Raw genomic sequence first — 57,671 nt, 5'->3', positions numbered from 1 at the left:
TCGGATTTTGACTGAGCGACATTCGGGCCCGAGAAGTCGCGATTGAAGTAAAAGTTACGGGCGCTCAGCGTTCCAGTCGTGTCTTCAATAAAGCCGTTTTCGCCTGCCCGGGCGCAAAAGGGTATTGCCAGCGCTACACACATCACGTGGCAGTGGTTGTACTTGCGATGATTCATAGTGAGGCTCCGTTCTTATTGTTTTTTTTAGGCATGACTCTGCTAAAGCATCACTTACAAAAGCGGTGCGTTAGGGGTAGGGGGGCAATCAAGATTTACCAGTAATCACTGGAAAACCACGGCGGTCATGGCGTTCGCTTGCCAGCGATCGCCATGACCGCTGAGCAACTAGTTGAGCGGCTGGAATGGCACCACAGTGCCGTCATTCAGGCCGAACCCGATGCGAGCGAAACCCTGGCGTTCGCACCAACCTCGGAACACCACGGTATCCCCATCTTCAAGAAAGCCTCGCAGTTCACCGTCGCCTATATCCACTGGCTCTGCTCCCGATACGGTCAGTTCGATGAGTGCCCCTGCCTCTCCCGCAGTGGGGCCGGAGATGGTGCCGCTGCCCAGTAGGTCACCACTTCGCAGGTTGCACCCCCCCATGGTGTGGTGGGCAACCATCTGGCCCAATGTCCAATACTGATGACGGAAACTGGTATGGGTCAGTGTGCGCGGCGCTCCACCTTCGGCACGTTGACGAGCACTCTGAATCGACACGTCCAGTTGTATGTCAAACGCCCCGAACCGAGTGTTTTCCGGCGCACTGAGATAGCCAAGCGGTTGCGGGCGTTCCGGCGAGCGAGTCCACGCCGTTCGATAAGGAATAAGTGCTTCGAGTGTGACAATCCACGGCGATAGAGTGGTGGCGAAATTTTTGGCGAGGAACGGTCCTAGCGGCTGCATTTCCCACGTTTGAATATCACGCGCTGACCAGTCGTTTAACAAACATAGACCGAAGATATGTTGCTGAGCTGACGCGATGGGAATGCTGGTTCCGCTCGGATTCCCTGTGCCGATCACTGCACCGATTTCCAGCTCATAGTCCAATCGCCGGCAGGGGCCATAAACCGGTTCGGCATTCGGATCTGGCCGCGACTGCCCCATAGGTCGGAAGACCTTTTGCCCACTGACGCCTATTGACGACACCCGCCCGTGATAGCCGATAGGCAGCCAGTCGAAATTGGGGAATACCTCTATCCCGAACTGCCGACAGCAATTCTCTGCGTGATCACGGGATGTGTAAAAGTCGGTGTAGTCTCCTATTTGTACGGGTACTGCATGCTCCGCGTCGGCCTGAGCAACTAGCGTTTCGCGCACTGATTGTTCATGAGGGCTACCTGTTTCCAACAACCCAAACAGGCTATGGCGCAATGCTTTCCAAGCATCAGGGCCAAGTTCCAGCAATTTGTTTAGCGTGGGAGCGGACGCTGCCAACACCGCATCTGCAGCAAGACCTTTTACACAATCGCTTTGGTGCAGGGCGGCGAGATCCACGATCTGATCACCGATACCGATCCCCCCGCCCCAAGCGTCGGCAGAGCCTTTTCGGCGAAAAACACAGAGCGGCAGATTCTGTAGTGGAAAGTCACTCCTTGAGTCGTTTGCTTGCTCAAGCCAACTACGGCGCGTGATGTCGTGAGTGTGGTTCAGTTGCATAGCAATCCCCTTAAGACGCGTTAGAGAGCGTTCATCCCGCAGCATTGAGGGCGTCGTCGAAAATGGCGACGGCACGTGTCCACCCGGCCGAGGCGTTTCGGATCTTGCAAGGGAAGCAGGCGATAAAAAAACCAGAGGGGGGCAATATTTCGAGGTTGTGCAGTTTCTCCAGGTGGCAGTAGCCAATGTTGCGGCCCGCTTTATGCCCCTCCCAAATCAGGGATGCGTCTTTGGTCTGCGCGTATTTTTTTGCGGTGTGCACAAAAGGGGCGTCCCAGCTCCAGCCATCGGTGCCAGTCAGGCGTACACCGCGCTCGAGCAGGTACATGGTGGCGTCAAGGCCCATGCCGCAGCCGGACGATACGTAGCCTGGCTTTCCGTAACGCACTCCAGCACCGGTGTTGACCACAACAATCTCGAAGGGTTTTAGCGCGTGCCCGATGCGCGCAAGTTCCGCCTCGACATCTTCAGCGGTGACAACGTAACCGTCATGAAAACGTGTGAAGTCGAGCTTCACAGCCGGTTGGAAGCACCACTCCAGTGGCACTTCGTCAATGGTCATGGCGGGCTCACCTTCGCCCACCGACTCATTCATGGTGCTGTGGAAATGGAAGGGAGCATCCAGATGAGTGCCGTTATGGGTATTAAGCTGGATATGTTCTATTGCCCAGCCTTCGCTGTCCGGCAGATCAGAAATCTGGAGCCCGGGAAAGAAGCCAGTGACTTGCTTCGCGGTCGCCTTGTGATCCAAATACTGGATTTTTGGCTCATACCCGGGCGGGTCGGAGATGACATCGTTTTCCAGGAAGATGGAAAGATCTACAAATCGACGGGCCATTTCTAAACTCCTTGATAATTGATTGATGAGGATCGTCAGATGGATTCGCCAGCAGGCGAAACATCTCTAGGACTCTGGTAAGCCGGGTGAGGGGCTACGTCCTGTGGCAATAGGAAAATGACTGCCGCTGCCAGCAGGAATAACGCGCCGCAAAAACCGATGCTGATTGAAAAACCGACGGAAAGCGCAACAGAACCTAATAACAACGGGGCAAACGCAGAGATGCCGCGGCCAACGTTGAAGCAAAACCCTGCGCCAGAGGCTCGAAGGTGTGTGGGGTAAAGCTCCGCAAAATAGGAGCCGAACACGCCTGCAAAAGCGATGAAAAATGCGAAGGCAGGTCCCAGTAGCAAGAGCGCGGTTTTGTCGGTCGCAAACGTGTAGATCGGCAGCATCAAACCGCAGCCGATCAGGCAGATGATGATCGTGCGCCGTTTGCCAATTCGGTCTGCCAGCCAGCCAAAAAGGTTGTAGCCAATGAAGGTTCCCACGTTCATTACCGCGATGAAGCCCGCCATGGTGGAAGGTTCGAGGCCATGCTCCTGAACGAGAAAGGTGGGCAGCCAAGTCATCGCGCCCCAGTAAGCAGTCAGTGCGAGTGCCGAAGCAGTGGTGCCAAGTAGGGTTTTACGCAGCAAATCTGCGGCAAATAGCGCCTTGATGGTCACAGCGTTACGAGGCGCCAAAAGATCACGACTGGCTTTTCGTTCGGCTAGCCACACCGCCGACTCCGGGACGCGCAACCAGACATAGATAATCGGGATAACAACCAGAACGCCGCTAATGACAAATAAGACACGCCATCCATAGGTTTTCAGGAAACAGGCGGCCAAGACTGCGGCAAGACCCGATCCTATGGAAAAAGAACTCAGAACAAAGGCCGTGGCGCGAGCTCGTTGATGGGGCGGCCACGCTTCGTTGACCTGTGCTGCAACGGTTCCCCATACGCCGCCAAGACCGAGCCCGGCGAGGAAGCGCAACACTAATATCTGCTTCCAGTCGGTCGCACCGGCAATGGCTATGGTGAGGACACCAAAGGTTGCCAGCGAAAGTAGCAGGGCTTTTCGACGACCCAAGGTATCGGCCAGGCCACCCATTACCAAACTGCTGACGCCGATACCCAGCAGTGTCGCGGTCACCATGAGCCCTGCCTGGGTGGTGCTGATCTGCATGGTTTCCTTGATTGCAGGCAAGCAGATGATGAGCACCAAAACGTCGAGCGCATCAAACATGTAACTGAGAAAGCATCCCGTGAGTACACGCCATTTCATAACGTTGAGGTTGATGTTCATAAAGCCTCCTGTTTGCCGCTTGACGCTGACTGAGCGGCCATATTGTTATTATTGGCGGAGACTATACACACGTACAGTTAGTGTCGTCCAGACGGCAAATGACAAGTGGCGCCCCTGGCAAGAGGAGGGCACAATTACGGGACATTCAGCGAAAAAACACAGGCAGTTACATGACGGAGGCATCGGCAAAGGAAAGGAATACCGAGGTGAGCAAGCGTGAGCAGGTGCTGGATGCCGCGGAGCGGTTGTTCTCTGAAGGGGGGTACAACGGTGTCTCGATGAGAGACATTGCGAATGCGGCTGAGGTGGGGTTGCCCCTGGTGGTCTACCACTTCAAAACGAAGCTCAACCTTTATCGTGAATTGTTTGAACGCCGTAAAGCTGTGCTGGATGAGCGTTTGAGTTTGCTTCATGAACCGCTCGCTGCCGGAGAAGATCCGTTGGATCACATCGTGCGAGCGTTTGTCTTGCCAGCGATGAAACACCAGAACAGCGAAGCAGGAATCGCATACGCCAAGCTAGTGGCTCGCGAGGCTTCCGATCCCCGAGAAGTCGACCGAGGGATAGTCGCTGAGTACTTCGACCCCATTGCTGTGGAGTTCATTCGTGCTATCCGTGAGGCGCTGCCCGGCATCAGTTCCAAAACCGCTCATTGGTCTTATCTGTTTGCCGTCGGTGCTCTGGTCATGAGCGTGTTGGACAACCGCATAGAACGCATTTGCGGCAGTACACTGAACGCGATGGATCTCGATACCAAAACCGAGCATTTGGTCGCATTCATAAAGGCGGGAATCCTTGCCGGGATAGATCGAACCTGACCTTGGGCCAGGGGAGGGGCGTTAGCCGGAATATTGGACCGCCCCGGTTTGGATGTGGCGACACGTGAGTTAATCATCATCGCCAGTTGCATGACGCTGGGGTCTGCGTTGCCCCAAGTCCGCTCGCCAATGCCGCAGCAGTAAAACTGCCACAGTCAACGACGCGAACGAACGTCGCCATTGCATTCAACGTGTCCACTATTACGAACCAGGGATTTTGAATAGGTAACGTTATTGCATCTGTATCAGAGTACGAGCGCAGGAGGAACAATAACCCAACCCGTTAACTACCTGGTTGGGTTATTGATACATTCAGAACAGCAGCGACTCATCCTGAACACTGTGTATCACCCTGTTATTTCGAGGTGCAGGTCTCAATACCGTTACCGCCGCCCATATAGTCAGGTTCGTAGTAAGTCTTTTCGATCTTGAACTTACCCTTGGAGGGGCGGCTGACTTTCGCCAGAGCCACGCCAAAGTCATTTTTTGATGGGTCGACGTTAACAAAGTTCATCGCCAGGTGGTCGCGGTCAGCGACGACAGAACCGTTGTAGATAAGCGCCCCATCGGCTTCGACCTTGGCTTTATAGCCACCGAATTTGCCCGAGCTGTACTTGCTGTCCAGTGTCAGTGTCATCTGGCTTTTTCCTTCGCCATCGTGCACATCAGTGCCCACACATTCATACACACCACTGATATCAACGCCAGAAAACGGCTTGAAGGTGGTTTTTGCGTCAGCCGCATGGCTGGCGCCGGCGATCAGGCAGAGGGACGCAGCTACAACAGAAGCGAGTGTCTTCATAACAGTGCTCTCAGTAGGGGGGCGGGTAATGTGACGGAACTGGATTGCCTGCATCACCATTCATCATGTGCACCTATAAGTCGTTTGTATAATAAAATTTATTTCATAAAAAACATCAAAGTCAGCAACTTTTGAGCAGTGCTTTTTCCGTCAATAACTTGCCTGTTGTTAGAAATACACCAGTGCTTCCACGGTTCCGGTCAGTTGGTTTCGTGCATCGCCCTGGCCGAAAGGACGCGCGTCGTCGCGGCCATTGAACCCGTCGTAGCGCAACTCCGGGCGCAGTGACAGGTATTTGTTGACGTCATAGCGCAGCCCCGCGGTCAACGCATTAAAGGCGCCGCGAGCGGTGGAAGAGGGGAACAGCACGTAACCGTCCGGGTCGTCGAAATGCTCGGCCCTTACGGAAAACGACAAGTCCTTGCGTTGCTGGTAAGTCAGCACGACGTTGGCCCCCCACCAGTGCGCGCCATCGAAACCTGGGCCGGTGACGATGTCCACGGTCGATGCTTTGCCATCGCCTGATTGACGGCCGTAGACCATTTCGCCGCCCATCGACCACTGTTCGTTGAATGCGTGCCAGCCATTGAGCGAGTGCTGCTGCTTGAACTGGCCGTCAGCGGAAATCAGCCGGCCGCGGGGTGTTTGGATGTCGTTGCGACTGTCGTTTTGTGAATCGCCGACGAGAAACTCATAGTCGATCCAGGTGTTCATGTCGGGCGTGCGCCAGCGCAGTGCACCTAGTAGCGCCTTGCTGTCGTTGTTGTCGCGCAGGTTGCCTTGACCCTGGATCACCCCCAACTCGGCACCGAACAACATGCTGGCGTTGTTGATCAGGCGTTTCCCCAGCAGGAATCCGGAGACTGCGCCGGACTCGGTCATGAAGGCGTAGGAGCGACTGGCAAACGGGTTACGCGCAGCCCGTATGTTAGGGGGGATTTCGTAACCGAGCGCCGGGCCAAAAATGCCGGCAATGGCGGTAAAGCCGCCGGCATACGGCAAGTAAGCCGTGGCGGCGATGTTGGGTACGGCGAGGAAATTCTGTTTGTCCCGTCGGGCCTTGTCCGGATCATCGTCACCTGGAGAGTTGATGCCCCAGTGCATGTCCCAACCGTAGGTGCGGGCTTGCTGCGCATTGCGGCCATAGGCGGTTTCGAAGGTGAAACCGAACGAGGCTTCGGTAGGGGCCGGACCGGGCAACGGAGTGACGCGCGGAATGAAATTGGCCTTCAGCGCTTTGTCGGCAAACAGGTGAAGGGTAGCGAGCTCAAAGCCTTCATCGCCGAACCCGGCGACGGGCGTGTTGGTCTGCCCGGACTCGCGATCTTCATGGGACGAATTGTTGTTGCGTGAATAACCGGCGTCCAGCAGGCCGGACACCTTGATGCCGTAGTCGCGCTCCAGCGTGTCACCGAACACGCTGCGAAACACGGTGCCTTCGCCGACATCGGCCGGTTGGCCAGCCAGGCAATGGCCCGTTGCGAGGGCGAACAGAACCGCACCGAACGATTTGACGTTGATGGTCTTCATGGGGTTTCTCTTGTTTTTATGGGGATGCGGCCATCCGCTGGCCGCGGTGCGGAACGCTTAGTGGGTGACCGGCAACGCCGCCGTCCGATTCAGGCGCCAGAAGCCGATGATGCCGAGGGCGGTGATGCCGGCGGGAATCGCGGCAGCCACCAGCAAGTCGCTGGTCGACCATTGCAAAGACAGAAGTAGGGCACCGATGAAAGGGCCGCAGATGCCTCCCAGGCGACCGAGCCCCAAGGTCCAGCCCGTGCCCGTGGCGCGCAGTGCGGTCGGGTAAAAGGTCGCGGTCATGGCGTTCAGGGCCGCTTGGCCGCCGAGGATGCCGAAACCGGCGACGGCAATGCTCAGGTAGGCCAGATTGATCGAGGTGTAGAAGTGGCTGAACAAGACGATGGCCACCGCCGAGACGATGAACGTGGGCACCAGTACGGCGCCGAAGCCGCGCCGGTCGACAAACCAGCCCAGCAGCCAGCCGCCCGCCAAGCCCCCCAGCCACATTGAAGTGCCGGCCAGTACCGCCTGCGAAGGTGAGTGACCCGCACCACTCATCAGCACCGGCGTCCAGGAGGCGAGGAAGTACACGCAGAGCATGTTCATGAAGTTAATCAGCCACAGCAGCAAGGTGCCGGACAGCCTGCCGTCGGCAAACAGGTGAGCGAGGGACAGACCTTTCTTGCGCGGCTCACCGATCACCATAACGGTCTGCTCGCTGATCAGCAGACCGGGCTCGATGCGCGAAAGGATGGTCCGCACGCGGTCGAGTTGGCGTCCGCGCAGAACACACCACTGCAGTGATTCGGGAAGTGCGAAAAACATCAGCAGGCCCAGGCACAACGGAGCGATGGCGCCCAGGTAAAACACCGCCTGCCAGCCATACGTCGGGATCAGTGCGGCAGCAATCGCGCCGCCGACCAGCCCGCCGACGATCATACCGGACGAGACGAGCGTCAACAGCATCACGCGGTTATGGCGTGGGGCGTATTCCGTCACCAGTGTGGCGACGTTGGGCACAATGGCACCCATGGCGATGCCAGTGAAAAAACGCAGCGCAAGCAGGCCGTCCACCGTGGTGGCCTTGGCGGTGAAGTACATCAGGATGGCCATGACCAGGGAGGCGGTCACCAGCACCGGCCGGCGACCGACGCGGTCAGCCACCGAGCCCAAGGCGAGTGAGCCGATCAACATGCCGAGCATGCTGATGCTGAACACAGGGCCAAGGTGGGCTTTTGCGATACCCCAATCGGCAATGAGGCTGGGGGCCGCGTAGGCCATGGCCTGGATGTCGAACCCATCGACGACCATGCAAAGGAAGCATTGGGCAAGCACAAGCAGCTGAAAGGCGCCCAAGCGACTCCTTTCGACAATCGCGCTGATGTCGAGTTGATTGTTCACAAGCGAATACCTCTGTTGTAGTTATTTTCGGTAAGTGTTGGACGCAAGCTCAAATCGGTGGCCGGGTAGGGAAGCTCTCTGTTGTGAGGGGGGGCGAAGGCGATTGATCAGGCGGCGAGCCAGGTGCCGGCCTCGGCGCGCATGGCCTGCTCCAGTTCGCTGCCACGGGTGGCGAACACGCGGTCGAGCGGGAAGCCGCTTTTATCCAGCAGGTAGGCCAGCGGCGCGTATTCGCGTGGGTAGCGCGCCACGGTTTCACGATCGATCTCGACCAGTCCTTGGGGGAACGTGAAGCTGCCCATGTCGTAGATGCTCTGGCGCTTGACCAGCTTCCAGACGCCCTGGCGTTTTTCGACCAGGTCATAAAAGCGGTTGTGCACGCTGCAACCCAAGTTCAGCCGTACGTTATCGGCGACGATCACCGCGTTGGTTTCCACCACAGCCTTGTTGCCGTTGAAACTGATCACGGGGGTGCCAATCAGGTGTTTGGTGCGCAAATCGGATGCGCCCATGCGCTTGGAGCCTTCGACGAATTCGGCGAAAGGGCCTTCAAACCAGGTGATTTCGATCACCCCGTCCGGGTGCGCGAGGTTGGCCAGTTGCTCCCACTGGCCCAGGTCACGGTGAATCCAGCCCGTGATCAAGTCGGTAATTTGAAGTCGGTCTTCCAGGTAACGCTGCATGATTGTCCTCGGGTGGGGGGGTGTCGGGCTCAGCATCTGCCGCTGGACAAAGAACTTCAAATAGATTGATATGAACGATTGATCATTAAATCTGATGAGGCTGGGTGCACATGGATCTGCGTCATTTGCGCTATTTCCTGGCGGTTGCGGAGGAAGGTCACTTCGGGCGGGCGGCCCAGCGTTTGCACATCGTCCAGTCGGCGCTGAGCATGCAGATTCGCGCGTTGGAAGAGGAACTGGGCGGCCCGTTGTTCCTGCGCACCAGCCGGCGGGTGGAGCTCACCGAAGCCGGGATGCTGTTGCGTGCTGAAGCGCAGCGCACCCTGGATCAGGCCGCGCATGCCCAGCGTGTGGTGCAGCGATCCTTGCGGGGCGAGATGGGGACGGTGCGTATCGGCTTCGCCGGCAATGCGGTATTCAGTGGACGGTTGATGGCTGACGTCCGCGCTTTTCGCGCGGCTTACCCGGACGCTGAGGTGATCCTGCGCGAATTGGCGCCGCAGTTGCAGGTTGAGGCCATTCAAAACGGTCAGTTGGACCTGGGTTACGCCCCCAGCCATGGCGGTCAGGCCCACGATAGCGAACTGTTGTTTGAGCGAATCGGCACATGGCCGCTGGTCGTCGCCTTACCGGAGGACCATCCCCTGGCGAGCCAGAAGACACTGCGCGTGCCGATGCTTGGTGGCGAGTCGTTGATCATTTACGCCGCCCACGGCGCCGATGAATACATGCTGGCCGGGCTGCGAAAGGCGCTGGGACGCGAGCCCAAGGTGCAACGGACCACCAGCACCTTGAGCGTGCTGGCGTTGGTGGCGGCGGGTATGGGTGTCGCAATGGTGCCGGCACCCTTGATGCAGGTCACGATCCCGGGCCTGACCTATCGCCCGTTCGACGATGTGGAACCGCACACCGACTTGCTGCTCATCAGCCGCGTCAAGGAAATCGGCGGTGCGGTGCGCGCGTTCCTGAGGGTTGCCCATCAAGGTGGCGTCGCGTCTGCGTCGCACTGAACCCTCAATGTCCCGGGTGCGTGTGTTAAACGCTGTCGATGCCCTCGGCAGCAGGTGCAGACGTTCTCGCGGGTGCGGTTTCGCGCAGACAGGTGGCGACCAGTAGCCCGACCAGCACGGCGCCCAGGGCCAGATACATTGTGTTTTCGATGCCATGGTGCTGGGCTATATAGCCGGCGATGGCCGGAGCAACGCCGCCACCGAAAATCTCACCGATGCCGACCACCAGACCGGTGGCGGTGGAAGTCAGCGCCGCAGGGACCGATTCGCTGGTGAGTGGCCCTACGGTCATGCAGATCATGCTGAAGTTGAAAAAGATCGTCAGGAACAGCAGCGCGAACAATTTCACCGGTTCGGCCCCCGTGCCCATCAGTAGCCATAGAAAGACTCCGGTAGCCACGAACGAGATGAGCACCACCGGTTTGCGGCCGATACGGTCCGACACTGCCGGCATGATCAACTGCCCGAGGAAACCACCGAGGCCGATCGCCGACATCACGAAGCCCATCTGCTGCACCTCCAGGTGCAAATAGTCCATCAGATAGTTGGGCATCATCACGCTGATGACGAACAGGCAGGTGAGCATGCAAAACATGCCGACGATGTTCAGCCACACGTTGCGAAAGCGCAGGGCATCCAGCCAGCCCGGCTGATCGGCGGGGGTGCGTTGTTCGACTTTTTGCGGCGCTACGGTGCGGGTCTCCCGCAGGTAACGGTACATCGCCAAGGCCAACAGGAAGCCGGGCAACGACACAATCAAAAACACCCAGCGCCAGGACGGCACTACCTGCAGTAACTGGGTAGCGAGAATAGGCGCGAGGCCCAGGCCCAGGATCGGGAAGAACGCCTGCTGGATGCCGATGTTCATGCCGCGCCTGGCAGGGTGCGATGACTCTGCCGTGGCCGCCAGTGCCGTCGGCGTGAAGGCGCCTTCGGAGATGCCCATGATTGCGCGAATCAGCATCAGCCCGCCGATCCCGGTTGCGAGGCCGGAAAGCCCTGCGAGCAATGAGAACACCAGAACAGCCGGGATCAAGACCTTGCGCCGGCCGATTCGATCGGACAGCCGGCCCATGAAAATCGAAGAAATGCCCCAGGCCAGCCCCAGGACCGCAGTCACATTGCCGAGGTCCTGATAGTCCAGGCCGAGGTCTTTCATCATCACCGGGAACAGCGGCAGGATGATGAACCGATCCAGGCCCACCAGGCCGAAACCCAGTGCCAGCAAGGCCACCGCTTTGAACTCGTAGCGAACATCCCACGCATGCTTATTGTTGTTCATGGTTGTTACTCGGAGGGTGTTAATGGAGGCAGACGTATCAGCAACACGGCTGCCTGCGGCTTAGAAATACACCAGTGCTTCAACCAGCCCGGTCAATTGCGTGCGGTCGCGACCGGCGCCAAACGGGTGATCGTCGGCATTGCCGTCGAACACGTCGTAACGCACTTCGGGACGCAGGGAGATGTACTTGTTCAGGTCGTAACGCAAGCCGGCGGTGACGGCGTTGAAGTTGCCGCGAGCAGTGGAGACAGGCAGCAGGATGAAACCGTCAGGGTCGGCAAAATGCTCGGCGCGTACGGAGTACGAAAGGTCAGGTCGTTGCTGGTAAGTGAGCACAGCGTTGGCGCCCCACCAAAGCGCGCCATCGAAACCGGGGCCGTTGATGATGTCGACGGTGCTGGCTTTGCCGTCGCCGTCTTGACGGCCGTAGACCACTTCGGCACCCATCGACCAGTTCGCATCGAAGCGGTGCCAGCCGTTGAGCGAATGCTGCTGTTTGAATTGACCGTCTGGCGAGACCAGGCGCGACGTCGGCGCCTGCACGTCGCTGAAACTGTCGTTCTGTTCATCACCGAGGATGAATTCATAGTCGATCCAGGTCTGCATATCAGCGGTGCGCCAACGCACGGCCCCCATCAACGACTTGCTGTGGTTGTTGTCGCGCAGGTTGTTCCAGCCCTGCACAACGCCTAATTCCACACCGAGAATCCCTGAGTCGCCGTTGTACAGGCGTGAACCGAGCTGGACGCCGCCGACCGTGCCGGGCTCGCTGACGAAGGCGTAGGTCTTGCTGGCGAACGGGTTGCGCGCGGCCCGAATGTTCGGAGGGATTTCATAACCGAGCGCCGGGCCGAACACCCCGGCCATGGCGGTGATGCCCGGGCCGTAAGGCAAGTAAGCCGTGGCGGCGATGTTGGGAATGGCGAGAAATTTCTGTTTATCACGCTGGGCCTTCGCCAGGTTGTCGTCGCCCGGTGAATTGACGTCCCAATGCATGTCCCAGCCTTGGGTACGGGCGAATTGCGCGTTGCGGCCGTAGTTCATTTCGAAGGTGAAGCCGAAGGATGCCTCGGTGGGCGTCGGACCGGGCAGGGGAGTGATGCGCGGGACCATGTCGCCCTTGAGTGCCTTGTCGACGAACAGGTGCAGGCCGCCCCATTCCAGGCCTTCATCGGCGAAGCCCACCAGCGGCAGGTTGCTCAAGCCATCCTGACGCTCGTCGTGGGTCGAGCGGTTGTTGCGCGAGTAGCCCACGTCAAACAGGCCGGACACCGTGATCCCGTAGTCCTTTTTCAGCGTGTCGCCGAACAGGCTGCGAAACAGCGTGCCTTCTCCGGTATCTGGGGCTTCTGCAGCGTGAGTGTTTAGCGTCGCGAAGGCGGCCAGAACCGCACCAAGCGTTTTCACCTTGATGGTGTGCATAGTCTGTCTCTTGTTTTTATTGTCAGAGTTTTAGAGGGAAGGGGCCTCCGTGCCCCCGGCAAATCGGGTCAGACGTGACAGGCCTTCGCGTCGTCATCGACGGCGTTACGGCGAGTGCTTTGTTGCAACTGCTGGCGTAGAGAGCCGAGCAACTTCGGCAGCGTCGCCAGCTCCGCGACACCGCCGTAGCAGTAGTAGTCCGGGCGCACGATGAGGGCTTTGAGCCCGGCCTCGGCCATGAACTGCAAATACTTGCCAGATACGTCGCGATAGATGCCCTTGGCACTGTCGGCAACGGTGGCCAGTCGCACGACCTTGAGCTGGTATTCGCTGATGAACGCCAGAAGTTGCTCATCGAGCTGCGCCAGAGGGTCTTCGTCGCCCCTGACGAGCAAGTGGAAACCGCGGCCGATGACATCGTCGTAGCGCCCGACCTGGCCGCCGATCTCAATCGAGCCGTGTACCCCAAGAATGCCGCGCAATGGACCACCCTCTTGCAAAAGTCCATCCGTTAAACCGGGGAACGGCGGCAGCGGTGCAACGTTGCCGCTCAAATACGCCGCATCACGTTCGGCGGCTTTCACCGGGTCCGACACGCACACCACTTTGCCCATGGACATCGAGGCCTCGATCACCGCGCGGATCTGCGGTTTGCGCTCCAGGGTGTAGCTGTCCAGCAGGGTGTTGTCGGCCAGGCCGCGCAGCAGCAGGTCCAGGCGCCAGGACAGGTTCCAGGCATCGCGAATGCCCGAGCACATGCCCTGGCCCATGAACGGCGGCATCACGTGGGCCGCATCTCCAGCCAGCAGTACCCGGCCGCTGTGCCAGTTCGAGGCAATGCGCGAACGGAACTGATAGACCGCGTGGCGCACCAGATCGGCGGTGTCCGGTGTGACCCAGCGCGACAGCAGCGACCAGACCTTGTCGGTGTCTTGCAGGTCTTCGATGGTTTCATGAGGCAGGCGCATGAATTCCCAGCGGCGATAACCAGGGCCACCGGGCACCATGGTCGTGGGGCGTTCGGGGTTGCACCATTGGCCGATGTCCGGCACGTCCAGTTGCACACCGGGTTTGGGCTGCAGGTCGACCACCAGCCAGTCCTCCTGGAAGCCCAGGTCCTGCCATTCAATGTTCAGCGATTGGCGCACGAAACTGTTGGCGCCGTCGGCACCGATCACGTAACGAGCGCGGACGCTTTGCTGCGCTTCGCCCAGTGAGAATTTGCCGTCCTGGCGAATCACCCGATTGAGCACCATGTCACAGCCTTTAGCGTCTTGCTTGAGCGCAGTGGCCTCCCATCCCTGATGAATCTGCACGTTGCCGATGCTCTTGGCCTTGCGGTCCAGCGCCGCTTCCAGCGAAGGCTGGTTGAACAGGTAGCCGAAAGGTCCGTCGCTGATGGATTCGGCCGACCAGTCGATTTCTACCAGCACTTTCCAGTCGGCGTTGAACCACTGATAACGTGCCGATGGCTGGGAGATTGTTGCCAGCTCGTCACCCAGCCCCATGGAAAGGAAAATGCGGCGGATTTCATGATCGTAAAACACTGCACGGGGCAGTGGATAAAGCGCGGGCCAGCGTTCAAATACGGCGACCGAATAACCCATCTGACCCAGCAGAATGGCCAGGGTCTGGCCGACAGGGCCGTAACCGGCGATGGCGACATCGACTGTAGTGTGCTGATTCATGACTGTGCCTCGTGTACTGCGCAATGATTTCCGGACATGGCCGGGCCCGTCGCGCGTTTCAGTGGAATCGCGCGATGCAGGAAGTCAGGTTGGTTAGCGGCGTCTCAGGCCGGTGCCGGCGTGTCTGCTTCAGTATTGAAAATGAAGTTGTCCGGCACGGATGGCCCCCACAGGTACAGAGAGTTCTCCGGCGGGAAATCGCCTGCGGGCCATTCGACGCCTTGGTCGATGTAGTCGATGTCTGCCGAGTATTCGCAGAACGAGCCCCACGGGTCCTGCACGTAATGGAAGTAGTTCGACCCCAGGCAATGACGACCGGTACCCCAGCCTTTTACGTGCCCGGCGGCAGCCATCTGTGAAGCACCGGCGCCGACTTCGTTGATGTTGTCGACTTCCCACGCCGCGTGGTGCCAGCCTTTGGCGCTGCTCTTGGCAAAGGCCACCAGATGGTGATCGCAGCCGTGGGGCGCGTGGCTGAAGGCAATGATGTCCAACGACTTGTCGGAAAGCTTCAGGCCCAGCGCTTGTTCGTAAAAGTGCAGGGCGCCAAGCACGTCCGGCGTGAACAGCAGGACATGGGACAAGCGCCGCGGACGGATAAGGGCCTGTTCGTCGCGCGTGGTTGCGCCACGGTTATTGGCCGGGGTGCTGCTGCCAAGGTGGGAAGTCTTCTGGTCGGGCATGGTTTTTTCGCCGACCTTGACTTGCAACAGGTTGCCATCCGGGTCGCGGAACCAGAGGCCGCCGCCAGGATGATCTTCAAAATGCCCGCCAGCGGTTTCGATTTGCTGGCGTAGCGCCGGAAAGTCCCGCTCGTAGCAATTGAAGCTCAGGTAGGCCATGGATTTGGCTGCGGCGGGCAGGATTCTCGCCCACACATGGCCGTCGGCTGCCCGCAGCAAGAGCTGGGCCGGCTGACGTTCCACATCCAGACCGAAGCTTTCAAAGAATTGGCAGGCTTCGTCCAGCGATGGAACGTTCAGTGCGTAATGATCGATTGAATGCACACCATGGGACACGCTCATGATTGCCTCCATTTTTAATTATTGTAGTTATTGTACGCAGGGCTGTCGGGCGGCCCTGCGCAAGAGTGAATCAGTGTGATCAGGCTTCGTCGACCACCGGGTTGACCAGCTTGCCAATACCTTCGATAGACACTTCCACCACATCACCGGCCTTCAGGTACACCTTTGGGTTCATGCCGAAACCCACGCCTGCGGGGGTGCCGCTCACAATCACGTCGCCGGCTTGCAGGGTCACCGCTTCGCTCAGGGTCGAAATAATGGTGGCCACGTCGAAGAGCATGTCGTTGGTGTTGGCCGATTGCACGACCTTGCCATTGACCCGGGTTTCCAGCAGCAAGCCCTTGCCGCCTGCCGGTAATTCATCGGCGGTGACCAGCACCGGGCCGAACGCGCCGGTGTCATCGAAGTTCTTGCCGACGGTCCATTGCGGCGAAATGAACTGATACTCGCGCACTGAGCCTTCGTTGAACAACGCATAGCCGGCAACGTGGTTCAGCGCATCTTCCTTGCTGATATGACGGCCGCCACTTTTCAACACCACGGCCATTTCACCCTCATAGTCGAGGCTGTCGGATACCCGTGGACGAATCAGCGGTTTGTTATGGGCGGTCAGGCTGGAGTTCCAGCGCGGGAACAGCGTCGGGTAATCCGGTTGGGCGTAAGGCGATTCCTTGGTGTGGTCGGCATAATTCAGACCCACGCACACAATCTTGGTCGGATGCGCCATCAGGGGCAGGTAGGCGTCTTCGGCAATCTCGACCAGGGCGCCGTTGGCTTCGGCGCCGTGGGTGGTCAGGTCCACGCCTCGGGCCAACAGGGACTCAAGCGACTCGGCCCCCAGAACGCGTACACCTTCGGCAGTGACGACACCCAGGGCAGGTTGACCTTGATTGAGGAAGCGGACGTAGCGCATGACGGTTTCTCTTATCGGTTTGAAAGGGGTCGGTCGTGAGAGGACAGCCGACCGGGTAGTCGTAAAGCTAGAGCCAAAAAAATATATGGTCAACAATAAAATATATATTTTTACGAATGTGAGAAATTTTTGAGTCTGTGTATGATTCCACTGGAAATCGAAAAAAGGAACTGACCGTGAATTCTCCCCTGATCAACTGGCAACCGGCGGAGCCTGCTGAAAAGCGCACCCTGGCCTCACAACTGGAAGCCAGGATTCGACAGGACATCATCAATGGCACGCTGGCGCCGGGCATTCGCCTGCGGCTCAAAGAGCTGGCTGACACCTACGCTGTGGGCGTGATCCCTCTGCGAGAAGCCTTGTCGCGGCTTGCCAGCAGTGGATTTGTTTCGGCGGCCGATCAGAAAGGGTTCAGCGTCGGCCAGATTTCAGCCCCGGAGATAGCCGACATCACGGCCGTGCGGTTACATGTGGAATGCAAAGCCTTGGCAGACTCCATTCGTCAAGGCGACGTGGAGTGGGAGAGCAGGGTGCTCGCAGCTCATCACAGGCTCGACCGCCTTGCCATCGTCGAAGGCCCGGAACGGCTGCTCAAGCCAGAGTGGGAAACGGCCCACGAGGGGTTTCATCAGGCGCTGATTTCCAGCTGCAATTCGCCAACGCTCCTGCGCTTGTGTGCGTCTTTGCGGGATCAGACGGCACGATATCGCTTCTTGTCGATGCACTATGCCGACAGCGGCGAGCGTGATGTGCCCAATGAACATCGCCAGTTGCTGGATGCTGCGTTGGCCAAAGATATCGACAAGGCTTGTGAGTTACTGGCCACTCACTATCAGACCACCACCGACTCGGTGCTCAAGCACGCATTGCTCGGATAGCGGTGATGCCCCCTCGCTCAAGCGGCGGATAGATCGCGTCATCTAGGGAGCCGTCGTTTTAAACTTGAGCCACCGATTCTGGTGCGACGATCTCTACCTTGATTTTGTCTGGGTCTTCGCAGTAAAGGGCGTAGTACGGGGCTCCACCGGCGTACGGGTGGACATCTTCATACAGCACACGAAAACCTTGAGTTCGAACCCATTCTGTAATCGTGTCCACCTGTTCGCGCGAGCTCGCGTGGAAGGCGAGGTGATTCAAACCTACACCTCTGCGGTTAAAACCGCTTCCCAGCTCGCTTGCCTGAACAAATACAAGATACGTACCGTTTAGAATATAGCTCCGTCCTGCATCCCAGTTTTGATGCTCTGCATAGCCGAGCATCGAGAGTAGAGGCTCCCAAAACCGAAGCGATTCTTGTAATGACGAAACATTGACCTCAACGTGATGAAGCGCTCCCGCGGTTGACATGCTGGTAGCTCCTTTCAAAAAGGAGGTCAAACTATCATGCGGATGAATTTACAGCACCCCGGGACACTTCTATCTGTTCTGCGTGAAACCCTCGGAAGTTGGCACCTGTCGCAACGACAGTAAATGCGAGAAATTTCTCATTGTGTACGTTATTGCCGTCGATATGCTTTTGCGGGAGGAATTCCCAGCTGTATCTAACCGCTAGACGGGCTGGGCGCAGATAACGTGGAGATGGAAATTGCTGACATGAACGCTCCGAGAGTCGAAGGTTTTGCCGTCAGGGTCGTTGCTATTGGAGAGAGTAAGTTTTTACCTTACCTATCAGGAAGACTGCCCCCGGCAGCCTATATAGCGCCTGTTTTATCCGGGGTTATTTACGCGTTGCACGGTGTTTATCTGTCGCTCCCGCTGGCTTCGATGCTGGTCCTGTTTGCCGCGTTGGGCGGGCCCCGGTTCAAAGAACCATCGCGGCAGAACACTTCCGCTCCTGCGTTGTTATTTGAGGTCTCGCAGGCGGTACCTCTACCCGTTGCGCCTGTGGCGTTCAAAGAGTGCGGGCTGGTGTTGCGCCTGCCTCAAGCCTATGCGGGGGAGGACATGGACAGCAACAATCTGACGGCCAGCCAGCTTCGTCGGGGGTTCGGTACTTGCCCTCACGCATTTTCCCGCGGCGAAGTCGACGCGTGACGCCAGGGGCTGCAGTATTCGATGGGCAAAAACATCATGATAGAGACGCTTGCCACTATTTCAGCGCTGACCAAGGCCGGTGATTTTCAGGCGGCTTACGCGCTCGCAGTACCCCTTGCGAAGCAACACCCGGATGACGTAACCGTTCAAATCACAACCGCTTATGCGTGCGATCGCCTCGGCTACGAGCAGGAAGCGCTGGTTTATTATCAAGGCGCCTGGAAGCTGGGCGTCCCCCAGGAAGAGCAGTTCGAGTTTTTGCTGGGCTTTAGCAGCACCCTCAGGAATGTAGGTCGTGCTGAAGAGTCGCTGGAGTGGCTACGACAAGCCAGGAAGAGCCACCCGCATAGCGCTGTGCTTGCAGCATTCACAGCCCTTGCCTTACACGCCGCAGGACAGAATGACCTGGCGCTTGCCACGATGCTTGACTGCGCCTTGAAAACCGCCGATGGCAACGGCCTGGCACCGTATACCCGCGCGCTGACACACTATCGGGATGAGCTTGCGGCCACTGTCGACCGTCCATGCTCCAGGGGCGAATTCGACGGGTGACTCAATGGGTCACAGCACATTGAACGTTAGCGTGAAGGTGGTCCCTTGGTTCAGTTGGCTGCAGCATTCGATGGATGCTTCATGACTTTTCATCACGCTGGCAACAAACGCCAGGCCCAGGCCATAGCCATTGCGCCTATGGGTGTTTTCATCGTCGGCAAATCGATGAAACTCCTCGAACAGAAAGGGCACGTCCTGCTCGGCAATGCCAACACCTTCATCGCGGATGGTCAGCACCACCTGTGTTTTCCGTGCCGTGAGTGTGACCCATACGGTGGTGCCGGCGGGGCTGTACTTCAAGGCGTTTTCCAGCAGGTTGAAGACCGCTCGGGTCAGTAGTTCACGATCGGCCCTGATGGTGCAGGCCTCTTCGTTTTCCAGGCCCCGGGTCACAAGCCTGATCGCGCGACTCATCGCCAAAGGCCAGACCTGATCAATGGCATCCTGGACGATGACGCCGGGCCATTGGCTTTCCAGCGGTTTGCCTTTGGATTTTGCCTCGTCAAGCAGCATGAAGCCGTCAGTCAGGTCGAGGGTTCGCTGTACCTGTTGTTCAATGTGTCGCTGCACGTCAGTGGGCATCGGGTTTGCCGAGTGCTCTTGCAATGTCAGTACCGCCAGGATTGCCGATTGTGGCGCACGCAGATCATGGGACAAAAAGCGCAGCATGCTGTCGCGCTGCTCCTGTGCCCTTCGCTCAACGGTGAACTCAATCAGGCTGACCAACCATCCGGTGGGTTCGCTTTTGTCAGAGTCCAACGGGGCCAGCTGGACCTTGAAACTTCGGCCGGAGGCGGTCACAAGCAGATAATCCGCAAGATTTTCGAGCTGGCTCTCATCACCTACCCATGGCCTTTCCTGCCCATATTCGTGGGTGGCTTGCTCTCCGGCGAGGTCACCCAATATCTGGAAAATACTGCTTTGTGTCAGGTACCCGGGGGCTGTTTCATCGTTTGCAGTGAGCGAGGCTGCGCTGAGGTTGGCAAGCATGACGCGCCCATGCAGATCAATCACGAACACGGCAACCGGCAAGCTGTCCAGCGTCTGGGCAATAAAGCGTCGTGAGCCCCGGATATGGGCAATCATGGCTTCCAGATCCATGGCTTGCCTGATCAGGTGATCGGAAGATCGATCGGGCGTGGGCAGGCAAGGCTGAACGCTGAGTTCTTCGTTCATGCGGTCCAGTTCGAAGCCGAAGTAGGTCACGATGGCATTCAAGCGCCGCCAGCTCCAGAACAGATACGCCAGCAGGATGCCGAGCAAACCGGCGCCAGGCGGCGACCACCACCCTGCGGACAGCATCGCCAGAGCCAGGGCAAGACGAGTGACGATCAACCCCAGGCACAGGGCAAACCTGTAGCGCAGCCGCGAGGTTACAAATAGCGCAAGCACCGCCCCTACAAAGGCCACCGAAATGACTACGGTCAGCCAGGTGGGGAGGGGACGGATCAACTGATTGTGCAGCAAGGCCTCAAGTCGGTAGGCATGGTTCATTACCCCCGGCAGCGTGCCCAGGCCTGATGCGGTGGCGCCGATCAGGACCAGCTTGTCGCGCAGCACCTCATTGGCAATATCGCCGTTTAACACGTCAACGAACGAGACCGACGGTATCTGCGGGTTGGCGCCGCCAGGTGGCATCACATGGTCATTCCAGCCAGGGCCCAGATTATCGAGCAACGTCTGCCCGGCCGGGGTGTTGGCTTCGCGAATCGCCGGGGTGACCACCGTACCGACCTTGGCCATGGCGTGGCTCAGGCGCCTGTCGGTGTCAACCGAGGCGCCAGGCCCGGTAGCAATCACATCAAACACGACCGCTTGGGGCGTCAGGGCTGCGAGCCTCTCCAGCAACTCGGCGTAAACCGCAGGTGGCCAAGGCCAGGGCCCCAGGGCCGTGACACTCCGGTCATCAACCTCGATCACCACCAGGTGCGGTTCGGCCGCAGGTGCGACCAGCGGCATCAAATGATCATAGATAAACCGATCGATTGGCCATTGCGGCAACGTGGCGAGATAGCCGGCGGCGGGCAATAGCAGGACCGCAATGGCGACCCACTCCCGCAGGATCTTCCTGAGTAACTGTTGGACATTGCGCACGATAGGCATGGCCCCTTGGGACTGTTGTTAGGCACGGCTACCAGAGCACAAGATTTATAAACTGTAGCCCAATACCGATGTCTTTTGTTTAACGGGCCATCTGAGCAGGTTGCCCAGTGAAATCCGCTGTCTCATTGCGAGAGGCGCCGGCCCTTGCGCAGCGGCGGCCGTCCTCGCGACCGCTTGAAGGGCTGCGCTTGCCCAAGGACTTGATCGCACTCGCTGGGAACCAGGGGTTTATCCACCACCCCCAGGAATTGAAACCCCGGGCCCTTGAGTGAGGTCAGAAAGCCCATGTGGTTTTGAATAGCGTCGACATCGCCGGCCAGGGAAAAGTAACGCGCCAGGGAATGCCGCGAGACTTCCTGCAACAGCGAGCGAAGCTCACCGATTTCCAGGCTGGTGCTGCACAACACGATGTCATAAGGACGCAGGGTATCGTGCAGTTCGATCAATGCTTCCAGGCAGTTGAGGGCAGGGTAAGTATTGAAGTAACCCGCATCGCCCAGGCGAATGAGCGTGTTCATCAACTGGAAGGGCCAGTTATCCACGATCAGGATGCGCGTTTTGTTTTTCTCCGAAGCGTTCATCGTTTCAGCGTCATGGGCAGGGAGGTGGAAAGGGTCAATGGGGTGTCCGGACTAAGAGGAGGCCCCCACCGTGTTTCCTGTTCTATCGGAAGACCGGCGCCAGCAGCTGGGCGATAGCGGTATCTTAGTTATCCAGCGCGCCGCCCCTGGATTTGTTGACAGTTGTTCATAATTCTTTTGTGTGATTGAGTGTGGGTTTATTGGAGTCTGATACGCTCTCGCCTACACGGAGCGACTTCCTATGCGAATTGCGATTCTTGACGATGAGCCCAAAGAACTTGAGCTTTTGCGTCGCGCCCTTGAGTCCCACACCTTGCCCGACAGGTCGGCACCCATCTGTGTGGTGTTCTCCAATAGCCCGGAACTGCTACGACGCTTGAGACGGGAAACCTTTGACCTGATCATTCTTGATTGGCAAGTCACCCAGATCAGTGGGTTCCAGATGTTGCAGTGGATCAAGGAGCACCTCGATCCGGCCCCTCCGGTGATCATGCTGACCTCGCGTACCGCTGAACACGATGTGGTAAAGGCTCTCAACGCGGGCGCCGACGAATACATCGGCAAGCCGTTCAGGCCCGCCGAACTGATTGCCCGCCTTGGCAACGTATTGCGCCAACGCACGGTTAAAAAGGTCGACGAAACGGTGTCGGTGTTCGGCAACATCCAGTTCGACACCCAGGAGAAAGTGGCCAGTATCAACGGCGTTCCTGTTCCACTGACCCTTCGCGAGTTCAACCTGGCCCTGTTGATGTTTGAAGGGCAGGGGCGGCCCTTGTCCCGTAGCTATTTGTACGAGCACCTGTGGACCCGAGACGAAGGCTTTTGCTCGCGGACCCTGGATACGCATATCTATCGTATTCGCAGCAAGTTGAAGTTGATCTCCGAACACGGCTGGGTGTTAAGCACAGTCTATGGCTACGGTTATCGCCTTGACTCCCTGACCGTGCGCGCAGCCGCTGAACACCCCTGAAGGCCGCTCGACTCAATCACCAATGACTTGAACACTGACGCGACGGTTGGGTTGCAGGCAATAAACCAGCTCCAGGGTGGCCCGAGAGCCCGGGCATTGTACGATCGGGTCTTCGCTGCCCTTGCCTTGGACCTTGATCAGGTTTCGCGCAATACCTTGCTGCGTCAACAGGCTGGCCACCGTCCTGGCGCGGGCCAGGGAAAGCTTGCGGTTAACCCCATCCGGGCCCAGGCGGTCGGTATGGCCCGTCACAATCAACTGCGGTGGCTCGCGGTACTCACGTTGCAGTCGCTGGGCAAATTGCTCGATCTGCTTTCGGCTACCCGGTTGCAGATCGTTGACGCTGGATTTGCCGATACGAAAAAGCGCGTCTGCGGGCAAATCCAGTTTTCGAGTGGCTTCGGCAGTTTGCTGTGGTTGAGCCGGCGGCTGAGTGCAGGTCATTTGCCATTGGCGCTTTTTGACGACTTGCTGCTGGGCATCAAGTTCGACGTTTGCGGTGCAGGTGACCTGTTGGCCATTCTCTTCAAAACTGAAGGCAAGGCGCTGACCAGCGTCTGTTTCGACGATCTTGGCGGGTTCGCCGGGAACGGGAGGGGCCTGGTCTATCAACAATGGTTTGGCGGGCGGGGGCGTTGCGCTGGAGGTGGAGCAGGCTGTCAATGTGACCACCGCAAGCGGCAGTACAGCAAATACAAACAGTTTGTTAGTTGGCATTTCGGGTCGCCCTTCAATCGCACATTCATAAGGATGGCCCATTCTAGGTGGGCCTCCTCGGGTTTGGCGCAAGGGTTGACAATTGATCAATATGTGAACTTTCCAGGCGTCAAGCTAGCGTTCTCGCAACGCCTCACTGGTCTTGTTAAAGGGTTTGATCAGGTAACTCAATACGGTTTTTTCTCCGGTATGAATATCGACCGTAGCAATCATGCCCGGAACAATGGGCAAGCGTTCGCCATTCTTGTTCAGCAGCGAATCGGAGTCCGTCAGGATATAAACCCGGTAGTAATAAACATCCTTATGGACATCATCCTGAATGGTGTCCGGTGAAATCAGCACCACTTTGCCCGGTAGCCCGCCATAGATTGAATAGTCGTAGGCCGTGATCTTCACGGTCGCCGCCTGGTCCGGATGGATATAGGCAATGTCTCGGGGGGCAATACGTGCCTCCACTTGCAACCGCTCATCCAGCGGCACAATCCGCATGAGCTGGCCATTGGGGGGAATAACGCCGCCAATGGTGTTGATCTCGATGTCCTTGATTATCCCCCGTACCGGAGAAACAAAGGTCAGGCGGCTCAGTGAGTCGTTACGCCCACGCGTCACGGACTGCTGTGCCTCAATCTCCGCGTTGGCCCTGGCCAGCTCTTCCCGTGCCTTAACCAGGTATTGAGTCTGGGCGTCGGTGTAACGGTTTTGCAGTTCGTTGAGCTGACGCTTGAGGCGCAGTACTTCGACCGCACTGGCAGCGCCGCGCGCGACCAGCGGCGAAGTCATTTGCAGCTCACTGCGAATCAGGCGCATGGCCTCGTCGAGACCGGACAAGGTTCGCGACAGACTCTCCCGGCGCGAATGAAACAGCGCGGTCTCTGCACGGACCAGATCGGGCTCTTCCATCACTTCGCCGGGGAACACCAGCGGCGTACCGTTGACTTCGGCACTCAAGCGGGCAGACGTGGCCTGTGCGGCGCGGCTGCGGGATGCACTTTCTTCAACGGCCGATTCGACGCGGGTTCGATCCAGCTGGGCAAGCCTCTGGCCCTTTTCGACAATGTCACCCTCCTGCACGCTCAGGTTCGCCACTACGCCGCCCTCGAGGGATTTGATCACTTGTTCCTTGGACGAAGCGACCACCTTGCCGGTGCCGGTAGACACTTCATCAAGCTTGAAATACCAGGCCCAGGCCGTGAACACCAGCACCCCAACGGCCAGGCACCAGATCAGCCGGGAGGCGGCGGGGAGGGCTTTCTCGCTCAGGCCGAAGCCGTCGATGTGTGCAGTGTCGGGTGTTCGCGAGTTGGCGTTCGGCGGCGGTGGCGGTGGCGGTGGCGCCAAATCGTTGTTTGAATCGGACATGGTGGTTCTGCCTGCTATTACGGTAGAGAAAGGATTACTTGGCACTGAACTGCGCAAGCACCTGGGATTTGGGGCCATCCATGACGATCCGGCCGTTGTCGATCACAAGCACCCGATCGACCCACTTGAGTACAGCCAGGCGATGCGTGGCCACCAGCAACGTTCGCCCTTCAAGCCAGGGCATCAAGTGCTCGAGCACCTGGGCTTCGCTGACTTCATCCAGCGAGGCGGTGGGCTCGTCGAGCAGCACCGTCCCGGGCTCGCGGATCAGCGTGCGGGCAAGCAATAACGATTGTTTTTGACCGCCCGACAACCCCAGCCCGCCCTCCATGATCAGGTAATCCAGGCCACCTTCCTGGGCCTGGACCAGGGCCAGTGCACCGCTCAAGGTCAGCGCCTGGATGATCTCCTGGTCTGTGGCCATTGGGCGTCCCATGGTCAGGTTGTCGCGGATGGATCCGAAGAACAGCCGTGAGTTTTGCGTCAGCAGGCCGATATCCCGGCGCACGTCGGCGGGGTCGATCAGCGTCATGTCCAGGCCATCCAGCTTGATCGACCCTTCCTGCGCCCGATGCATACCCGCCAATAGCTGCAGCAAGGTCGACTTGCCGGCGCCATTGCGTCCCAGCACCGCGATACGCTCGCCGGGCTGAATCTCCAGATGTTTGATGTCGAGGGCCAATGCCTTGTCTTTTTCGCCGTGCTGGAATTGAATGTCGCGCAAGGTGAAGTGCCCCTTGAGTACCGGACGATGCAACAGCCTGGCGTTTTCCGGCTGATCAACCGGGCGCTTCATCAATTCGTCCAGACCGGCACGTGCCACCTTGGCTTGCTGCCAACGGGCGAACACGCTGGAAATCTGCGACAGCGGCGCCATCATGCGCGACGCCAGGATCGAGGAACCCACCAAGGCGCCGGTGGTCATGCTGCCGTTCATCACCAGGTAGCAGCCGCCCAGCAGCACGGCTGCATAAATCAGGCTTTGCAGCTCCTGGGTCCAGGTCATCAGCAGGTTGGTGATATGTCGCTGCTTGATGGAGATGTCCGAGGACACGGCGTGCAACTGGTTCCATTGATTCTGGAAACGGGGTTCGGCCCGCAACAGCTTAATGTCTTCAATACCCTGCACAGCCTCTACCAACACCGCATTGCGGATTGCCGATTCGCGCATGCCTTCATTGGACAGGCGTGCCAGGGGCTTTTGCGCAAGCAAGCCGGGAAGAATCAGTAAGGGCAGGGCGCCCAGGGCAATCAATACCAGAGGCCCGCCGGTCAGGTAGAGAATGACCATGAACAGCAACACAAACGGCAAGTCGGTAATCGCACTGATGGTGGTCGAGGTGATCAACTCACGTACTTGTTCCAGTTCGCGGATTTGCGAAATGAAGGTGCCGGTGGATTTGGATCGAACATCGTTGCGCAACCTGAGCGCATGGCCGAACACAAGGTCGGTGATTTTCAGGTCAGCACGCTTGCCGATCATGTCAGCGATGCGTGAGCGAGACAGGCGCAACACAAACTCAAATCCGATGGCCAGCAATACACCCAGAAACAGTACCCACAACGTCGACTCTGATTGCGCCGGCACCACGCGGTCGTAGACCTGCATCGAAAAAATCACCCCGGCCAGCGCCAGGATATTGGCCGTGACCGCCGCCAGGGCGACATCGCCATAACGTTTCCAATCCCGTAGCGCGATAGCCCAGAACCAGTTGGCCTGGTAAGGCTTGATGTAATCGTCGACCCGGGCATCTGCCACCGAGGATTCCGGCCGCAGCATCGCGACACGCACCGCACGCCGGGCCACCTCATCGACGGTCAGGCTGATGGCTAAACCCTGGTCGCCACTGTTGAGCACACTGAGGTTACCCTTGCCATCGCAACGCTCGATGATTGCCACTTGCCCATCGTCAAGCTCTACCGCCAAGGGCAGGCGCCATGGGTCAAGAAGGGCTTTTTCAAAGGCCTCGAAACGTAGCATCAGGCCCATCTGCGCGGCCATGCGCTTGAGTACGATGTCATGGGCGGCACCGCGTTCCCAGCTCAGGGAGACGCGCACCGTTTCCTCACTGACCCCCATGCGGTAATGCCTGGCGATCGTCAGCATCGCCTCCAGCCAGGGTTGATACGCTTGGGTCTGGCTCATTGCTCAATCTCGATCTGTTGAACGGTGCTGTTGTTGAGGCCGTAGGCTTGTCGGCTACGACCGGATGCACCGATGTAAGTCACCAGCCCCGACCAGTAATCGTGCTGGGTGCTCTGCTCATCGGCGGCGGCCTGATAGGCCTCCTGCTCGGCGTTGAGCAAGTCGAGCACCGACCGCGTGCCGACGGTGTACTGCTCCCGATACAGCTCGCGGGTTTCGGTGATGCTCGCGACACGTTGTTTGAGAATGCCCAAGCGCCCACGGGCGCCAACGGCCTGCTCCTGGGAACGTAGCAACGTATCCTCAGCGGACAGCCGGGCTTCGTTGATCGCGGACTCGGCAGCCTCGATTGCGGCATTTGCGGTGCGGATCTGTGCGGAGACGGCGCCGCCCTGATAAATCAGCATGGAGCCGGTCAGCATTACGGTGTTGTAGCTGCCGTTCTCTTCCCCGTTATTCGGGTTGGTTCCGCTCAGGGCCTTATTGGCCGATGCCTCCAAAGACAGCGTGGGATAGCGCTGGGCCTTGGCATTTTCCAGTTGGCCATAGGCCGATTGCCGATCCGCGTCGGCAGCCAGCACCGCTGGGAGCATCCCGTAATTGATGGCGTCGACCAGTTGCGTATTGCGCTCCAGCTCTTCGGGAAGGGTGGCGACAGTGGCAGGCATGGGGTAACCCACCAGCGTCGACAGTCGCGCCCGGGACTGCCCCAGCAAGGTGGAAATCTGCTGCAAGTTCGCCTCGGCGCTTTGCACCCGGGTGGTTGCCTGAATGAAGTCCGATTGCGAGGTCAGCCCCGAATCCGCTCGCAACTGCACCATGTCGAGTACACCCCGCACCGCCGCGACCTGGTCGCGAGCAATTGTCAGCAGGCTTTGATAGCGATGGGTTTCAACCAGGGCCTGGGCCGTATCCTGGGCAATCGTGTCGATCTGTTTGAGCAGCAATGCCTGGCGCTTGATGGTTTGCCCTTCGGCTTGGGTGACGGAGCCACTGACCTTGCCGAAGTCATGGAGCATCTGTGACACAGAGACCGTCGCAATCTGCCCGTTGCCGTAGGAGCTCACTCGCCCGGAATTGACCCCGGCGGTGATCTTTGGGTAATAGCCTGATTTTGCATAATCAACTTGTCCTTCGGCCTGGGTGACGGCATGCGCAGCGGAAGCAATGGAAGGGTGGCGGTTCACTGCAATAAAGACCGCGTCGTAGAGCTCCAGCGCGCCGGCCGGTATCCGACAGGTTGGCGACAATGACGGTCGAGTCCTTTTCCGTCAGCCCATAAAAGCTCGACTCGACGATACGAGACATACCCGAATAGTTGAAGGGCAGGTGGGTCAGCCAGGTGGCGAGGTTACCAATGGAAAATGGCAGCCTATTCCACACGTCAGAGGCGTAGTAGTCGTTGAAGCTGACGATATTGTTGGTTGCCGAAGGCCAAGGCGTGTCGTGAACCCCTGCTGAGGGCTGACCGCTGCCCGGGTTGGGCACGTCACGAAACACCGGGTCGTTCTCAAAACCGATGTTCAATACCTTGCCGCTCTGGCTTTGGGTGGGCGAGGCGAATCCCAGGTAATTGGCATTTTGATAGAAACCGGCCCAATGGGTCGAGCTCAAGTCAGCCATGCTGTTGACCTCCAATCCACCCAGGCTGTGACCGCTCACCACGATGTCCTTGCCGCTAAGGTTTTGCGTGCTGGCATATGCCGCGACGTTCTTGAGCAAGTTCCCGAAGGCATTGGCCGTGAAGTCCCTGGAGTAGCTGGCCGGACCGGAACCGGCCTTGAAGTCGTTGATCAAGTCGCCCAGGCTGTCGAGGATCTCCGATTCCCGCGGGCCGCTGGTGCCGCGAAAGCCAATGCCGATGGCGATCAGGCGGCCATCGGCGGCGTACTTGCCCAGCACCTCAGCTTCAGCGGTGGTGTAGCCAGGTTGCTCGCCGAAGTAAGTGCCGCGTTTGTCGACCGTCCCCTGATAGCCCAGGGTTTGCGGCGCAATGGGGAACCAACCGGCTGTCTCCACCGCGCGCAGCGCCGCGGCTTCCGAGTCGGGGTTCCAGGGAATGCCCGGGATCACACCCTGGGAGGTGTGGCTGCCGATCAGCCCGGAGACGAGGGTGTGGATCAGCCCCGGCCCGATGCCATATCGGAAGTAGCCCTCGGTAAACCCGTTGTCCAGGTTGTGGTAGGTGTACAGGGTGATCGCCAGCGCGTCGTTGAACAGCGCCTTCGAAGTCGTGGAAGGCAGAGTCTGGTAGTCGAAGATAGCCATGCTGTCGGGTTCCTTGATCGGCTTGATGCCTTCAAGGTAGTCACTGGCGAGGCAGGCGCAGACAGCCGTCACATTTGTTCATTTTTCAGGGGCGCGCCGATGTGGGGCGAGAGACATCAGGATTTCGTTTCTTTGGTTCCAAGTACGTCACGGATACCGTCAATCACGTTTCCGTCTTTAATCACATCACTCAACCATCCCTCAAGCGGCATGTTGCCCCACTTGATAGCGCGTTCGATCAGGTAGGGCACGGGGCTGTGAGGTTCGGTGGTTTTGAAGAACTGCGCCACGCTCGCCAGCATTGTGAAGGCTTCATCGCGGGTACCTGGGGTAGTCCGCAACTGGGTCGAGGATGGGGTGTGCTGTTGTGAGGGCATTGCAGCACCTGCCTGGGGGTTATCCAATTCTGGAGTGCCAAGAGTGGCCGGCTCTATGTGCGCCGGATTGAGCTCGATTCCTCGGTCTTTCAACAGCTTCTCCACCAGTCGCAGGGCTCGCGACAGGATGTCGTCAAGTGCAACAAAACTCGTCGCCTCGCGCCCGAACAGGCTGTCGCAGGTGGCCTGGAGCTGTCGGCAGGCCATAAGGCAGGCTGTGATTTCCGTGGCCTTGAGGCGAAGGTGATCGGTGTCGGTGAGGACCACCGAACGCTGGAAAATCTCCGCATTGATCTTGCCTTCATCAATAGCGGCCCGCATGGCTTGGGGGTTCTGCAAGGCGAGATTTTCTACATGACGGGATTCGTCATAACGCAACAGGCCGAAGTTATCACCACTGGTAATCGGCAATCCGCCGACCACATCAACGAGTGAGGCTTTGAGCCAGGCAAGGCGGGCGTTGCGCTCTTCCATGCCGTCTTCAAGCGTAGGGTACAAGTCGTCCCAGAATGCCTGCAAAATACGCTGGGCGAGGGTCAAGCCGAAGTGAATGCCAACAAAGTGATATTGGTGCGCGAGGCCTTCTGAAAGCCAGGAAACCAGCATCAGGTCTTTGCTCTGTTGAGCGAGGCCTTGTGCGGCCAGGGTGACGGTCAGGTCCCAATCCGAAGATTTGAGTTCGGTTTGCCAGTCTCCCTGGGTCAAGTAGGCGGGGTCTGCGCGACGAGCTTCCTTGATCTGATCGAACAACGCAGAAAAACTCAGGTCCGCGCCACTTCCCCCGTCTATGGGGCTGGTCAGCTCTGCCATTGAAAGGCCGTTGAGAAATTCAGACATAGATAACTCTGCTCAGTGTCAAAAACACCGTGCCCAAGTGCAGGCACGGCGTTGAGGTGGGGCCCGTTTCGGGCCCCGAAATCGCCAAGTAGTTAAGCGAAAACCTTGTTTGCCGTACGATCCCAGCCGCCGGTAACGTTACCGCCACCCTGGCCGTCTGCACGGCTCTGCTGGGTGTAGGTGGTCTTGATGCGAGCGAAGTTAAAGCTGACTTCTTCGATCGGCAGGTCGCTGACGGATTTGTCTTCACCCCCTTGGTTGCCGCCTGCGACGGCCTTGACGGAAGACACCACGACTTCTTCCAGGTTGATGGTCAGGTAGGTCAGCTTGTCGCCACCCGCACGGTTGACGTTCAACTGGATCTTGGCGATGTGAGTACCCTTGCAGCACGCTTCGAACAGCTTCGCCGAGGCCTTGTCTACCGCTTTGCGGATGCTGAAGTCGCTCAGCGCGACGCGCTCGGACGATGCGCCGCCCGAAGAGCTGGCGGTGGCAGAAGTGGCTTGAGTGGCGCCATACTCGTAGCCCAGCACTTCGATCCAGTCCTTATGTTTATCGTCCAGAACTTCGCCTGGGATGCCGTCGATTTGGATATATGCGTCAAATGCCATTTTTAATATCTCCTTTCACTGTTTAAGAGTTGTATCTACCCGTCCGGGATCACAGCTCTTGCTTTAACCGTCCTGAAAAAATCAAGACCGGCTTCTTTTTCCGCCGCCCCGGCACCGGCCCAGGCAGCGGTATACGTCTAAAACCCGCGAGCTCAGTTGAGCGCGCGCACTTCGATCTCTACCCGCCTGTTCGGCTCAAGGCACTGAATCAGGGCAGCGCGGGGCAGTTGCATGTCGCATTTCACCAGCGGCTTTTCGCTGCCTTCACCGACCACGTCCACCAGTTCAGCCGGTACACCTTTACCCACCAGATAGGTTTTGATGGTTTGCGCCCGCTGTTTTGAGACCGCCAGGTTGCCCTGGCGATCCCCCAGTTGGTCGGCATGCCCGGCAATGATGATTTTGCCGATGTTAGGCGTGCTCAAGAGCTTGCCGGCAATGGCGCTCAACTGTGCCTGACCTTCGCTTTTCAGGCTCTGGAAGTCGGCGCGGCCAAAGGCGAATAACGTGTCGGACTCCAGCGTGATCGTCTCGATGGAGCGCAGCGACTGAGTCAGCAGGCTATTGATGTAATTGCGCGAACTGGACGTCAGGAACGCGTTGTCGAGGATGCGTGGCACGTCCTGCTCATGAATCTGATCGCTGTAGAAATTGATCTGGCGACTGGCGTATTCGTAATCCTGATGGGTACCGGCGGCATCATTCTGGCCGATGGTCTTGCCAGTCTGGCGGGCGATTGCGGGGTACCAGTAGTCCGGGATCTTTGCCTTGAGGAACGCCGGGTCAGCCTTCTCCCGCTGGGCGCGCGACAACATGATGTAGGTGTCGAGGGTCGCGGTGCCGAAGTTGGCGATCGATTGTGCACGATTGTCCGTGGGCAACGCCTTCGGCTCGACGCTGTCGATACCGGTCACCGGCAGCAGTTCCTTGGCGTTGCGCTGGTACACCTTGATGGTGGTCAGCAGGTACAACGAGCGGGTGAGGTTGTCGGCGGTGGGCTTGAGCATCACCGTTTCGAGGCGCGAGAAGTACCGGCTGCGCAGCAACGGCTCGATCTCGTGCCCCTGGTAAAGGCCCAGCCGCATGCGCAGCGGCACGCCTTCCTCGTGGTGCTGGCTGTAATAGTGCGCAGTCCATGAACGCAGGCTGTCCAGCGTGTGCCAGGCGGTGTATTGGCCGGTGGCGGCGCGGTCATCGGTCGACGCTTGGGCCAGCTCGGCAGACAGGGTCTGGATCGTGTTTTTGTTGTTCCAGTAAGACCAGCCCCACAGGCCACACAGCAGCAGGGCCAGGGCGCCGAAGCTGCCGATCCAGGCTGCTTTGCGCCGACGCTCGCGGTGGTTGGTGGTGTACAGCGCCACCAGATGCTGGTCGGGAATGATCACCTTGCGGAACAGGCTATTGATAAACAACGCCCGCGGTTGCGCCTGGCCGCTGGCCGGTTCCTGATCGCTTTCCAGCGAGAATCGCTCGGTGACCTGGCGAGCATGGCCGCCCATTTCCGGCTGATCGGCATCCAGTGCGCTGGTGAAGTAGAAGCCGCGCAGCAGTTCGGCGTTTTGATACGGGTTGGCCCGCAGCAAGGCATCCACAAACAGGTGCAGGCGCGGCTTCAACGCCGCCAGCTCCAGCGGGAAGCGATACACCGACGAGTTCTGGCGAGTGACCTGAATGTCTTGCTGCACCAATTGCTGGCCGGCCACGGCCTGCCAATAGGTGATCAGTTCATCCATCGCCACGCCGAACCGCTGGCCCCAGTCGGCCTGCTCAAACCCCTTATGAGAGAAGGTCTTGCCCATCACTTCGCCGCGGGCCACGTCATCCAGCTGGCTGTAGAAGGGCGCGAACCCCGGCACCAGATCGCACTTGGTGAACACCAGGTACACCGGCAACCGCACTTCGAGCAGCGCGTGGGTTTCCTGGATGCGCTCACGCAAGCGCTTGGCAATGCGCTCCTGATCTTCGAGCGAGGATTGCAGGATGTCGTGGATACTGACCGCCACGATCAAGCCGTTCAGCGGGCGACGTTGACGGTGTTGGCGCAGCAGCTGCAAAAACGCGCGCCATTTGCCGGCTTCTTCCTGGTTGTTCATGTAGCGCCCGGCGGTGTCCAGCAGCACGGCTTCGGAGCTGAAGAACCAGTCGCAGTTGCGGGTGCCGCCCAGGCCGGCGACACGCGCGCCTTCGCGTTCGGCATACGGAAAATTCAGCCCGGACTGGTACAGCATGGTGCTCTTGCCCGCAGCGGGCTGACCGATCACCAGGTACCAGGGCAGGGCGTACAGTGCATCTTTGGGCTGGGTGCCACGAGGTTTATTGCTGTTCAGGCGCTCGATGCTTTGCAGCAGGCGTTCGCGCAGCAGGCTGACTTCTTCACGGTCGGCCGGGCTGGCATTCAGCACAGCCTGGTCGGCGTCTTCGCGCAGCAGGCCTTCGAGGTTGTGATGCCGGGAGACGCCACGATACAGCAGCACCACGTAGCCGGACGACAGCACCAGGAACACCCCGATCCCGGTCAGCAGGCTATAGAGCGAATTGAAGTCGAACGCGCGACCGATCCCCCACACGATAAAAATCGTCAGGAAGAACAGCACCCCGAGAATGTAGGGTTGGTAGCGCAGGAAATAATATTTGATTCTGTTCATACGGACTTCAAATCCAGGGCATCGACAAAACGGTCGATAACGTCATAGAGAGGGCGGTCGCTTTCAGGGAAAGCATGGGCATGGTGGTGCTCGTCGAAGGCGTCAAACGGCGCCAGCACGTCGTAACTTTCCAGGCGTTCGCTGGTGCCCGTGAGCACCCGGTACAGGCCGTTGCTGCTGCGCGAGGCAAAGCACAACAGCTTGGGGCGCATGAAGTCATCGGCCAGCACGCTGATCTGCGGCGCGGTGTCGGCGCTTTTCATGCGCGTGAGCCAGTTGACCCACAGGTCGGCGGTCGGGTTCTTCAAACCCCGTTCGGCCGGCAACGGCAGTGAGATTGCCATGCTGCTTTTGTGCTGCATCGGATGCTGCAACGCCTGCAGGCGAGTCAGTACGGCATTGCTGACGAACTCCGGGTAAGCGTCTTCCAGCGAGCGGGTGATGTCGCGCAGGTTGAAGTTCACCAGGAACTTGTCGTGCACGCGGCGGAACAGTTCAAAGTCCTGCGCTTGCAACGGACGCAGGGCCTTGATGCGCTCAAACAGCACCGAGGTGCTCTCGCCCTGAGCGGCCATGTGCAGCAACGGTTTGATCTGCCCGCAGAACAATTCGCTCAGGGTGAACGGGTTCACCAGGGGCTGCGCATCGCTGGCCTTGACCGTCTGGAAGATGAAAAACGGGTAGCGCCGGGCACTGAAGTCCCGCGAGCTGATCAGCCCGCCCAACAGCCAGTTGCCGTTACTCGCGCGATAGCTGAACAGGCACACCGGCAAGCGATCGAACAGCTCGCGCCAGTCTTCGCGGTGTTGCATGGCCGAGAGGGCGCCCTGCAACCACGCGTCGAACTCGCAGACCTCTTGTGCAGCACCATGCAGGCTGACGAAATCTGCGCTGGCAGGCACTTTGCCGAAACACCCGATCACCGGCGGCCCTCCTGATGCATGGCTCGAATCCTCACTTGGCGCGCCCGTCGCCAGCGCTCAGTGCGCTCAGCGCCTTGACGTTGGCCAGGTCGGTGAGCTTCACGCCGCCATAGTTGCGCACGGCCAAGCTGACCGGACCGCTGGCGGTGTTCCAGCTGAAACGCTGCTGGATACCATCAAGGTCGTCGACCCGCGCACTGTCGTTCATGCGCAGCAGGCCCCAGCGTCCCGGATAGTCGAACACCGTGACGCGCTCGCCGCTCAGCGTCACCACATCAAGGCGTGCGCCCGGCGTAGTGGTGGTGCCCGGCCACGAGAACCGGCTCCAGCTGGTCTTGCCGTTGCGGTAGTGCTGCACCTGGCCGTCCAGGGTGAAGACGACGTCGGTGAAGTAGGCCGACGGCTCCAGCATGATCTCGAAGCCGTTGTCGCGATCCGACAGGCTGGCGATCACTTCGCCCAGCGAACTGGCCTTGTCGATGCTGTTGACCATGGCCGGATTGACCAGCGGGGCCGACTTGGCGCCACTGCTCATGCCCAGGCCTTCGCCACCGGCAAGGTTGCCGATTTCGTTACGCTTGAAGTTCGGCAGCAGGCCCGACTGCGGATCGACAAAACGCTGCAGGTCCTTGACCGATGCTTCGTTGCGGCTGCCGGCGGCAATTGGGTAACGACGGGCCATGACCTGTTCCCACGGCTTGGCAATCTGCTGCGCCCAGGCCTTGGCGATTTGCTCGCCCGCCGGGTCGCGCAGGGTTTCCCAGGTGTACTGGATCGGCAGGCTGAACAGGCTTTGCAGCGAACTCGACAGCCCGCCCTGGCTGGTGTCGATCGTGGTTTCCACATAGTTGCGCACGCTGGTGACTTCGCTAGGCTGGCCTTCCAGGGTCTCGCTGATCAACTGCTTGCTGCTTTTGCCGACGTCCTGCGAACGCTGGATGTTATTGACGCGCACTTTGAGTTTGCGCAGCGCAGCCAGGTAGCGGTCCATGATGGTGCTGTCTGCACCTTCGGCATTCTGTGCGGCGAAAACCCGCGAGACCGGTTCAAAGCGTTTGGCCAGGCTGCCGTCATTGACCGCAGGCAGCGGCGAAACCAGTGTGCTCGGCGACACGTCGGTGTTATCGAAGATGCCGCTGACCTTGCTCCAGAAGCTGTCCGCGCGCTTGGTGCCCGGTTGCTCGGCCTCATGCGCCTCGGGAAGGTCCCATTGGGTGTTTTCGTTGACCGCCGACAGCAACCGCTTGACCGGAGAGTTCTGCACGTCACTGAGCAGCGAGAGCTGTTGAGTGGCGTTGGCCATGTCGGTGAAGTGACGCACACCCACGCTGCCGACCAAGGTGTACCAGGCCTGGGTGTAGTCGCGTTTGTAGCGCGCCATGAACTCGCGGATGAAGTTGGCTTTTTGCACCACGCTGTCACCGCCTTCGCCATCCAGCACCCAGTCGGTTTCATTGTGCAGGTTGCTGGAGACCAGCTTGATCAGCTCCGGCTTGACGAACTCGTCCCAGCCCTGGCGAGTGAAAATCGCCGGAACCACTTCGGTGCTGTACAGCAGTTGACGGCCCGGCAGCGGCACCAGGTCGCTCAAACCAATCGCCGGGAACTGGCGGCTGGATTCGAGTTGCAGGCGCAGGTATTCACGGTCTACCAGGGAGCTGGAGATCATGAACGACTTGAGGCTCTTTTGCGTCTCGCTGATCAGTTGCTCGTTACGCGGCAGCGTCGGGGCCAGCCCGTTCTTGAGCATTTGCACATAGACCGGCACGTTGTCCTGAATCACTTTTTCGCCGATCGGATTGTCCTGGCTCAGGGTGTTTGCCCAGGCGACCGGCAATGCCGCGCCGACAAACTCGGCTTCCGGGTGCGCGGCCGGCCGGGTGAGGATCAGGTAGAGCTTCAGCGTGTTATACGACTCGATGATCGACGCTACCTGATGCTCGTCCAGACGTCCGAGCATCTCTTCCGACAGCGATAACCCACCGGTGGTGGCAGACAATTCAGCAGCGTCACTCGCAGTGGCCGGGTTGCGCAGGGCGGCGAGGGCGTTGTCACGCGCCTGCCGGGCCGAACCCTTGGCCGCGCCGGTCAGGCGCTGGCCGACATCGCTGGCGCTGCGCGGGAGGCTGCTCAGGCTGGTTGGGGCTGCCCCGGTACGCGCGGCTAATTGCTGCGCACGTTGAGCAACCGAAGGGCCTTTACGCGCGCCTTTGCCAGGCGGGGTTGGCGTGGCGTTTTGCAGGTCCATGGTTTTTGCGAATTCGTTGAATTCGCGCAGATGCCGTTGCAGGTTGAGTGTCACCGGCTCCAGTGCCTGGGTGCGCAACTGCTGCAAGTAGGCGTTCTGGGTGGCGAGGTAGATGTCATCGCCACGGTACAGGCCGCCGCTCAGTCGCAGTGGCACGCCGTGATCGCGATAGCGTTCGATGGCGGTCATCTGGTCACGCAACAGCTCCAGGCCCTGGCCGGACGCAAGCAGTTGCTCGCGGTCGGGTGATTGCACCAACTCGTTGAGTTGCTGGCGCATGGAGGCCAGCCACTCGCGGTTATTCTTGAACGACAGGCCTTCCCAGCCGATGAACACGACGCCGGCCAACAGTGCCAGGCCGATCACCACAGGGTTCAGCGCCGACTTGCGGCCGGAACGCGATTGGTACAGCGTCAGGTCACGGTCCGGGAAAATCACCCGGCGGAACGTGTCGGTAATGAAGTAACTGCGATCACCGGTTTTGTGGGTGTTGCCATCGCCCGGCAGGGCTTGGTCGGCCTGCGGATGCAAGGCGAACGACTCGGCCAGGTCATCTTCAAACACCGGGCTCAGCTGTTGGTCGGTCTGCAACGCACTGGTGAAATACAGGCCGCGCAGCAGCAACGGGTTGGCTTGGTGGGCGTGCGGGGCGAAGTGCTGGAGGAACTGCTCAAGAACGCCCGCGAGTTCAGCGAAGTAGTTCGGGAAGTTCAGCAGCGCGCTATTGGCATCGGCGCCAAGGGCGATCATCTGCGCATCGACGTGACGGCGAATGTGGCCGTGCAGGTTGGCCAGCTTGGTATCCAGCACGCTGCGCAAACCGTGGTGGCGGATCTCCGACAAGCCGAAGGTCATGCCCAGCGGTTGCTGACGCTCGTTGAGGTCGAGGCCTTCGAATGCCTGGCTGAAACCGGGCAGTTGGTCGGTTTTGCTGAGCATCAGATAGATCGGCGGGTTCACGCCCAGGCAGTCGACGTATTCTTCAATACGCGCCACCAGTTGCGCCGCCAGGGCGTTACGCTCATCCGTGGTGGCGGCGAGCAACTCCGGCAGGCTGACCACCAGTACCAAACCGTTGACCGCTGCCTTGTTGCGTTGTTTTTTGAGCAGGCGCAGGAAGTCCGCAAAGTCACTGGCGGACTGATCGTCGCGCAGGTAACGCCCAGCGGTATCGATCATCACCGCGTCAGGGCTGAAGTACCAGTCGCAGTGCTGGGTGCCGCTTTCGTTTTCATTCGCGCTGCTGGCAATGTTGGCCGACAGCCCCGAGCGGCTGAGCAGCGAGGTTTTGCCCGCCGCAGACATGCCGATCACCAGGTACCACGGCAGGTCGTACAGCGCAGAAGAGCCGCCGCCACCGGCGGCGCGGTCGGTACGCAGCATGGCAATGGCGTGCTTGAGGCGTTCGCGCAGCACCTGCTGGTCGCGGAACTCGCCGCCGGATTTCAGCGATCGATCGACTTCACGCTGTACCAGGCTCTCCAGGTTGTGCTCGGCGCGAATACGCTTGTATTGGCGCAGCACAATGATCAGCACATAAAAGGCACTGATCAGAATCAGTGCTTCCGGCAAATGGCGGTTCAATTGCGGCACCTGCGGCGCGGCGATCCAGCATGCCAGCAGGCTCAACACCCACAGCACGGGGATGAGGAACCAGAAACTTTTCAACAAGCGCAGTAATGTCTTCATGTCTTCCTGACCCGGTTACCTGAACTGTGCTCAGGCACTGAACAGTTGGCTGATGTGTTCTGCCAACGCGGCGACGTCCTTGCCCAACAGCCAGTCCAGCGTCAGGTAAACAGCAACGCAGACCAGCGCAATGAGCGCCAGATACAGCCACACGGGGACTTCGTGACGAAGCATCTGCGAGACCTGATCCGGCAATGCCCAGTCCGGCGACAGTGCTTTGGGGGTCTTGCGGTAGCGCGCGATATCCTGGCCGAGGGTGTTGGCCAGGTAGCGCAGTTGGTCTTTCTGGCCGAGGCTGAACTTGCCCTCGAAACCCAGCGCCAGGCACAGGTGGTACACCTCAAGCACATCCAGGTTGGCTTTCACGTCGCCGCGCAGTGATTCGATCTTTTCAAAGAACCCTTCACCGGCCAGGTGCACGCCGAAATAGCGGAACTGCAACGGCTGCAACTCAAAGTGGTTGCGCAGGGCGTTGTCGCCGGAGCGCAGCACGCTTTCGTCGAGGAAGGCGCACAGGGCGTACTGCGTGTCCTTGACCTGGTCTACGCTGTAGTTGGCGCTGCGGGCATCGCGCTCCAGGGTGTTGAAAAAGCTGTCCACGCTGGCTTCAAAGGCACTCACCGAAGTCACCTGCCGACCCCGGCGAACGATCAGCGCCATGCTGATGAAGTCTTGCACCAGGTCTTTGAGGGTAGGTTTTTCATGCGCCGTGGCTACGGCACCTTGCATCACGGCTTCGGTCATTTGAGTACCGCCATCAGTTCAAGCTTGAGGTTGGTAAAAGCGCTGGGCGCATAAAAAGAAATGGCCTGGGCGTTCATCATTCGTTCGTACACCCGGCCATGGGGCTCGATGGAGAAATAATGGTTGTCCAGGCGCACTGGAATGGCGTTGGGCAGGCGTGTCGAATGGTTGAGCGTAACGCCCGGCATGGCACTGTTAACCACCACTTCGATGTCTTCAGGCGAGCCGACCTTGATCGCGCGTGGCACCAGCTCGAGCAGGCTGGCACCGGGCATGTCGGCGTGTACCGAGATATAGAAGTCGGCTTCGGTGAGGCGCGGATCAAGCAATTGGCCCTGCCAATAAGACGGCTTGGTCTGGGTCAGGCTGATGACAATGCACTGGTTCGGAATCACGTTGTCGAGCAGCACGCGGATCATCTCGTCGAGCTTGACCAGCGAGGCCGCCGGGTCATGGTGGTCGTACTCGGGAATGTCGTTGAGCTGAGTGTCCAGGGAAAAGGTCAGCAAGCCACCGGCCAGTTCCGCGAGGAACAAGTACAACCGCTCAGGGTGCAGACGTGGATGCGCCAACAGGTGCGCCAGGTTCGGGTATGCCCGGTTGACCGTATTGAGCAGCCAGAACAGCGTGACGTCGCTGGAGCCGAACTCGGCGATCTGGTCCGCGCGCTCACGACGGCGGCCCGACAATGCCTTGCTCTTGGACTGCAAGGCACCGAGCAGGCGCTTGCCCAGGCCGACCAGCGTCTCGTGGGTGCCGACATGCAGCGTCGGGTGCACAAAGTGCGCATCCAGGTTGAAACCGCCAATGTTATTGCGCGACAACCGGGCAATCGGGCAGTAGCTGTAGCCGTCCAGGTTGTCGCCGTCGATCAGCATCACCACGTTCAGGCGCAAGCTGGTGATTTCGTTTTCCAGGTCGCCCTCATTGAGGTCGGGCAAATTGTCGAATTGCTTGCGAAAACGCCGGGCGCTTTTTTGCTCCTGGCCATCTTCGACGTAGTTCAGGCCGAACGGCTCCGGCAGTTTGAGCGCGGCGTAGACCTTGAGGTCATTGCCCTTGAGCAACTCCTTCAAGTCCCGTGCGGCGGGCAGCGGGTCGTGCTGGGGGGCGTCGAACAAGCTGCCGTCGGGAAACACCAGCTTCAGCCGGGTCAGGCGCAGGGTGCCGGTGGCCAGGGCTTCTTCGTCAATCTGCAGGGTTTGCACGCCCCAATGGAAGGGCGTGTTGCGCAGGGTCGACTCGGCCAGCTGATGTTGGTGAAATTCATCCTGATACTGGAAATGCTGCGGCAAAAGGAACATGCCTTCTGACCACATCACACGGCTTTGCTTACTCATTTAGCGCCTTCCAATAGAGAATTCATTTGCGTATCAGCGGTCTTTTTCACGGCGCCGCTGGCCATGTCTGTCGCTTGCTGCTGCGCCATGTCACTGATCGGCTTGGGGATGACGGGCGCAGCCGGGGGGTTGGCCACGGCTGCCGGCTCCTGCCCCTTGGGCGTGTTCAGCACGTCCATGCCGCGCACGGCCTGTACCGAGTAGAAGTCGGCCAGCACGCGCACACCGTCGGAGGAGAACCAGATGCCGTCCTTGCGCAATGAGTTGGCGTCAAAGGCGATCTTCCACTGGCTGTCTTCGTCACTGCGAAAGAAGCCCGCAACCGCCACATAGCGGGCGGCCTTGTTCAACGGCCAGGTATCGGTCTGGCCCATACCGGGCAGCAGGACGATTTCGCGCTCCTCGATCAGGGTGTTGCCCAGGGCTTTCTGCGGCGCGGCCGACAAGTCATCGGCCGACACCGCCGCAAAACGCTCCAGCGAACTCAACTGGTACACGTGCAGCACCACCGACAGTGGCTTGCCGTTGGCGTCCAGGTTGAGCTGGTTGCCGGCGTAGGTGCTCAAGATCACCTTTTCGTTATCGCTGTAAAACATGTCACCCATCCAGGTATCGTCAGCGCGTTTGCCGATGCGGTCGGTGACCCCACATCCGGTGAGCATCGCCGTCATTACCAGGGCTGCCACGCCAATCGCGAGGGCTGGCTTTTGTTTCTTGTCCATAACTGCTACCCGTAGTGATCGATCAGGCCAGGCTGTAGGTGAAGTCACCGTCGCTGCCCAGGCCGATGGTCAAGCTTTCAATCGGTTTGTCCTGCGCCATCCGCTCCAGCACGCGCTGCGCCAGTTCCGGCATCAGGGTTTTCGAGAGGATGTTGTCGATATTGCGGGCGCCGCTGTCGACTTCGGTGCAGCGCGAGGCAATCGCCTTGACCAATGCTTCGTCGTAGCTCAGCACTGCATGGTGATTGCGTTCGAAACGCTTGCGGATACGCGCCAGTTTCAACGCGACGATGCGTTCCAGGATGGCGTCCTTGACCGGGTAGTACGGCACCACGGTCAGGCGGCCGAGGAAGGCTGGCTTGAACACCTGGTTCAGCTCGTCGCGCACGCCCTCGACCAGTTGCTCGGGGGTCGGCTGCGCTTCGCTGTTCAGGCACGCCTGCATGATATGGTCGGTGCCGGTGTTCGAGGTGAGCAGGATCACGGTGTTACGGAAGTTGATCTCGCGGCCTTCGCCATCGTCGAGCACGCCTTTGTCGAATACCTGGAAGAACAGCTCAAGCACATCCGGGTGCGCTTTTTCGACTTCGTCGAGCAGCACGACGCTGTAAGGCTTGCGCCGCACTGCTTCGGTCAGCACGCCGCCTTCGCCATAGCCGACATAACCCGGCGGCGAGCCTTTGAGGCTGGAAACCGTGTGGGCTTCCTGGTACTCGGACATATTGATGGTGATCACGTTGCGCTCGCCGCCGTACAGGGTGTCGGCCAGCGCCAGCGCCGTTTCGGTCTTGCCGACACCGCTAGGACCCAGCAGCAGGAACACGCCGATCGGCTTGTTCGGGTCTTCCATGCGGGCACGAGAGATCTTGATGCGCTTGCCGATCTCCACCAAGGCATGGTCCTGGCCTAACACGCGTTCCCCCAGCAGCGCTGGCAGGCGTTGTACGGTGTCGATCTCATCGCGCAGCATCTTGCCCAGCGGGATACCGGTCCAGCCGGAAATCACTTCGCCAATGGTGCCGCCGTCCACCAGCGCGTGCACCAGCGGCTGCTCGCCCTGAACACTGGCCAACTCGGCGCGCACGGCGGCGATTTCGCCGGCATCCGGTGTGCCGCTGTGGGGTGTGCTGAGCGCGCCCAGTTTTGCCACCAGTTCCAGCTCGCGTTTCCACTGCTGTTCCAGGGCTTCGCGGGTGGTGTGTGCGGCCTGCAGTTGTTCGGTCAGCGCGTTCAAGCGGCGGCGATGGTCGCTGCCTTTGGCGGCTTCCTGTTCCAACACGGTGATTTCTGCCTGGAGGTTGTCAATCTGGCGTTTGCAGTCTTCCAGTGGCCCCGGCTGCGCCGACTGGCCGAGGGCGACACGTGCGCAGGCGGTGTCTAGCACGCTGACAGCCTTGTCCGGCAACTGACGGCCAGTGATGTAGCGATTGGACAGGCGCACGGCCTGCACCAGTGCCTCGTCCATCACGGTGACCTTGTGGTGCTCCTGCATTTTTGCGAGCAGGCCCCGCAGCATATGGATGGCTTTGTCTTCGTCTGGCTCTTCAACCTTGACCACCTGGAAGCGGCGGGCGAGGGCGGCGTCTTTTTCGAAGTACTTCTTGTATTCCGCCCAGGTGGTGGCGGCGATGGTGCGCAACTCGCCGCGAGCCAGTGCCGGTTTTAGCAGGTTGGCGGCATCGTTTTGCCCGGCCTGGCCACCGGAGCCGATCAGCGTATGGGCTTCATCGATAAACAGGATGATCGGGTGCAGGCTGCGCTTGGTTTCTTCGATCACCGACTTCAGCCGGTTTTCAAACTCGCCTTTCACCCCGGCGCCGGCTTGCAGCAAGCCCAGGTCGAGGGTGTGCAGGGCTACGTCCTTGAGCACCGCCGGTACGTCACCCTGGACGATACGCAGCGCCAGGCCTTCGACCACGGCGGTTTTACCCACCCCGGCTTCACCGGTGAGGATCGGGTTGTTCTGGCGCCGGCGGGTCAGGATATCGACCATCTGCCGCACTTCGAACTCGCGGCCGAGCACCGGATCAATCCGGCCTTCACGGGCACTTTGGGTGAGGTTGATGGTGTACTGGTCCAGCGCCGGGGTCTTGCCGTTGCCCTTGACCTGGGCGCCGGTGTTGGCATTGGTGCTTGCCAGGGGCTTGGCCAGCCGGGACTCGGCGCTGGCTTCAACCAGCGCCTTGAAGTTCAGGCGCAGGTCATCGGCGTTGATTTTTTCCAGCTCGGGGGCAGAGCCTATGACCACTCGGCGCAACTCGGCATCGTCGAGCAGTGCCTGCAACAGGTGGCCGGTGCGAATCTGTGCCTCGCCGAACTCGATAGACGCCAATACCCACGCCTGTTCGATCATCCGCGTGATATGCGGGGAGAGTGCAGGCGTGCGTGTGTTGCCCTTCTTGAACGTGCCCAGGGCCGTCATCAACTGCGCTTGCAGGCGGTCCGGCACCACATCGTAGTGACGCAGGATAGCGGGCAGGTCGTTGTCGCTGGCATCGAGCAATTGCAGCAGCAAATGCTCGACTTCGACGTCGTAGTGGTTTTCCGAGTGGCACAACGCCGCGGCACCTTCGGTGGCGATACGGCTGTTGTCGTTCAACTTGGCAAACAGGGACTTCAGGTTCACAGGCAGACCCCATCAAAAGGAATGTGAAAGAGGGCACAACGGGAGGGTTCCACGTCGACGCCGGGGCGTTTGAGCCAGCCCAGCCGGCCCAGGGAAACGTTGCCTTGACGACCAAGGCTGGCGACCGGCACCGCTGCTGGCTTGAGCGTGGGCGCCAGTTGGAAATCCAGCTCGGCACCGACGTAAAAGCGCACCAGCTCGACCAGCTTCTGGTAATCCTCGGTGCCCGGCTGAAAGCGCTGGTAATCGGCCAGCTCCAGCGGACCCAATTCGATGCGCACGCACGACTGATAGTCCCAGACCCGGTTGCCAGCCACGGCGCTTTGCCCGAGCACGGCGTTCTTGCGGCCCAGTCGGGTGCATTGGCTGACGTCCAGGTGCAGCCAGCGACCGGCAAACGGCTTGACCTTGAACGGCAGCGAAAAATAGAAGCTCAGCATCACTTGCAGGTTCAGCACGTTGCGCGGTTTTTGCGCGAACATCCCCGAGAAGTAGCTGAACAGCTCACGGCGTAACGGTGAGTCGCCTTTTTCGAACTTCTGCTTTTGCGCCTCCGGCCCGAAGCCCACCAGGTTGAGCAGGTAGCGGTCAAACCCGGAAGTGCCGTTGCGCTCGTACTCGATGTAGAACTTGTACTTCTGCCAGGCTTCGTAAAACAGCGTGGTCATGCGGTGCGAAAAAATATCGAGGAACGCATGCGCCGCGTCGTCGCGGTACTGGATATGGCGCTCAATCAACAGCTCGGTATACGGGCGCGGCAGTACCCCGGAAGGTCCGACCAGGCCCATGAACGTCACCTGCACCTCGGTCAGCGGCAAGCCCGCCGCCGACACGTTACCGGCGTGCTCGAACTGCAGGTCGCTGACTTCACTGGCGGGGAAGTTGAGCGACAGCTGCGAGCGAAAACGCAACGGATCTTCGTGCGGCCGGGTTTGCAGGTCCATTCGCCCGGTTCTGCTGTAATGCAGCCGCAGCAAACGCACCAATTGAAAAAACTCGAATCGGTGCGGCTCGGCCCTGGCCTGGTCGATCAGACCAGGGGTTGATCGCCGGTTCGCGGGGGCCATTGGACCACTCTCTTTTCGCGCTGCAGGGTGCGAAGGGTTAATTGGGTAAAGCTGTTCACTGTGCAGTACTGACCAAAGAAATGGTCGAGCACCATGCCGAACAAAAACACACCACTGCCGGTGTATTGGCTTTCGTCGAATTTAAGGGTGATGCCTACGCCGCGCACAAAGTTCGGGCGCGGGTGACCGATACGCGCCACCACCGGCTCGCTGGTGACCGAGACAATGCCGTTGATCTGTTTGCGGATCGCCGACAGGTTGCGATAGTTGTAAAGCGAGAGCAGTTCCAGCAGCACGTCGCGGCCTCTGGAGACCAGCGACATATGGTTGAGCGAGAGGTGCGAAATCAAGCGCCAGATCACCCCGTTGCCCAGCGGCACACGCACGCTGGCGGTGGGCTTGCGCAGGCAGCGGATGTCTTTGATCACCGAGTTGGACGGGATGTTGAAATCCCCACGCTCGCCGCCAAACGGCAGCATTAACGGCAGGTCGCGGTTGCTGCAGGTGAGGCGGATGCTCAAGGTGTCGTTATTCGAATCGATCATTTCCAGGTTGCGATCCACCACCCGGATGAACATGTTCGAGCCGTCGCGCTGCTGCGTTTGCACGGCACGGCGGCGGCCAATCCAGAAGCTGCTGCCGGGGCCCTGATCGCCACGGGGTTCAAAGAACGGGTGGCAGGTGCCAACCTGATCGGTGCCGCCGACTTTTTTCACGCGGCGCACGCGATCAATCGACACCACTTCCGAGGAGCTTTGCAGGCGCACATCCGGCGTCACTGCGTACTCATGCTGGGCATGGGTCAGCTTGATCGGCTCGGCCTGCTGGCGGAACAGATTGATGATCGGCGTGCAGTTGAGCTTGAAGTTGTTGCGACCGATATTTTGCGTCAGGCGAACCAGACGGTCGCTGAGGTCGTAATCGGAAAAGTAGAAATTGATCTCGACGTTCTCGACGTCCTTGCCCGCGAGAATGCGCGCAAAGCCTGTGAGGTCGAAGAACATGAATTTATCGGGGAAGGTGAAGTATTCGTGGAGCAACCGGTAGCCCAGGAACGAACGCTCGGAATAATCCACCAGGCCTTCATCCAACTGATAACCCACGGCCTTCAAGGCACCGGCGGGCAGGACCACTTCGCGGGTGCTGCCTTCGTCCTTGAACGACAGGGTGGCCTTGGCCAGGTTGTTGAACAGCAGCTCGTACAGCTGCAGCATCAGCGTGCTTTCGCCGTCGAGAAAAAACCGCAGGCTGTCCAGTTCCATCTTGCCGAACAGCACGTCCGAGGTGGCGGCCAGGCCAATGCGCAGACGCGCCACCAGGTCGGCGCTGTGGCCGTTGAACGCGGAGCGTTCCATCTCGATGAACGATGCTTCCTGCACCGCCACGGGCCACAACTCGACCGGGTAGCAGGTACGGAATTTACACACCACGCCGTCAATCGGATTGGCATGCAGCTCGGTGTGCCGGGCCACACGATAGGCCTCGGTAACCTTCTCCTGCTTGCCGAGGTTGAATTCCACGATCGACATCGACGGGGTAGGGCGCAGGTAGTGGGGGTACAGCACTTCCAGAAAGGCTTCGACGATTTCCGGAAACTCGTCATCGAGTTTTTTGTGCACGCGCGCCGACAGGAACGAGAAAGCCTCGATCAACCGTTCGGTATGCGGGTCTTCGCAGTTATCGCCCTCGATGAGCAACCGCGAAGCAATTTTCGGGTACTGGCTCGCAAACTCCTGGCCCAAAAAGCGCAGGTGCGAGAGTTCCTTTTCGTAATAGGGGAGCAGATCGTCGAGCATCAGTTGAGATTCTGCACTTTGTATTCCTGGGTGTTGACTTGCAGCACCGCATCGAAGGAGACCTGCCGCGAGATGTCCTGTAGACGCAGCACTGCGTCCACACGAAAAGTCAGCATGCGTTGGCCGGTTTGTTGTGCAAGCAGTTGCACTTTCACGCTGCGAAAGCGTCGGTCACCCACGGTGATGGCTTTTTCCAGCTGACGTTGGATCAGCAGGCGATCCTGGGGGTCGAGCACGCTCTTGCTGGTGAAATCGGGCATGCCGTAGTCGAGGATGGTCCCGCCCAGATTGGCAAAACCATCCAGCTCGCCAGCCACCAGAGACTGGCGTGTATTCACCAGGATCTCCAGGTCGCGAACGATGCTGGCCTTGTAATCGGCCAGCGAACACAAGCGTTGCGATGAAGCTTCGACGGATTGATGCGGACGATCGTCGAGCAACCGATCCAGCAACGAAGGCAATAGCTTGTGTTGACTACTCATGACTGCCTCCCTGGCAACGTTCGATTAACCGCGCGTCGACGGTGGCAGTTCGGCAACCAGGCGCAAGGATGCGGTCAGTTCGTCCAGTTGGTAGTGCGGACGCAGGTAAGTCACGGCCTTGTACACACCCGGCTTGCCCGGCACCTCAAACACTTCGGCACGGGCCTCACGCAGCGGGAACTTGGCCTTGGCTTCCTGGCCGGCGGTGTCATCAAGCAGCACATAACCTGACAGCCACTTGTTGAGGAACATCTCGACGTCTTTGCGCGAAGCGAAACTGCCGATCTTGTCGCGCATGATCGCCTTCATGTAGTGAGCGATACGCGAGGTGGCGAAGATGTACTGCAACTGCGCCGACAGACGTGCGTTGGCGTTGGCGATGTCGGTGTTGTATTGCTTTTGCTTCTGCGTCGACTGGGTGCCGAAGAACGCCGCGTAGTCGGTGCCTTTGCAGTGCACCAGGGGGATGAAGCCCAGGTCCGACAGCTCTTTTTCACGGCGGTCGGTGATTGCAATTTCAGTCGGGCACTTGAGCGCGATTTCGCCATCGTCAGTCTTGAAGGTATGGGTGGGCAGGCCTTCAACCAGGCCACCGCCTTCCACGCCACGAATCGCCACACACCAGCCATAACGCGAGAACGCATCAGTGACCCGGGTGCCCAGCGCGTAAGCGGCGTTCATCCACAGGTATTTGTTGTGGTCGCGACCGTCGACGCTTTCGACGAAATTGAATTCTTCTACCGGCGTGGTATCGGGGCCATACGGCAGGCGACCGAGCACGTGAGGCAGGGTCAGGCCAACGTAGCGCGAGTCCTCGGAGGCACGGAACGACTTCCACTTGGCGTATTCGACGGTGTCGAAGATCTTCGCCAAGTCACGCGGGCCCGACATGTCGGTGAAAGAGTCCCAGCCGAACAGCTCAGGCGACGCTGCCGAGATAAACGGTGCGTGCGCAGCGGCGGCGACGTGGGAGATCTCTTCGAGCAGGTACATGTCTTCCGGGTTGCGGTTGAACTCGTAGTCGCCCAGCAGCATGCCGAATGGCGCGCCGCCGAAGGTGCCGTATTCTTCTTCGTAGATCTTCTTGAACAGCGCGCTCTGGTCGAACTCGGACGACGCCTTGAGGTCACGCACCAGGTCTTTTTTCGAAGCGTTGAGCAGTTGAATCTTCAGCGTGGTGCTGGTTTCAGTCTGGTCGACCTGATATTTCAAGCCGCGCCACGAAGCCTCCAGCGCCTGGAACTCACGGGCGTGCATGATCTCGTTCATTTGCTCGGAGAGCATTGCATCGATTTCCGCGATGCGCGCGTCGAGCACGGCGATCAAATCCTTGCTTGGCGTCATCTCGCCTTCCAGGACCTGGCCCACCAGCTCGCCGATCAAGTCACGGGTGCGGGTACGCTCGGTTTCCGAGCGAGCCACACGGCTTTCGGAAATGATGCTGTCCAGCAGGGACGACTGCGGGGCGAAGTTTTCCACTTCAACCAGGTCGCTTTCCTGCTGAGTCACGGTTTGTTTATCGGTCATCGCCAGGCTCCTGCTTACGCTTTACTGTCGGTGGCGGGAACAGCGGCTTCGCGGCCAAATTCCTTGCCCAGGGTTTTCAACTTCTCGGTGTTCTGCAACACGTCCATCAACAGCTCTTCGAGCTTGTCGTTGCCACCCATCTTGTTACGCAGGTCGGCCAACTTGTTGCGCACTTCCAGCAGCTTGCGCAGGGGTTCAACCTGGCGCACCACGTTCTGTGGCTCGAAGTCTTCGAGGGCGTTGAAGTTGAGCTCTACGCCCAACTGTGTGCCGTTCTTGACCAGAGTATTGTCGACCCGATAGGTGAGGCGCGGCTTGATGCCCTTGAGCACACCGTTGAAATTGTCGCGGTCAATGAAGATGAACTTGCGATCCTTGAGCTTGGGCAGGGGCTCCAGCGGGTTGCCGGAAAAATCACCTAGCACACCCACCACAAAAGGCAGCTCTTTCTTTTCCTGCGCGTCGCCAATATCCACGTCGTAGGTAATGTGGACCCGAGGCGCCCGAACGCGGTCGAGTTTATGCTGGGTACTTTCCTTCTTCGCCATCGTGATCTCCTGTGCGAGCAACTCGCTGAAAGTTTATTTTCGCCTCGGCCCTATGGGGGCTGAGCGCGTTACAGTCCTTCGACCGTCAGCAACAGGCGCTGACGGATTTCATCGTCCATTTCCAAAATATTCTCTCGTCCCACCAGCTCTTCGAAGCTGGTGTTGCCGGCAATCTGGGTGCTGTTGCGAATAACGGTCTCGTCCGGCAGTTCAGAGCGCACCGGGGAATTGATGATGCAGAACGGCAGGTCACCGAAATCCTTCAGCCGCTCGAAGCTCACCGGGAAACGCAGGCCTTCGAGCAAGCGGCTCAGGCCTGGGGATTTACTCAGGGAATAGAACAGCACCAGGTAATGCACCACGAAGCGGTACAACTCGGCGTTGCTGCGATTGGGGTCTTTGATGATCTTGCGAAACTGCGCCAGGTCGAACGAACTGAAGCCCACCACCCAGCGCACAGGGCTGGTGATGCGAATAGTCTGCCCGCTTTGCTCCAGGACCTTGTCGTACTCCAGCGCAAACAGCTGGGGCGTGGTACTGATGAGGTTCAGCGGTACTTCCAGTTCATTGACCAACTGGAAAGGCGCCGCCGAGCCGATGCGGTCGTAAAGCGCCTTGAGTTCCTTGAAGTGATGCTGGGTTTCGCGCCCGCTGCTGCGTTGCGCACCCTGCAAGTACTCACCAAAGAGCGCCTGCGGACGGATCAACAGCGCCAGGGTCGACAGATAATCCGAGGCTTGTGCCTTGAGCACGTCGGAGATGGCCCGGGTTTGCTTGCGCAGCTTGATCAGTGCTTCAACATCAAAGGTCTGAGTCATCAGTACATCATCCTTGAACCCATCTCGCCTGCACCTCCACCGAAAAGTGGGGGCGGGAAATGAGCTACGAATTTCTCGACTGCACAGCCGTTCACGGCATGCAATTAACGAATAAGCGTCATCACGAAATCACACTGCGTGAATGACCGGCAGTGCGGTGCTGGCATATGGATATCGACTTGCCAGTAGTGACGTCTATGGCAATCGATCGACTCGTAAAGTTCCAACGAAATGTATTTTTTCTTGTTTCTGATACACGTGGCAATGATGCCTAGGTGCCACTGCTGTGCTGTCAGTTTGCGATTAACCTACAAAAAACCTATAGGTATCATATGGATAGGTTGGTATTTAAGAGGTTGGGAGGGGGCTGAGATAAAATCAAAAAAGGTGAATTAGTTCAAAGTGCTGGGATGTTTCATGGCTGATACAGCGCATGTCTTTTCAAAATAATGCGGCGAAGATGATGGCAATCATAAGAAGAAGGTGGGTTGTTTTTCGTCTAGTGGTGTGTTCGCCCATCTGTTTATCGGGTGGTGTGTCGCGCCGAAACCCGTGTGCAAGGAGCCTCACCGCCCGACGGATTGCCGGGCGGTGAGGGTGCTATTTCAACCTCAGAAGCGCATACCCTTGAACGGGTTCCAGCCTTGCTCACCCTTCACCTCTTTCAGGTAATAGGCGTAGTTCGTGACAATCGCGTACATGAACGAAAAGCCGAAGCCCAGCCCATTATCCAGTGCCCGCGGGAACTCCATGCCCAGTACGGCAAACAACACCGACAAGACGGCATACACCGCAAACATGACGCCGAGCAGCGCCAGGTTCTTCTTCCAGAGACCCAGGACGAACAGGTAAATAGGGCCAAAGAAAAAAGCGATGACATTCCCGTTGATCAGGACCTTTTTGCGAAACGTCGGCAACGCTTTGAGAGCCACTTTGTAACGCGGGTCGTTGGGTGCGCCATAGGTGTCAAAAAAATCGAAACGTTCCTGCCATTTAGGTTTGTGTGTACTGGGTACTTGCAACTGTTCCGTAGTGTTCATCAGTGCGTCCTTGTGTTCATCGAGGTGTGTTGTTCAAAAAAGCCATGGAGCTTTTTACGGTGGAGCGGGCTTTGCTTTGCAGCGTTTTAAAGTGTGAACGATGGCTGCAAGCGTCTTTCGATGCTCCAGCCAGCTCGGGATCATCCTCTTTGACCACGCTCGATGCAAACGCACGGATGCATCGGCTGATACCGTCCGGATTTTCGGTTTGCGAACGTATCGACGGATTTGGAACGGGAGGAGGCGTCGATAGTGGCAGCTGTCGAAAGAGGCGTGCGTTGTTTCTCGCGTTTTGAATAGTCGCCCATCGACTTCGTTAGTCGTCGCAAGGTTGGCGATTCGCTGCCGGTTAACTCAGCGCGAAATTTACTGAAGGGTAAGCGTCCGCCCAACACACCTTGCGTGGTTAAACGGGGTCCACCTATGCGGCAGCAACTCGTCAATTTCACTCGCCCGCTGCATCGGCAGACGTGTCAGGACGTCCTTCAAATACTCGTATGGATCATGCCCATTGAGTCGCGCCGACTGGATCAAACTCGTCGCAGTGGAGGAGCTTTCCAATTGGGTAGAGCAGCGCGGATCGGCCGGCATCGCCGATAACGCGCGCTGCGCGCTTACCATTGGATGAAAACCTGGAGTTCATCAGCACCGAATCACAGCGCTTTCAACCTCTGGCCGCCACGTACCTGACAGCAGGCTGGAGCAGGTCAAACCGACGTCGCAGCGTGATACGGTAGAAAACCGCATTGGAGTAACCATCGCGGTGATAAGGACAGGAAGAGAACGTATGCAACTCGAAGTTAGCGGTCACTGGATTTTCGGAGAGGGGGTAAGGTTTGAGGTTGAATATCCTGCCCTTGAAGCCGTATGGATCAACGGGCGGGTGCTGGTGACGTTTGACTGGATGGCTTTTGAGAGGAATGCTCCTGCGCAAAATCTTTTTTGCTACGACTCGTCAGGCAATCTACTTTGGCGAGCGCCAGCTATTGGAATGGGGGCCGTGGATGCCTATACCGGTGTAACGAACGAGGAGCCTCTTTGGGTAGGGAATTTTTCTGGCTTCAATTGCCGGATAGATGAAACATCTGGCCAAGTTCTAGAGACTTGCTTCACGAAATAAACACTGCCCGCGTCTCCAAAGACGGTTAAACGGGCGCCCATTTGTGTGGCAGTCGCTCGGCAATCTCACTTGCCCGCTGCGTCGGTTAATAAGCTTCGGAGGCGAATAGCCTTGCGCTCGCTCAAGCGTTGCCGTTTATACATCTCTTCCAGTAGCCGCTGGAGCGTGGCAGTGTAGCGACGTAAAGACCGTAAAGTGAGCAGATTTATTTAGTTTTTCTTTCATTGCGAGATTGAAATAAATCCGCCACTTCGTATTTTCTCCTTATTCTCCCCACCCATTTTTTCGTAAGTTCTAGCCCGGCTGTTCAAGAATTTTTCATTTTAGCGGCGAGCAGCTTATAAACCTCAGACTGTCGAGCGTCAATTAACTCCACGTAAAAATTCGAGTAGGCTTCGCTAAGATCCCCGTATGACTGTAAGTCGGTTTCGGCAAATAGCCGGTAGCCAGGAATGTCTCTCGCCTCTACTGGCGCCTGAATAAGCCCGCGCTCTGCGTCCCGGAGCAGCCCTTCAAGGTCTGTCAGCAGTAACGATGCAGCTGGCTCTTTTAGTTTGTAATGCTCAAGCTTTGCTCGAAGGTCTTGAGCAGTAGCTTTCAAGGCGTCGATATCCATAATTTCTCCTAATTGCTAATTTCACTGATTAGCTTGGTTGTAGAAAATTCACTGCGATTTGGCGCTAGAAATTAGATCGTCTCTCCCGATCGTTCAATACTATCGGCAAACTCAGTGGTCGGCGCAACTAAATAACTACCTAAACCTCTTAAAATTAGGCGCCAACACAGCGTTCATGTAATTCAGAACGTAGCTTGTGGAGCTCGTTATTCTCGGCAATCATTGGTTGTCCGTTACGATATAACACGATGTCATTGAGTGATCCCATACCTCCGTAAAGTGCTGCAATTTTGGACAGCACGTACGTGGTATCTTTCGGCAATTCTATCCGGTACTCATCAATACGAAGGGCCCATTCATCTTCGTCGCTGACTCGCAGTAGTTCCGAAATACGGTTCATGATTTCCATTATTTTGGTGAGGTTTTTCATTTCAGTGGGCTCGATCCCATAATTTCAACGCCTTCGATCGTCCATGGTTTGACGACCACGATCTGTTCAGTGCCGCCTACGTAAAAACCGCTCTGTGAACCAATCTCGCCAATATAGGCTTCCGAGCCGTCTTTACCATTCTCTTCTTTGAAAGGATGGCACACCTATTTTCCATCTGAGCAGAAGCAAACTTCTTGGTCTCCGATCATCTTGCAAGGCCAATTCCCGTTTATATATCGCGTGGGTTTAAAACATGCTCTTTCGTCTTTTACCCAAAATAGCTGCCATGCCGAACCAGAGATTAGAAGTTTCGGGCAGGGTGAGTAATCCCGGAGCAGTAACGCCGCCGTCGTGATAATCATGATGGCGGGCACGGCATACACGATTGTCTTGATGGACAGATATTACCTAGCGATCCAGCGCATCGATATAAAGTTTTTGATAGCGAATCATTGCCACGCCAAGCCGCTCCTTCAGGTAGCCATTCACGTGTCCGAGTGCGCTCAGAATCTGCGCAGACTCTACGAGGTAAGACGCTCTTTTCGCTTTTGTCCAAATAGGCGGCGCAGACTGAAGATTGGTAATTCGGTCGCAAAGCTTCACGGCCGCGGCTTCCCGTGAATGGCTGGCTATGCCTTGGAGGTAAAGAGCTTCCGAGAAAGGCGCAATCATGTTCTTGCTCAAGCTCGCGACGGTTGATGCCACTTGAACACCGAATACAGCGGCCAGTTCATCTTGTTTTACGTTGGTATCCTCAAGTACGTCATGCAGCAGCGCGGCGGGTAGCGCAACTTCGAATGCCCCCACAGATTCTTTGCGATCTGCAAAAATCAGCTCATTCGCAACCATCGCCACGTGGGTGGAGTAGGGGAGGTCTGATCCCTTCATTTTTTGCCCAACGTGGGCTTGTGAGGCGAACAGCCAGGCTTTGTTGTAGAGATGTTGCGGATCTACGGTGCTCATTAGCGACCTCCATAAATAATAGAGTCCATTTCATCGTGTAGCGGCGCACGCTCAAATAACTGCCGTGCCAGCTCTTGGATATGCTCTGACCAAGCGACCTTGCCGACCCACTCCTCCGGCATTCCTGATACCCCATATAGCGCCCCGGCCAACTGGCCCGCCACTGCCGCCACGCTATCCGCGTCGTCCGCCAGGTTTGCTGCCAGCAAGATAGCGTCTTTGAAGTTATCGGTATTCCACACCGCCCAGAGCGCTGCCTCCAGAGTGTCGATGACGTAGCCGGAAGAGCGGATCTGATCGCGACTTTTCTGTTTGTACTCACCTGCATTGATGATCAATGGTCGTGGGTAGAGCGCGCGGACCATGGCACTAAGCGTCTCATCCTTGCTTGCGCCGTTGAGTGCCTGGTGCAGTTGTGACGCAAAGAGTTGACAGCTGTTTATTGCCTCCTCGGCATTGTGCGTGACTTGGCTTTGCGTGGAGCTCTCTCGCCAGGTTGCAGATAGCGAGTGCCTACGAAAAATCGCGGTTGGCGCAAGCCTTATGATCGACCCGTTGCCTGCTGTCGACGGGTCATAGTTACCGGGCCACGCTAGCCCCTGTGACTCCCATCCTTCCAGTGCAGCGCGGGTGGCATTGCCAATATCAAAGCACACACCATTCGCGCTGTTTTCCCCATTCCGGTACCAACGCACCAGAGCATCGGCATAGGTTGCGAAGTCAAACGTACCTTTTGCTAGATAGGTGTCGGCCAGGCAAAGCGCCATGCTGGTGTCGTCTGTCCACTCCCCGGCGTGCAATTTGAAGGGGCCGCCTCCGACCATGTCGTTCACGTGTGAGCGATCACGCGGTAGAAACTCGAGTGTTGTTCCTACCGCGTCACCGATGGCCAGGCCAAGCAGCGCTCCCTTTGCACGGTCGAGCGCTGCGTCGTCTGAGAGCGTGCATTGCCTTGATGAAAGCCACGCGGGCTTCACCACAGGCAACCTCGGTGCATCGGGTTGCAAGTTGTAATCCATGCGTTGCACTAATTGTGGGGACGGGGGAGGCAGTAGGTGGACGTAGCGATCCACATATCTGTACAAGGTTTCGTTTGGGCTTCTCAGATCGATCATGGGATCTCTTGAAAAAGGAAGTGAGTAATAGGACCGGATTCGCGCGCACGAGCCAATGGGGTCACGGCCTTCTTTACCATCCTCTTCTTTGAAGGGATAGCGCACCTATCTTCCATCTGAGCGGAAACAAACCTCTTGGTCTCCGATCATCTTGCAAGGCCAATTCCCGTTTATATATCGCGTGGGTTTAAAACATGCTCTTTCGTCTTTTACCCAAAATAGCTGCCATGCCGAACCAGAGATTAGAAGTTTCGGGCAGGGTGAGTAATCCCGGAGCAGTAACACCGTCGTCGTGATAATCATGATGGCGGGCACGGCATACACGATTGTCTTGATGGACAGATAAATCATTAGCGATTGAAAACGGTATAAAAAAGAATTTTCCGGGGGATCAAATTTTTTTCCACTCCACACACAAATTGACGCACCTACAACGCAGACCAGCCGGCCGGTGGGGCCATCAGTAAACAGAATGCCAAATAGGGTGTCTCTACGATGGGTGCGCCCCGATAAATGCGCCCATAGACGGGTATAACGTGCTCCCAGATCCAATACAGCGAGCATGCGCCAATGACAGACATAAAAAAACAATAAGTGCCGCGATAAGTCTGAGCGTTATCGGTGACAAGGGCTGTGCAACCGTGCTTGAGTTTTTCATCTGCTGGCCTAATACGTAGGGATGCTCCGATCAAGCTGCCGCGCAACGGTGACAAGTCGTCAGTTGCTCGGTGCGTAGGATCAGCCGAAACGGATGCTCAACCTTGGCGCATGTCTGAGCTTTGAATAACTCGATCTTGCGCTTGGCCTCTGCGTTCCTGGTCGAGCTGGGAGCATGAATCATGGTCGCATCGACGGAGATTGCTCAGCTGCAGTGGTCTGGCGCCAAGGTGATTTCAGTGATGGGGGCAGCCGTTGAGCTCACATACTGGTAAGTGATGTGGTTGCCAAGCGCCAGCATGAGCAAATAAGCCGTTTGGCCGCACAGCGATTTGTCGATCTGTTGGGTCAGGAAGCTATGGTAATACGCCTGTTCGCCGGGCTGGCCTTGATAGCCACTGAGGGTGATGGTGTAGCGCACGGTGTGATTCGCGTAGGTGATAGCGTCTACGCGCGTCGCTGGGTCCAGCATGATGGGAAGTTGCTGCTGCTGTTTAGCGATAACACTTTTCAGGGCTTCTTCACTGTCTTGCGCCTGAAGCGCGCCCGAGAACAAAACAGCTGTGCAGCACGCAGTGGCCAGATGGAATCTATTCAAAATCTACTCTCCTTGTTTTCAGTGATTCGCTCCTGCCTTCTCTGGCTCGCGAGGTCAATCAGGAAGCTGTATTTTCAACCCGCGAGCAGATTGAATAGCAACGTAGTAAGCATCCTTCAATGCTCTTGCCAGCTCCGGATCATTCTCTTCGAACTCCTTCGACGCAATTGCACCGATGCTGAGCTGATGCAGCCTGGATTTGTCGGTTTCTGAGCCGTCAAAAACCGCTTTCACATAGTCCAGTTGTTTGAGAAGCAGGTCGTAGACCGGAAATTGTGGGCATGCATTACGGCGGTTCGCCGTCAGCTCAATGGCTTTTTGAACATAAGCAAGTTCCATAGGTCAGTTTAATCGGCCGGATGTTGGTTCGCTTTTTGGCCTTTCCCCCATCTTCTCTTTCAGCTTGCGCAGTGTCGGAGACTCACCACCAATCAACTCAATTCGAAACTCAGCGAAGGCATGCTCCAGCTCTGCATATTGCTGCAATCCCTCTTCAGTAAAGAGGTAGCGGCCAGGAATATCACGCCATTCCATCGGCCTGTGGATCTGTTCACGCTCAGCTCTAGTCATCAGCAATTCAAGCTCCACCCTTAACTTCTCCACAGCAGGGTCACTAGCCTTCAGTGCGTCGATGACGGCCCGTAGCGTCAGTGTTTTTTCTTTTAGCGCTTCAACATTCATAGGTCACCTAGTTCGACATGGTACCAATCAGCTTAGGCACTCCCCATTCGCCGCGGTTAGGCGTGAGGTACTGAAGCGACTCACCAGTTCGGCTAATTGCTCCGTCCAACTCAGACGTGGGGGCAACTTTACTGATGAATACTTCGGTTTGCTTCAGCGGCGTCATCTCATAGATAGAGTAAGTGGTCGACTCGCTGCTGAGCGGTAATCCGAATCTGTCGGGTCAGGAAGCTATGGTAATACGCCTGTTCGCCGGGCTGGCCTTGATAGCCACTGAGGGTGGCACGGTGTGATTCGCGTAAGTGATAGCGTCTACGCGCGTCGCTGGGTCCAGCATGATGGGGAGTTGCTGCTGTTTAGCGATAACA

The 57,671-nt window shown here is 58.3% G+C and carries 51 protein-coding genes and 4 pseudogenes (1 of these 55 only partly in view); 8 read left to right on the top strand and 47 right to left on the bottom strand.

Translation table 11 applies throughout. The features are described from left to right. The 4 genes from HX855_RS22055 to HX855_RS22040 all read right to left on the bottom strand — a co-directional run. Window positions 1-176 carry the start of an OprD family porin gene (locus HX855_RS22055; RefSeq protein WP_177086010.1) on the bottom strand. It extends 1,084 nt beyond the left edge of the window, so 176 of the gene's 1,260 nt are visible here — the first part of the coding sequence; the start codon lies at window positions 174-176; its stop codon lies off the left edge, out of view. Window positions 177-344: 168 nt separating this feature from the next. Further along, window positions 345-1,658 (bottom strand): fumarylacetoacetase, encoded by a 1,314-nt coding sequence (gene fahA / locus HX855_RS22050; protein WP_177086008.1) that lies wholly within the window; start codon window positions 1,656-1,658, stop codon window positions 345-347. Window positions 1,659-1,689: 31 nt separating this feature from the next. After that, the gene (locus HX855_RS22045; RefSeq protein ID WP_177086006.1) at window positions 1,690-2,496 is read right to left on the bottom strand and encodes a cyclase family protein; all 807 of its coding nucleotides are present in this window, start codon (window positions 2,494-2,496) and stop codon (window positions 1,690-1,692) included. Window positions 2,497-2,531: 35 nt separating this feature from the next. Then, a complete protein-coding gene (locus tag HX855_RS22040) occupies window positions 2,532-3,788 on the bottom strand; it encodes an MFS transporter (RefSeq protein WP_177086004.1) in 1,257 nt (418 codons plus the stop codon). A 170-nt stretch (window positions 3,789-3,958) separates the two neighbouring features. On the opposite strand from HX855_RS22040, the gene HX855_RS22035 reads away from it, so the two are divergent. After that, window positions 3,959-4,606 carry a TetR/AcrR family transcriptional regulator gene (locus HX855_RS22035; protein WP_177086001.1) on the top strand — a complete coding sequence of 216 codons (648 nt, stop codon included), beginning with the start codon at window positions 3,959-3,961 and terminating at the stop codon, window positions 4,604-4,606. A gap of 355 nt (window positions 4,607-4,961) precedes the next feature. Here the strand turns inward: HX855_RS22035 and HX855_RS22030 are convergent, their stop codons facing one another. The 4 genes from HX855_RS22030 to HX855_RS22015 form a co-directional block, all read right to left on the bottom strand. Next, the gene (locus HX855_RS22030; protein WP_177085999.1) at window positions 4,962-5,408 is read right to left on the bottom strand and encodes a hypothetical protein; all 447 of its coding nucleotides are present in this window, start codon (window positions 5,406-5,408) and stop codon (window positions 4,962-4,964) included. Between the two features lie 168 nt (window positions 5,409-5,576). After that, the gene (locus HX855_RS22025; RefSeq protein WP_177085997.1) at window positions 5,577-6,938 is read right to left on the bottom strand and encodes an outer membrane beta-barrel protein; all 1,362 of its coding nucleotides are present in this window, start codon (window positions 6,936-6,938) and stop codon (window positions 5,577-5,579) included. Window positions 6,939-6,995: 57 nt separating this feature from the next. After that, window positions 6,996-8,330 carry an MFS transporter gene (locus tag HX855_RS22020; protein WP_177085995.1) on the bottom strand — a complete coding sequence of 445 codons (1,335 nt, stop codon included), beginning with the start codon at window positions 8,328-8,330 and terminating at the stop codon, window positions 6,996-6,998. 107 nt (window positions 8,331-8,437) lie between these two features. Next, window positions 8,438-9,013 (bottom strand): nuclear transport factor 2 family protein, encoded by a 576-nt coding sequence (locus HX855_RS22015; protein WP_177085993.1) that lies wholly within the window; start codon window positions 9,011-9,013, stop codon window positions 8,438-8,440. Between the two features lie 110 nt (window positions 9,014-9,123). Here HX855_RS22015 and HX855_RS22010 point away from each other — a divergent pair, with 110 nt between their 5' ends. After that, a complete protein-coding gene (locus tag HX855_RS22010; protein WP_177085991.1) occupies window positions 9,124-10,023 on the top strand; it encodes a LysR substrate-binding domain-containing protein in 900 nt (299 codons plus the stop codon). A 25-nt stretch (window positions 10,024-10,048) separates the two neighbouring features. On the opposite strand, the gene HX855_RS22005 is transcribed toward HX855_RS22010, so the two are convergent. The 5 genes from HX855_RS22005 to HX855_RS21985 all read right to left on the bottom strand — a co-directional run bounded on the left by HX855_RS22005 (window position 10,049) and on the right by HX855_RS21985 (window position 16,353). Continuing rightward, window positions 10,049-11,305, bottom strand: a complete 1,257-nt coding sequence (locus HX855_RS22005) for an MFS transporter (protein WP_177085989.1) — start codon at window positions 11,303-11,305, stop codon at window positions 10,049-10,051. A gap of 60 nt (window positions 11,306-11,365) precedes the next feature. Then, complete coding sequence (locus HX855_RS22000; protein ID WP_177085987.1) at window positions 11,366-12,727, bottom strand: outer membrane beta-barrel protein; 1,362 nt, start codon at window positions 12,725-12,727, stop codon at window positions 11,366-11,368. A 68-nt stretch (window positions 12,728-12,795) separates the two neighbouring features. Further along, complete coding sequence (locus HX855_RS21995; RefSeq protein ID WP_177085985.1) at window positions 12,796-14,415, bottom strand: bifunctional 3-(3-hydroxy-phenyl)propionate/3-hydroxycinnamic acid hydroxylase; 1,620 nt, start codon at window positions 14,413-14,415, stop codon at window positions 12,796-12,798. A gap of 104 nt (window positions 14,416-14,519) precedes the next feature. After that, window positions 14,520-15,440 (bottom strand): VOC family protein, encoded by a 921-nt coding sequence (locus tag HX855_RS21990; protein ID WP_177085983.1) that lies wholly within the window; start codon window positions 15,438-15,440, stop codon window positions 14,520-14,522. A 79-nt stretch (window positions 15,441-15,519) separates the two neighbouring features. Beyond that, entirely contained in the window at window positions 15,520-16,353 is an 834-nt protein-coding gene (locus tag HX855_RS21985; protein WP_177085981.1) for a fumarylacetoacetate hydrolase family protein, read from the bottom strand. A 176-nt stretch (window positions 16,354-16,529) separates the two neighbouring features. Here HX855_RS21985 and HX855_RS21980 point away from each other — a divergent pair, with 176 nt between their 5' ends. Then, complete coding sequence (locus HX855_RS21980) at window positions 16,530-17,231, top strand: GntR family transcriptional regulator (protein WP_177085979.1); 702 nt, start codon at window positions 16,530-16,532, stop codon at window positions 17,229-17,231. 58 nt (window positions 17,232-17,289) lie between these two features. On the opposite strand, the gene HX855_RS21975 is transcribed toward HX855_RS21980, so the two are convergent. Further along, window positions 17,290-17,700, bottom strand: coding sequence for a VOC family protein (locus HX855_RS21975; RefSeq protein WP_177085977.1), 411 nt, complete (start codon window positions 17,698-17,700; stop codon window positions 17,290-17,292). 231 nt (window positions 17,701-17,931) lie between these two features. On the opposite strand from HX855_RS21975, the gene HX855_RS21970 reads away from it, so the two are divergent. Then, a complete protein-coding gene (locus tag HX855_RS21970; protein WP_177085975.1) occupies window positions 17,932-18,387 on the top strand; it encodes a hypothetical protein in 456 nt (151 codons plus the stop codon). Window positions 18,388-18,408: 21 nt separating this feature from the next. Next, on the top strand, window positions 18,409-18,939 hold the full coding sequence (locus HX855_RS21965) for a tetratricopeptide repeat protein (protein ID WP_177085973.1): 531 nt from the start codon (window positions 18,409-18,411) through the stop codon (window positions 18,937-18,939). 9 nt (window positions 18,940-18,948) lie between these two features. On the opposite strand, the gene HX855_RS21960 is transcribed toward HX855_RS21965, so the two are convergent. Further along, window positions 18,949-20,967, bottom strand: a complete 2,019-nt coding sequence (locus HX855_RS21960) for a CHASE2 domain-containing protein (protein WP_177085971.1) — start codon at window positions 20,965-20,967, stop codon at window positions 18,949-18,951. 197 nt (window positions 20,968-21,164) lie between these two features. Further along, on the bottom strand, window positions 21,165-21,623 hold the full coding sequence (locus HX855_RS21955) for a hypothetical protein (protein ID WP_177085969.1): 459 nt from the start codon (window positions 21,621-21,623) through the stop codon (window positions 21,165-21,167). Window positions 21,624-21,864: 241 nt separating this feature from the next. On the opposite strand from HX855_RS21955, the gene HX855_RS21950 reads away from it, so the two are divergent. Further along, window positions 21,865-22,593: a response regulator transcription factor gene (locus tag HX855_RS21950; RefSeq protein WP_177085967.1), complete on the top strand. Its 729-nt coding sequence runs from the start codon at window positions 21,865-21,867 to the stop codon at window positions 22,591-22,593. Between the two features lie 12 nt (window positions 22,594-22,605). Here HX855_RS21950 and HX855_RS21945 read toward each other — a convergent pair whose 3' ends face one another. The 22 genes and pseudogenes from HX855_RS21945 to HX855_RS21845 all read right to left on the bottom strand — a co-directional run. Continuing rightward, window positions 22,606-23,352: an OmpA family protein gene (locus HX855_RS21945; RefSeq protein ID WP_177085965.1), complete on the bottom strand. Its 747-nt coding sequence runs from the start codon at window positions 23,350-23,352 to the stop codon at window positions 22,606-22,608. A 72-nt stretch (window positions 23,353-23,424) separates the two neighbouring features. Further along, entirely contained in the window at window positions 23,425-24,669 is a 1,245-nt protein-coding gene (locus HX855_RS21940; protein ID WP_177085963.1) for an HlyD family efflux transporter periplasmic adaptor subunit, read from the bottom strand. Between the two features lie 34 nt (window positions 24,670-24,703). Next, a complete protein-coding gene (locus HX855_RS21935; protein ID WP_177085961.1) occupies window positions 24,704-26,815 on the bottom strand; it encodes a type I secretion system permease/ATPase in 2,112 nt (703 codons plus the stop codon). Then, complete coding sequence (locus HX855_RS21930) at window positions 26,812-28,002, bottom strand: TolC family outer membrane protein (RefSeq protein WP_309139804.1); 1,191 nt, start codon at window positions 28,000-28,002, stop codon at window positions 26,812-26,814. The genes HX855_RS21935 and HX855_RS21930 overlap by 4 nt, the downstream gene beginning before the upstream one ends. Window positions 28,003-28,036: 34 nt before the next feature. After that, a pseudogene (locus HX855_RS33445) lies at window positions 28,037-29,083 on the bottom strand (hypothetical protein); the annotation flags it as partial. 116 nt (window positions 29,084-29,199) lie between these two features. Further along, window positions 29,200-30,297 carry a type VI secretion system protein TssA gene (gene tssA, locus HX855_RS21925; protein WP_177085957.1) on the bottom strand — a complete coding sequence of 366 codons (1,098 nt, stop codon included), beginning with the start codon at window positions 30,295-30,297 and terminating at the stop codon, window positions 29,200-29,202. Window positions 30,298-30,389: 92 nt separating this feature from the next. After that, on the bottom strand, window positions 30,390-30,908 hold the full coding sequence (locus tag HX855_RS21920) for a type VI secretion system tube protein Hcp (RefSeq protein ID WP_177085955.1): 519 nt from the start codon (window positions 30,906-30,908) through the stop codon (window positions 30,390-30,392). Between the two features lie 152 nt (window positions 30,909-31,060). Further along, window positions 31,061-33,553, bottom strand: a complete 2,493-nt coding sequence (tssM, locus tag HX855_RS21915) for a type VI secretion system membrane subunit TssM (RefSeq protein ID WP_177085953.1) — start codon at window positions 33,551-33,553, stop codon at window positions 31,061-31,063. Continuing rightward, a complete protein-coding gene (tagF, locus tag HX855_RS21910) occupies window positions 33,550-34,476 on the bottom strand; it encodes a type VI secretion system-associated protein TagF (protein ID WP_177085951.1) in 927 nt (308 codons plus the stop codon). Before tagF ends, tssM begins: the two co-directional genes overlap by 4 nt. Before the next feature lie 31 nt (window positions 34,477-34,507). Beyond that, window positions 34,508-38,413 carry a type VI secretion protein IcmF/TssM N-terminal domain-containing protein gene (locus tag HX855_RS21905; RefSeq protein WP_177085948.1) on the bottom strand — a complete coding sequence of 1,302 codons (3,906 nt, stop codon included), beginning with the start codon at window positions 38,411-38,413 and terminating at the stop codon, window positions 34,508-34,510. Between the two features lie 30 nt (window positions 38,414-38,443). Next, window positions 38,444-39,157 (bottom strand): type IVB secretion system protein IcmH/DotU, encoded by a 714-nt coding sequence (gene icmH / locus HX855_RS21900; protein ID WP_177085946.1) that lies wholly within the window; start codon window positions 39,155-39,157, stop codon window positions 38,444-38,446. Next, the gene (tssK, locus tag HX855_RS21895) at window positions 39,154-40,497 is read right to left on the bottom strand and encodes a type VI secretion system baseplate subunit TssK (protein WP_177085944.1); all 1,344 of its coding nucleotides are present in this window, start codon (window positions 40,495-40,497) and stop codon (window positions 39,154-39,156) included. Before tssK ends, icmH begins: the two co-directional genes overlap by 4 nt. Further along, entirely contained in the window at window positions 40,494-41,219 is a 726-nt protein-coding gene (gene tssJ / locus HX855_RS21890) for a type VI secretion system lipoprotein TssJ (RefSeq protein ID WP_177085942.1), read from the bottom strand. The genes tssK and tssJ overlap by 4 nt, the downstream gene beginning before the upstream one ends. 22 nt (window positions 41,220-41,241) lie before the next feature. Continuing rightward, entirely contained in the window at window positions 41,242-43,845 is a 2,604-nt protein-coding gene (gene tssH, locus HX855_RS21885) for a type VI secretion system ATPase TssH (protein WP_177085940.1), read from the bottom strand. Continuing rightward, window positions 43,842-44,912 carry a type VI secretion system baseplate subunit TssG gene (gene tssG / locus HX855_RS21880; protein WP_177085938.1) on the bottom strand — a complete coding sequence of 357 codons (1,071 nt, stop codon included), beginning with the start codon at window positions 44,910-44,912 and terminating at the stop codon, window positions 43,842-43,844. The genes tssH and tssG overlap by 4 nt, the downstream gene beginning before the upstream one ends. After that, a complete protein-coding gene (tssF, locus tag HX855_RS21875) occupies window positions 44,876-46,708 on the bottom strand; it encodes a type VI secretion system baseplate subunit TssF (RefSeq protein WP_177085936.1) in 1,833 nt (610 codons plus the stop codon). Before tssF ends, tssG begins: the two co-directional genes overlap by 37 nt. After that, window positions 46,708-47,190 (bottom strand): type VI secretion system baseplate subunit TssE, encoded by a 483-nt coding sequence (gene tssE / locus HX855_RS21870; RefSeq protein ID WP_177085934.1) that lies wholly within the window; start codon window positions 47,188-47,190, stop codon window positions 46,708-46,710. Before tssE ends, tssF begins: the two co-directional genes overlap by 1 nt. Before the next feature lie 24 nt (window positions 47,191-47,214). Beyond that, a complete protein-coding gene (gene tssC / locus HX855_RS21865; RefSeq protein WP_177085932.1) occupies window positions 47,215-48,717 on the bottom strand; it encodes a type VI secretion system contractile sheath large subunit in 1,503 nt (500 codons plus the stop codon). Window positions 48,718-48,731: 14 nt separating this feature from the next. After that, window positions 48,732-49,265 carry a type VI secretion system contractile sheath small subunit gene (gene tssB, locus HX855_RS21860; RefSeq protein ID WP_177085930.1) on the bottom strand — a complete coding sequence of 178 codons (534 nt, stop codon included), beginning with the start codon at window positions 49,263-49,265 and terminating at the stop codon, window positions 48,732-48,734. 68 nt (window positions 49,266-49,333) lie between these two features. Then, window positions 49,334-50,083 carry a hypothetical protein gene (locus HX855_RS21855; RefSeq protein WP_177085928.1) on the bottom strand — a complete coding sequence of 250 codons (750 nt, stop codon included), beginning with the start codon at window positions 50,081-50,083 and terminating at the stop codon, window positions 49,334-49,336. 611 nt (window positions 50,084-50,694) lie between these two features. Continuing rightward, a complete protein-coding gene (locus tag HX855_RS21850; protein WP_177085926.1) occupies window positions 50,695-51,123 on the bottom strand; it encodes a DUF2628 domain-containing protein in 429 nt (142 codons plus the stop codon). A gap of 366 nt (window positions 51,124-51,489) precedes the next feature. After that, window positions 51,490-51,660 (bottom strand): annotated as a pseudogene (locus HX855_RS21845) (transposase domain-containing protein); the annotation flags it as partial. On the opposite strand from HX855_RS21845, the pseudogene HX855_RS33915 reads away from it, so the two are divergent. Together HX855_RS33915 and HX855_RS21840 are read left to right on the top strand one after the other, a co-directional pair. Beyond that, window positions 51,635-51,860, top strand: a pseudogene (locus HX855_RS33915) (hypothetical protein). The pseudogenes HX855_RS21845 and HX855_RS33915 sit on opposite strands and share 26 nt — an antisense overlap. Before the next feature lie 50 nt (window positions 51,861-51,910). Continuing rightward, the gene (locus tag HX855_RS21840) at window positions 51,911-52,243 is read left to right on the top strand and encodes a hypothetical protein (protein WP_177085925.1); all 333 of its coding nucleotides are present in this window, start codon (window positions 51,911-51,913) and stop codon (window positions 52,241-52,243) included. 307 nt (window positions 52,244-52,550) lie between these two features. Here the strand turns inward: HX855_RS21840 and HX855_RS21835 are convergent, their stop codons facing one another. From HX855_RS21835 to HX855_RS21800, 9 genes and pseudogenes are all read right to left on the bottom strand, one after another. After that, window positions 52,551-52,859: a hypothetical protein gene (locus HX855_RS21835; RefSeq protein ID WP_177085923.1), complete on the bottom strand. Its 309-nt coding sequence runs from the start codon at window positions 52,857-52,859 to the stop codon at window positions 52,551-52,553. A 154-nt stretch (window positions 52,860-53,013) separates the two neighbouring features. Further along, window positions 53,014-53,289 (bottom strand): DUF6966 domain-containing protein, encoded by a 276-nt coding sequence (locus HX855_RS21830; RefSeq protein WP_177085921.1) that lies wholly within the window; start codon window positions 53,287-53,289, stop codon window positions 53,014-53,016. Then, entirely contained in the window at window positions 53,286-53,453 is a 168-nt protein-coding gene (locus tag HX855_RS21825; RefSeq protein ID WP_177085792.1) for a hypothetical protein, read from the bottom strand. The genes HX855_RS21830 and HX855_RS21825 overlap by 4 nt, the downstream gene beginning before the upstream one ends. Further along, window positions 53,454-53,690 (bottom strand): annotated as a pseudogene (locus HX855_RS33690) (hypothetical protein); the annotation flags it as partial. 7 nt (window positions 53,691-53,697) lie between these two features. Next, window positions 53,698-54,252, bottom strand: a complete 555-nt coding sequence (locus HX855_RS21820) for an HD domain-containing protein (protein WP_177085919.1) — start codon at window positions 54,250-54,252, stop codon at window positions 53,698-53,700. Next, on the bottom strand, window positions 54,252-55,367 hold the full coding sequence (gene tri1, locus HX855_RS21815; RefSeq protein ID WP_177085917.1) for an ADP-ribosylarginine hydrolase Tri1: 1,116 nt from the start codon (window positions 55,365-55,367) through the stop codon (window positions 54,252-54,254). Before tri1 ends, HX855_RS21820 begins: the two co-directional genes overlap by 1 nt. A gap of 862 nt (window positions 55,368-56,229) precedes the next feature. Next, window positions 56,230-56,622, bottom strand: a complete 393-nt coding sequence (locus tag HX855_RS21810) for a hypothetical protein (protein ID WP_256736829.1) — start codon at window positions 56,620-56,622, stop codon at window positions 56,230-56,232. Between the two features lie 54 nt (window positions 56,623-56,676). After that, the gene (locus HX855_RS21805; RefSeq protein ID WP_177146385.1) at window positions 56,677-56,961 is read right to left on the bottom strand and encodes an immunity protein Tsi6 family protein; all 285 of its coding nucleotides are present in this window, start codon (window positions 56,959-56,961) and stop codon (window positions 56,677-56,679) included. Window positions 56,962-56,964: 3 nt separating this feature from the next. After that, window positions 56,965-57,303, bottom strand: coding sequence for a hypothetical protein (locus HX855_RS21800; RefSeq protein WP_177085913.1), 339 nt, complete (start codon window positions 57,301-57,303; stop codon window positions 56,965-56,967). Between the last annotated feature and the right edge of the window lie 368 nt (window positions 57,304-57,671).

The organism is Pseudomonas sp. IPO3778 (assembly GCF_013386825.1).
Classification (GTDB): domain Bacteria; phylum Pseudomonadota; class Gammaproteobacteria; order Pseudomonadales; family Pseudomonadaceae; genus Aquipseudomonas.
The sequence above is the reverse complement of the archived record's forward strand: the minus strand, read 5'-3'. Positions and strand labels throughout refer to the sequence as shown.

Coding starts and splice junctions, on each gene's coding strand:
- fahA (WP_177086008.1), bottom strand. CDS start 1,658: ATGCAACTGAACCACACTCACGACATCACGCGCCGTAGTTGGCTTGAG.
- HX855_RS22045 (WP_177086006.1), bottom strand. CDS start 2,496: ATGGCCCGTCGATTTGTAGATCTTTCCATCTTCCTGGAAAACGATGTC.
- HX855_RS22040 (WP_177086004.1), bottom strand. CDS start 3,788: ATGAACATCAACCTCAACGTTATGAAATGGCGTGTACTCACGGGATGC.
- HX855_RS22035 (WP_177086001.1), top strand. CDS start 3,959: ATGACGGAGGCATCGGCAAAGGAAAGGAATACCGAGGTGAGCAAGCGT.
- HX855_RS22030 (WP_177085999.1), bottom strand. CDS start 5,408: ATGAAGACACTCGCTTCTGTTGTAGCTGCGTCCCTCTGCCTGATCGCC.
- HX855_RS22025 (WP_177085997.1), bottom strand. CDS start 6,938: ATGAAGACCATCAACGTCAAATCGTTCGGTGCGGTTCTGTTCGCCCTC.
- HX855_RS22015 (WP_177085993.1), bottom strand. CDS start 9,013: ATGCAGCGTTACCTGGAAGACCGACTTCAAATTACCGACTTGATCACG.
- HX855_RS22010 (WP_177085991.1), top strand. CDS start 9,124: ATGGATCTGCGTCATTTGCGCTATTTCCTGGCGGTTGCGGAGGAAGGT.
- HX855_RS22005 (WP_177085989.1), bottom strand. CDS start 11,305: ATGAACAACAATAAGCATGCGTGGGATGTTCGCTACGAGTTCAAAGCG.
- HX855_RS22000 (WP_177085987.1), bottom strand. CDS start 12,727: ATGCACACCATCAAGGTGAAAACGCTTGGTGCGGTTCTGGCCGCCTTC.
- HX855_RS21995 (WP_177085985.1), bottom strand. CDS start 14,415: ATGAATCAGCACACTACAGTCGATGTCGCCATCGCCGGTTACGGCCCT.
- HX855_RS21990 (WP_177085983.1), bottom strand. CDS start 15,440: ATGAGCGTGTCCCATGGTGTGCATTCAATCGATCATTACGCACTGAAC.
- HX855_RS21985 (WP_177085981.1), bottom strand. CDS start 16,353: ATGCGCTACGTCCGCTTCCTCAATCAAGGTCAACCTGCCCTGGGTGTC.
- HX855_RS21975 (WP_177085977.1), bottom strand. CDS start 17,700: ATGTCAACCGCGGGAGCGCTTCATCACGTTGAGGTCAATGTTTCGTCA.
- HX855_RS21970 (WP_177085975.1), top strand. CDS start 17,932: ATGGAAATTGCTGACATGAACGCTCCGAGAGTCGAAGGTTTTGCCGTC.
- HX855_RS21965 (WP_177085973.1), top strand. CDS start 18,409: ATGGGCAAAAACATCATGATAGAGACGCTTGCCACTATTTCAGCGCTG.
- HX855_RS21955 (WP_177085969.1), bottom strand. CDS start 21,623: ATGAACGCTTCGGAGAAAAACAAAACGCGCATCCTGATCGTGGATAAC.
- HX855_RS21950 (WP_177085967.1), top strand. CDS start 21,865: ATGCGAATTGCGATTCTTGACGATGAGCCCAAAGAACTTGAGCTTTTG.
- HX855_RS21945 (WP_177085965.1), bottom strand. CDS start 23,352: ATGGGCCATCCTTATGAATGTGCGATTGAAGGGCGACCCGAAATGCCA.
- HX855_RS21940 (WP_177085963.1), bottom strand. CDS start 24,669: ATGTCCGATTCAAACAACGATTTGGCGCCACCGCCACCGCCACCGCCG.
- HX855_RS21935 (WP_177085961.1), bottom strand. CDS start 26,815: ATGAGCCAGACCCAAGCGTATCAACCCTGGCTGGAGGCGATGCTGACG.
- tssA (WP_177085957.1), bottom strand. CDS start 30,297: ATGTCTGAATTTCTCAACGGCCTTTCAATGGCAGAGCTGACCAGCCCC.
- HX855_RS21920 (WP_177085955.1), bottom strand. CDS start 30,908: ATGGCATTTGACGCATATATCCAAATCGACGGCATCCCAGGCGAAGTT.
- tssM (WP_177085953.1), bottom strand. CDS start 33,553: ATGAACAGAATCAAATATTATTTCCTGCGCTACCAACCCTACATTCTC.
- HX855_RS21905 (WP_177085948.1), bottom strand. CDS start 38,413: ATGAAGACATTACTGCGCTTGTTGAAAAGTTTCTGGTTCCTCATCCCC.
- icmH (WP_177085946.1), bottom strand. CDS start 39,157: ATGACCGAAGCCGTGATGCAAGGTGCCGTAGCCACGGCGCATGAAAAA.
- tssK (WP_177085944.1), bottom strand. CDS start 40,497: ATGAGTAAGCAAAGCCGTGTGATGTGGTCAGAAGGCATGTTCCTTTTG.
- tssJ (WP_177085942.1), bottom strand. CDS start 41,219: ATGGACAAGAAACAAAAGCCAGCCCTCGCGATTGGCGTGGCAGCCCTG.
- tssG (WP_177085938.1), bottom strand. CDS start 44,912: ATGGCCCCCGCGAACCGGCGATCAACCCCTGGTCTGATCGACCAGGCC.
- tssF (WP_177085936.1), bottom strand. CDS start 46,708: ATGCTCGACGATCTGCTCCCCTATTACGAAAAGGAACTCTCGCACCTG.
- tssE (WP_177085934.1), bottom strand. CDS start 47,190: ATGAGTAGTCAACACAAGCTATTGCCTTCGTTGCTGGATCGGTTGCTC.
- tssC (WP_177085932.1), bottom strand. CDS start 48,717: ATGACCGATAAACAAACCGTGACTCAGCAGGAAAGCGACCTGGTTGAA.
- tssB (WP_177085930.1), bottom strand. CDS start 49,265: ATGGCGAAGAAGGAAAGTACCCAGCATAAACTCGACCGCGTTCGGGCG.
- HX855_RS21855 (WP_177085928.1), bottom strand. CDS start 50,083: ATGACTCAGACCTTTGATGTTGAAGCACTGATCAAGCTGCGCAAGCAA.
- HX855_RS21850 (WP_177085926.1), bottom strand. CDS start 51,123: ATGAACACTACGGAACAGTTGCAAGTACCCAGTACACACAAACCTAAA.
- HX855_RS21840 (WP_177085925.1), top strand. CDS start 51,911: ATGCAACTCGAAGTTAGCGGTCACTGGATTTTCGGAGAGGGGGTAAGG.
- HX855_RS21835 (WP_177085923.1), bottom strand. CDS start 52,859: ATGGATATCGACGCCTTGAAAGCTACTGCTCAAGACCTTCGAGCAAAG.
- HX855_RS21830 (WP_177085921.1), bottom strand. CDS start 53,289: ATGAAAAACCTCACCAAAATAATGGAAATCATGAACCGTATTTCGGAA.
- HX855_RS21820 (WP_177085919.1), bottom strand. CDS start 54,252: ATGAGCACCGTAGATCCGCAACATCTCTACAACAAAGCCTGGCTGTTC.
- tri1 (WP_177085917.1), bottom strand. CDS start 55,367: ATGATCGATCTGAGAAGCCCAAACGAAACCTTGTACAGATATGTGGAT.
- HX855_RS21805 (WP_177146385.1), bottom strand. CDS start 56,961: ATGGAACTTGCTTATGTTCAAAAAGCCATTGAGCTGACGGCGAACCGC.
- HX855_RS21800 (WP_177085913.1), bottom strand. CDS start 57,303: ATGAATGTTGAAGCGCTAAAAGAAAAAACACTGACGCTACGGGCCGTC.